General features: G+C 58.3%; 51 protein-coding genes (1 of these 51 only partly in view). 30 read left to right on the top strand and 21 right to left on the bottom strand.

All coding sequences use genetic code 11. The features are described 5' to 3' along the window. Positions 1 to 207 precede the first annotated feature (207 nt). Genes ACGHP1_RS01335 through ACGHP1_RS01295 form a run of 9 tightly spaced genes read left to right on the top strand, consistent with a single transcriptional unit; the run spans position 208 to position 9,323 of the window. Entirely contained in the window at positions 208 to 1,278 is a 1,071-nt protein-coding gene (locus ACGHP1_RS01335; RefSeq protein ID WP_120020030.1) for a bifunctional chorismate mutase/prephenate dehydratase, read from the top strand. Beyond that, positions 1,275 to 2,318, top strand: coding sequence for a 3-dehydroquinate synthase (gene aroB, locus ACGHP1_RS01330; RefSeq protein ID WP_097774639.1), 1,044 nt, complete (start codon positions 1,275 to 1,277; stop codon positions 2,316 to 2,318). Before ACGHP1_RS01335 ends, aroB begins: the two co-directional genes overlap by 4 nt. 3 nt (positions 2,319 to 2,321) lie before the next feature. Continuing rightward, positions 2,322 to 3,467 carry a chorismate synthase gene (gene aroC / locus ACGHP1_RS01325; protein ID WP_097774638.1) on the top strand — a complete coding sequence of 382 codons (1,146 nt, stop codon included), beginning with the start codon at positions 2,322 to 2,324 and terminating at the stop codon, positions 3,465 to 3,467. Between the two features lies 1 nt (position 3,468). Further along, entirely contained in the window at positions 3,469 to 4,731 is a 1,263-nt protein-coding gene (locus tag ACGHP1_RS01320) for a shikimate kinase (protein WP_097774637.1), read from the top strand. Continuing rightward, a complete protein-coding gene (locus ACGHP1_RS01315) occupies positions 4,712 to 5,176 on the top strand; it encodes a type II 3-dehydroquinate dehydratase (protein ID WP_097774636.1) in 465 nt (154 codons plus the stop codon). The genes ACGHP1_RS01320 and ACGHP1_RS01315 overlap by 20 nt, the downstream gene beginning before the upstream one ends. Before the next feature lie 21 nt (positions 5,177 to 5,197). Beyond that, entirely contained in the window at positions 5,198 to 6,214 is a 1,017-nt protein-coding gene (gene aroF / locus ACGHP1_RS01310; RefSeq protein WP_097774635.1) for a 3-deoxy-7-phosphoheptulonate synthase, read from the top strand. A 6-nt stretch (positions 6,215 to 6,220) separates the two neighbouring features. Beyond that, positions 6,221 to 7,492: a 3-phosphoshikimate 1-carboxyvinyltransferase gene (gene aroA, locus ACGHP1_RS01305; protein WP_390507326.1), complete on the top strand. Its 1,272-nt coding sequence runs from the start codon at positions 6,221 to 6,223 to the stop codon at positions 7,490 to 7,492. Further along, positions 7,485 to 8,348 carry a prephenate dehydrogenase gene (locus tag ACGHP1_RS01300; protein WP_005943522.1) on the top strand — a complete coding sequence of 288 codons (864 nt, stop codon included), beginning with the start codon at positions 7,485 to 7,487 and terminating at the stop codon, positions 8,346 to 8,348. Before aroA ends, ACGHP1_RS01300 begins: the two co-directional genes overlap by 8 nt. A 15-nt stretch (positions 8,349 to 8,363) precedes the next feature. Then, the gene (locus ACGHP1_RS01295; RefSeq protein WP_390507324.1) at positions 8,364 to 9,323 is read left to right on the top strand and encodes a helix-turn-helix transcriptional regulator; all 960 of its coding nucleotides are present in this window, start codon (positions 8,364 to 8,366) and stop codon (positions 9,321 to 9,323) included. Positions 9,324 to 9,641: 318 nt separating this feature from the next. Here ACGHP1_RS01295 and ACGHP1_RS01290 read toward each other — a convergent pair whose 3' ends face one another. Continuing rightward, positions 9,642 to 11,687, bottom strand: coding sequence for an AAA family ATPase (locus ACGHP1_RS01290; protein WP_390507322.1), 2,046 nt, complete (start codon positions 11,685 to 11,687; stop codon positions 9,642 to 9,644). Positions 11,688 to 11,834: 147 nt separating this feature from the next. Here ACGHP1_RS01290 and pulA point away from each other — a divergent pair, with 147 nt between their 5' ends. Then, positions 11,835 to 13,790, top strand: a complete 1,956-nt coding sequence (pulA, locus tag ACGHP1_RS01285) for a type I pullulanase (RefSeq protein ID WP_390507320.1) — start codon at positions 11,835 to 11,837, stop codon at positions 13,788 to 13,790. A gap of 49 nt (positions 13,791 to 13,839) precedes the next feature. Here the strand turns inward: pulA and ACGHP1_RS01280 are convergent, their stop codons facing one another. Further along, positions 13,840 to 15,231 carry a S1C family serine protease gene (locus tag ACGHP1_RS01280; RefSeq protein ID WP_154256085.1) on the bottom strand — a complete coding sequence of 464 codons (1,392 nt, stop codon included), beginning with the start codon at positions 15,229 to 15,231 and terminating at the stop codon, positions 13,840 to 13,842. Between the two features lie 193 nt (positions 15,232 to 15,424). Here ACGHP1_RS01280 and ACGHP1_RS01275 point away from each other — a divergent pair, with 193 nt between their 5' ends. The 3 genes from ACGHP1_RS01275 to ACGHP1_RS01265 all read left to right on the top strand — a co-directional run bounded on the left by ACGHP1_RS01275 (position 15,425) and on the right by ACGHP1_RS01265 (position 19,245). Continuing rightward, positions 15,425 to 16,291: a GNAT family N-acetyltransferase gene (locus ACGHP1_RS01275; protein WP_390507318.1), complete on the top strand. Its 867-nt coding sequence runs from the start codon at positions 15,425 to 15,427 to the stop codon at positions 16,289 to 16,291. A gap of 224 nt (positions 16,292 to 16,515) precedes the next feature. Further along, positions 16,516 to 18,120, top strand: a complete 1,605-nt coding sequence (locus tag ACGHP1_RS01270; RefSeq protein ID WP_005943533.1) for a peptide chain release factor 3 — start codon at positions 16,516 to 16,518, stop codon at positions 18,118 to 18,120. 141 nt (positions 18,121 to 18,261) lie between these two features. Beyond that, positions 18,262 to 19,245, top strand: coding sequence for an aldo/keto reductase (locus ACGHP1_RS01265; RefSeq protein ID WP_390507315.1), 984 nt, complete (start codon positions 18,262 to 18,264; stop codon positions 19,243 to 19,245). 268 nt (positions 19,246 to 19,513) lie between these two features. On the opposite strand, the gene ACGHP1_RS01260 is transcribed toward ACGHP1_RS01265, so the two are convergent. From ACGHP1_RS01260 to gpr, 6 genes are all read right to left on the bottom strand, one after another. Next, complete coding sequence (locus ACGHP1_RS01260) at positions 19,514 to 20,818, bottom strand: murein hydrolase activator EnvC family protein (RefSeq protein ID WP_390507313.1); 1,305 nt, start codon at positions 20,816 to 20,818, stop codon at positions 19,514 to 19,516. Between the two features lie 89 nt (positions 20,819 to 20,907). Continuing rightward, on the bottom strand, positions 20,908 to 21,111 hold the full coding sequence (locus ACGHP1_RS01255; protein ID WP_044953882.1) for a hypothetical protein: 204 nt from the start codon (positions 21,109 to 21,111) through the stop codon (positions 20,908 to 20,910). Positions 21,112 to 21,234: 123 nt separating this feature from the next. Beyond that, positions 21,235 to 22,278: an A/G-specific adenine glycosylase gene (locus ACGHP1_RS01250; protein WP_097781188.1), complete on the bottom strand. Its 1,044-nt coding sequence runs from the start codon at positions 22,276 to 22,278 to the stop codon at positions 21,235 to 21,237. A gap of 71 nt (positions 22,279 to 22,349) precedes the next feature. Continuing rightward, a complete protein-coding gene (gene asnS / locus ACGHP1_RS01245) occupies positions 22,350 to 23,738 on the bottom strand; it encodes an asparagine--tRNA ligase (RefSeq protein WP_005943546.1) in 1,389 nt (462 codons plus the stop codon). Between the two features lie 343 nt (positions 23,739 to 24,081). Continuing rightward, entirely contained in the window at positions 24,082 to 25,221 is a 1,140-nt protein-coding gene (gene spoIIP, locus ACGHP1_RS01240; protein WP_390507310.1) for a stage II sporulation protein P, read from the bottom strand. Between the two features lie 29 nt (positions 25,222 to 25,250). Then, on the bottom strand, positions 25,251 to 26,036 hold the full coding sequence (gene gpr, locus ACGHP1_RS01235; RefSeq protein ID WP_005943552.1) for a GPR endopeptidase: 786 nt from the start codon (positions 26,034 to 26,036) through the stop codon (positions 25,251 to 25,253). A gap of 166 nt (positions 26,037 to 26,202) precedes the next feature. On the opposite strand from gpr, the gene rpsT reads away from it, so the two are divergent. Beyond that, a complete protein-coding gene (gene rpsT, locus ACGHP1_RS01230; RefSeq protein ID WP_005943554.1) occupies positions 26,203 to 26,463 on the top strand; it encodes a 30S ribosomal protein S20 in 261 nt (86 codons plus the stop codon). A 71-nt stretch (positions 26,464 to 26,534) separates the two neighbouring features. Here rpsT and ACGHP1_RS01225 read toward each other — a convergent pair whose 3' ends face one another. The 4 genes from ACGHP1_RS01225 to ACGHP1_RS01210 all read right to left on the bottom strand — a co-directional run bounded on the left by ACGHP1_RS01225 (position 26,535) and on the right by ACGHP1_RS01210 (position 28,843). Continuing rightward, positions 26,535 to 26,810 (bottom strand): peptidoglycan synthetase, encoded by a 276-nt coding sequence (locus ACGHP1_RS01225; RefSeq protein ID WP_118527663.1) that lies wholly within the window; start codon positions 26,808 to 26,810, stop codon positions 26,535 to 26,537. A gap of 98 nt (positions 26,811 to 26,908) precedes the next feature. Further along, positions 26,909 to 27,265, bottom strand: coding sequence for a SpoVA/SpoVAEb family sporulation membrane protein (locus ACGHP1_RS01220; RefSeq protein ID WP_005943559.1), 357 nt, complete (start codon positions 27,263 to 27,265; stop codon positions 26,909 to 26,911). Between the two features lies 1 nt (position 27,266). Continuing rightward, entirely contained in the window at positions 27,267 to 28,283 is a 1,017-nt protein-coding gene (locus tag ACGHP1_RS01215) for a stage V sporulation protein AD (protein WP_390507307.1), read from the bottom strand. Positions 28,284 to 28,381: 98 nt separating this feature from the next. Beyond that, the gene (locus tag ACGHP1_RS01210) at positions 28,382 to 28,843 is read right to left on the bottom strand and encodes a SpoVA/SpoVAEb family sporulation membrane protein (RefSeq protein ID WP_097774624.1); all 462 of its coding nucleotides are present in this window, start codon (positions 28,841 to 28,843) and stop codon (positions 28,382 to 28,384) included. Positions 28,844 to 28,919: 76 nt separating this feature from the next. Here ACGHP1_RS01210 and ACGHP1_RS01205 point away from each other — a divergent pair, with 76 nt between their 5' ends. From ACGHP1_RS01205 to ACGHP1_RS01175, 7 genes are all read left to right on the top strand, one after another. After that, the gene (locus ACGHP1_RS01205) at positions 28,920 to 29,750 is read left to right on the top strand and encodes a M15 family metallopeptidase (RefSeq protein WP_044953885.1); all 831 of its coding nucleotides are present in this window, start codon (positions 28,920 to 28,922) and stop codon (positions 29,748 to 29,750) included. Between the two features lie 130 nt (positions 29,751 to 29,880). Next, entirely contained in the window at positions 29,881 to 30,465 is a 585-nt protein-coding gene (locus ACGHP1_RS01200) for a DUF4358 domain-containing protein (protein WP_044953887.1), read from the top strand. Between the two features lie 69 nt (positions 30,466 to 30,534). After that, positions 30,535 to 31,953, top strand: coding sequence for an MBOAT family O-acyltransferase (locus ACGHP1_RS01195; RefSeq protein WP_390507304.1), 1,419 nt, complete (start codon positions 30,535 to 30,537; stop codon positions 31,951 to 31,953). Positions 31,954 to 31,965: 12 nt separating this feature from the next. Then, the gene (locus ACGHP1_RS01190) at positions 31,966 to 33,138 is read left to right on the top strand and encodes a DHHW family protein (protein WP_005943570.1); all 1,173 of its coding nucleotides are present in this window, start codon (positions 31,966 to 31,968) and stop codon (positions 33,136 to 33,138) included. Positions 33,139 to 33,398: 260 nt separating this feature from the next. Continuing rightward, entirely contained in the window at positions 33,399 to 33,722 is a 324-nt protein-coding gene (locus ACGHP1_RS01185) for a hypothetical protein (RefSeq protein WP_005943572.1), read from the top strand. A gap of 314 nt (positions 33,723 to 34,036) precedes the next feature. Next, complete coding sequence (locus ACGHP1_RS01180; protein ID WP_097781182.1) at positions 34,037 to 34,369, top strand: hypothetical protein; 333 nt, start codon at positions 34,037 to 34,039, stop codon at positions 34,367 to 34,369. Positions 34,370 to 34,461: 92 nt separating this feature from the next. Beyond that, entirely contained in the window at positions 34,462 to 34,791 is a 330-nt protein-coding gene (locus tag ACGHP1_RS01175) for a hypothetical protein (protein ID WP_005943576.1), read from the top strand. Between the two features lie 88 nt (positions 34,792 to 34,879). Here the strand turns inward: ACGHP1_RS01175 and dnaJ are convergent, their stop codons facing one another. The 5 genes from dnaJ to ACGHP1_RS01150 form a co-directional block, all read right to left on the bottom strand. Continuing rightward, on the bottom strand, positions 34,880 to 36,058 hold the full coding sequence (gene dnaJ, locus ACGHP1_RS01170) for a molecular chaperone DnaJ (RefSeq protein WP_097781181.1): 1,179 nt from the start codon (positions 36,056 to 36,058) through the stop codon (positions 34,880 to 34,882). 158 nt (positions 36,059 to 36,216) lie between these two features. Continuing rightward, positions 36,217 to 38,046, bottom strand: a complete 1,830-nt coding sequence (gene dnaK / locus ACGHP1_RS01165; RefSeq protein ID WP_005943578.1) for a molecular chaperone DnaK — start codon at positions 38,044 to 38,046, stop codon at positions 36,217 to 36,219. 101 nt (positions 38,047 to 38,147) lie between these two features. After that, positions 38,148 to 38,777: a nucleotide exchange factor GrpE gene (locus ACGHP1_RS01160; RefSeq protein ID WP_390507300.1), complete on the bottom strand. Its 630-nt coding sequence runs from the start codon at positions 38,775 to 38,777 to the stop codon at positions 38,148 to 38,150. Further along, complete coding sequence (gene hrcA, locus ACGHP1_RS01155; protein ID WP_044953890.1) at positions 38,774 to 39,847, bottom strand: heat-inducible transcriptional repressor HrcA; 1,074 nt, start codon at positions 39,845 to 39,847, stop codon at positions 38,774 to 38,776. Before hrcA ends, ACGHP1_RS01160 begins: the two co-directional genes overlap by 4 nt. A 187-nt stretch (positions 39,848 to 40,034) precedes the next feature. Further along, positions 40,035 to 40,577, bottom strand: coding sequence for a stage V sporulation T C-terminal domain-containing protein (locus ACGHP1_RS01150; RefSeq protein WP_097776925.1), 543 nt, complete (start codon positions 40,575 to 40,577; stop codon positions 40,035 to 40,037). 227 nt (positions 40,578 to 40,804) lie between these two features. Here ACGHP1_RS01150 and ACGHP1_RS01145 point away from each other — a divergent pair, with 227 nt between their 5' ends. The 7 genes from ACGHP1_RS01145 (at position 40,805) to ACGHP1_RS01115 (ending at position 49,587) form a co-directional block, all read left to right on the top strand. Further along, entirely contained in the window at positions 40,805 to 42,106 is a 1,302-nt protein-coding gene (locus ACGHP1_RS01145; RefSeq protein WP_390507297.1) for an aminoacetone oxidase family FAD-binding enzyme, read from the top strand. Between the two features lie 178 nt (positions 42,107 to 42,284). Continuing rightward, positions 42,285 to 43,730, top strand: coding sequence for an NAD(P)/FAD-dependent oxidoreductase (locus ACGHP1_RS01140; RefSeq protein WP_291013481.1), 1,446 nt, complete (start codon positions 42,285 to 42,287; stop codon positions 43,728 to 43,730). Then, positions 43,723 to 44,982: an NAD(P)/FAD-dependent oxidoreductase gene (locus ACGHP1_RS01135; protein ID WP_390507294.1), complete on the top strand. Its 1,260-nt coding sequence runs from the start codon at positions 43,723 to 43,725 to the stop codon at positions 44,980 to 44,982. The genes ACGHP1_RS01140 and ACGHP1_RS01135 overlap by 8 nt, the downstream gene beginning before the upstream one ends. Beyond that, positions 44,979 to 45,332, top strand: a complete 354-nt coding sequence (locus ACGHP1_RS01130; protein ID WP_005943592.1) for a DUF1667 domain-containing protein — start codon at positions 44,979 to 44,981, stop codon at positions 45,330 to 45,332. The genes ACGHP1_RS01135 and ACGHP1_RS01130 overlap by 4 nt, the downstream gene beginning before the upstream one ends. 36 nt (positions 45,333 to 45,368) lie before the next feature. Beyond that, positions 45,369 to 46,862, top strand: coding sequence for a glycerol kinase GlpK (gene glpK / locus ACGHP1_RS01125; protein ID WP_390507292.1), 1,494 nt, complete (start codon positions 45,369 to 45,371; stop codon positions 46,860 to 46,862). A 193-nt stretch (positions 46,863 to 47,055) separates the two neighbouring features. Then, entirely contained in the window at positions 47,056 to 48,918 is a 1,863-nt protein-coding gene (locus ACGHP1_RS01120; RefSeq protein WP_390507290.1) for an alpha/beta fold hydrolase, read from the top strand. A 105-nt stretch (positions 48,919 to 49,023) separates the two neighbouring features. Further along, the gene (locus tag ACGHP1_RS01115; protein WP_390507288.1) at positions 49,024 to 49,587 is read left to right on the top strand and encodes a glycerol-3-phosphate responsive antiterminator; all 564 of its coding nucleotides are present in this window, start codon (positions 49,024 to 49,026) and stop codon (positions 49,585 to 49,587) included. Positions 49,588 to 49,898: 311 nt separating this feature from the next. Here ACGHP1_RS01115 and ACGHP1_RS01110 read toward each other — a convergent pair whose 3' ends face one another. Both ACGHP1_RS01110 and ACGHP1_RS01105 read right to left on the bottom strand, forming a co-directional pair. After that, entirely contained in the window at positions 49,899 to 50,087 is a 189-nt protein-coding gene (locus tag ACGHP1_RS01110) for a hypothetical protein (protein WP_390507286.1), read from the bottom strand. Positions 50,088 to 50,711: 624 nt separating this feature from the next. After that, positions 50,712 to 52,223: an ATP-binding protein gene (locus ACGHP1_RS01105; RefSeq protein WP_390507284.1), complete on the bottom strand. Its 1,512-nt coding sequence runs from the start codon at positions 52,221 to 52,223 to the stop codon at positions 50,712 to 50,714. Positions 52,224 to 52,412: 189 nt separating this feature from the next. Here ACGHP1_RS01105 and ACGHP1_RS01100 point away from each other — a divergent pair, with 189 nt between their 5' ends. After that, positions 52,413 to 53,246 carry a macro domain-containing protein gene (locus ACGHP1_RS01100; protein ID WP_390507282.1) on the top strand — a complete coding sequence of 278 codons (834 nt, stop codon included), beginning with the start codon at positions 52,413 to 52,415 and terminating at the stop codon, positions 53,244 to 53,246. 19 nt (positions 53,247 to 53,265) lie between these two features. Further along, entirely contained in the window at positions 53,266 to 53,877 is a 612-nt protein-coding gene (locus tag ACGHP1_RS01095) for a TIR domain-containing protein (RefSeq protein ID WP_176933471.1), read from the top strand. 670 nt (positions 53,878 to 54,547) lie between these two features. Here ACGHP1_RS01095 and ACGHP1_RS01090 read toward each other — a convergent pair. Together ACGHP1_RS01090 and ACGHP1_RS01085 are read right to left on the bottom strand one after the other, a co-directional pair. Beyond that, positions 54,548 to 54,970, bottom strand: a complete 423-nt coding sequence (locus tag ACGHP1_RS01090; protein ID WP_390507280.1) for a hypothetical protein — start codon at positions 54,968 to 54,970, stop codon at positions 54,548 to 54,550. A 67-nt stretch (positions 54,971 to 55,037) separates the two neighbouring features. Beyond that, on the bottom strand, positions 55,038 to 56,523 hold the final stretch of the coding sequence (locus tag ACGHP1_RS01085) for a DEAD/DEAH box helicase family protein (RefSeq protein WP_390507278.1). The gene runs 1,901 nt beyond the window's last position; 1,486 of the gene's 3,387 nt are visible here — the last part of the coding sequence; its start codon lies beyond the right edge, outside the window; the stop codon is at positions 55,038 to 55,040.

The raw sequence follows: 56,523 nt of genomic DNA, 5'->3' as shown, positions 1-56,523 counted from the left end.
CCCTCTTTGAGGGAGCTGGCAAACCCGCAAGGGTTTGACTGAGGGAGTTCGTTTTCTATTTTGTTCTTTTTACACATATCTGATTTGAAATATTCTCCCCTTTGAAACGCCGGAGGTTTTGTTGTTTCTCCGTCCCAGTTATGGTATACTTACTGGGTATCTATTATCTTGATGGTATTTATCATACATACAAAAGGATGTGAACCCATGGACGCACTGGAACAGGCGCGCGCCGAGATCGACACGGTGGATGCCCAGCTGGCTGCGCTGTTTGAGCGGCGGATGGCTGCTGTGCTGCAGGTGGCCGAATACAAAAGAGCCCATGGCCTGCCCGTTTACGATGCCGCCCGCGAGACGGCAGTGCTGGAAAAGGCTGCGGCCCGCATTCAGGACCCGGCCCTGCGGCCCTACTATAAAGACCACGTGCAGAACCTGATGGACGTGGCAAAGCAGTACGAAGCCGTGGTGCTGGGCCAAAACCGCGCCGCCTATCAGGGCGTGGAGGGCGCTTTTGCTCACATTGCCCTCCGGGCGCTGTTCCCCCACGCCGAGGCTGTGAGCTATCCCACCTGGGACGAGGTGTTTGACGCGGTGGAACGCGGCGATGCTGCCCGGGGCGTCGTTCCCTTTGAGAACAGCCATGCGGGCGATGTTTCCGCCGTGCTGGATCTGTGCTATAACCATCCGGCACTGTGGGTGGTGGATGTGTACGATCTGCCCATCTCCCAGAATCTTCTGGTGCTGCCGGGCACAAAACTCGACCAGATCAAAAGCGTCTACAGCCACCAGCAGGCCATCGCCCAGAGCGAAACCTTTTTAAGGCAGTTCGGCCTGCCCGCCACCGCCATGGCCAACACCGCCATGGCCGCAAAGTTCGTGGCCGAAAGCGGCGACTCCTCCAAAGCGGCCATTGCAAGCGTGGAGACGGCGGCACTGTACGGGCTGGAGGTGCTGGTGCCCAGCATCAACACCGACGGCGACAACACCACCCGCTTTATCGTGCTCAGCCGCGAAAAGCCTACCGGCGGCAACCGGTTCTCGCTGCTGTTCACGGTGGACAACAAACCCGGCAAGCTGGGCGAGGTGATCCAGATCATCGGTGCCAGCGGCTTCAATATGGAGTCCATCAAGAGCCGGCCCATGCCTCATGTGCCGTTTGAATATTATTTTTACGTGGAGCTGGTGGGCGACCCCACCGCCGACGAGACCGCCGCGCTGCTGCGTGAGCTTGACCGCACCTGCCGTACCGTGCGGCTGTTAGGAGTGTATACCAAATGAGTGAATTTATCGGAACCAAGCTGACCATGAATCTGGGCGAGCGCAGCTATGACATCATCGTCAAGAGCGGCTCGCTGGAAAACCTGTACCAGTTCGCCCGGCTGGACCGCCGTGTGGCCGTTGTGACCGACAGCGGTGTGCCCGCACAGTACGCCCAGATGGTGGCCGACCAGTGCAAGGATGCCCACATCATCACGGTGCCGCAGGGCGAAGCCAGCAAGAGCTTTAAAATTCTGGAATCCGTCCTCAAGCAGATGCTGGAATTCGGCATGGGCCGCGGCGATCTGGTGATTGCCGTGGGCGGCGGCGTGGTGGGCGATCTGGCCGGTTTTGCCGCTTCCATCTACATGCGGGGCATCGACTTCATCAACTGCCCCACCACCACCCTTTCCATGATCGATTCCTCCATCGGCGGCAAGACCGCCGTGGATCTGGGCGATACCAAAAACATCGTGGGCGCTTTCTGGCAGCCCAAGCTCGTCATCGTGGACCCGGACACCCTTGCCACTCTGCCCCGCCGCCACTTCATCAACGGTCTGGCAGAAGCCGTCAAGGCAAGCCTGCTGGCAGACCCCGAGCTGTTCGCGATCTTTGAAAATGGCGACGTGGATGCCCAGATCGGCGAGATTATCTGCCGCAGCCTGCGGTTCAAGAAGAACATCGTGGAGCAGGACGAGACTGAGCAGGGCATGCGCAAGGCGCTCAACTTCGGTCACACCATCGGCCACGGCATCGAGGCCGTCAAGGGCATCAAGGGCCGCCGCACCGTGGGCCTTTACCACGGCGAGTGCGTGGCGCTGGGCATGCTGCCCATGATCGAATCCAAGGCATTGCAGAAGCGGGTGCGCGCGGTATACCGCCGCCTCGGCCTGCCCACCCGCACTACTTACGATAAGGAAAAGGTGCTGGCTGAAATGCTGCACGACAAAAAGGCACAGAGCGGCCAGATCACCATTATCAAGGTGCCGGGTCTGGGCTGCTGGCGCGCCGAGACCATCCCGGTGGAGGGCCTGCGTCCCCTGCTGGGCATTGAGGAGTAAGCCATGAAAAATACATTCGGCAGCGACCTTTCGCTGACCATTTTCGGCGAAAGCCATGGCCGCGCCATCGGCGCGGTGTTGGACGGCATGGCCGCAGGCCTGCCGGTGGACGAGACTTTTCTTGCCGCCTGCATGGACAAGCGCCGTGCCCGGGGCGACGGCCTGTCCACCCCCCGGGTGGAGGCGGATACCGTGCAGCTGCTGTCCGGCGTGGTGAACAGCCGCACCACCGGCACCGCCATTGCCCTGATGATCGAAAATACCAACACCCGCAGCGGCGATTACGCCAAGACCGCAGACCTTCTGCGCCCCGGCCATGCAGACTACACCGCCTACGCCAAGTACCACGGCTTTCAGGATGCCCGCGGCGGCGGGCACTTCTCTGGCCGGGTGACGGCCGCCCTTGTGGCGGGCGGTGCCATCGTGCTGAGCGCACTGCACCGTGCGGGCATCGACATCACCACCCATATCGCAGAGTGCGCTGGTATTGCGGACACCCGCTTTGCACAGGATGATGCCGCACAGCTCTCTGCTCAGGTGGAAGCCCTTGCCAGCAAGCCCGAGGGCTTTGCGGTGCTGGATGAAACCGTAGAAGAACCCATGAAAGCCGCCATCCGTGCCGCCGGTGCGGAGGGCGACAGCGTGGGCGGGATGCTGGAAACCGCCATCCTCGGCCTGCCGGCAGGCATCGGTGAGCCCTATTTTGACAGCGTGGAAAGCGAGATTGCACATCTGGTGTTCTCCGTCCCCGCCGTCAAGGGCATCGAGTTCGGCACCGGCTTCGGCTTTGCCGGGATGCGCGGCTCCGAAGCAAACGACGCCTTCCGCATGACACCGGAGGGTGCGGTGGTGACCGCCACCAACCACAATGCGGGCATCAACGGCGGCATCGCCAACGGGATGCCGGTGGTGTTCCGCACCGTGGTCAAACCCACACCCAGCATCTACAAGCAGCAGGATACAGTAGACTATCTCGCCAAAAAGGACGCACAGCTGTCCATTCAGGGCCGTCACGACCCCTGCATCGTGCCCAGAGCCGCCATCGTGCAGACCTGCGCCGCCGCACTGGCTGTGGGCGACCTGCTCACGGCACGCTACGGCGCGGCATGGATGACCCACCCCACCAGCTTCCGGAAGGAGGACGAGTAAAATGGAATACGGACTCATCGGCGCAAAACTCGGCCACTCCTACTCCAAGATCATCCACGAGATGCTCTGCGGCTACCACTACGACCTGTGCCCTCTTCCCACCGAGGAAGAGGCCCGGGCCTTTCTGGCAAAGCGGCAGTTCAAGGCCATCAATGTGACCATCCCCTATAAAAAGCTGGTGATGGAATACTGCTCCTACATCGACCCGCGGGCCAAGGCCATCGGGGCGGTGAACACGGTGGTAAACAAAAACGGCCTGCTCTATGGCTATAACACCGATTATATGGGCTTTGCCCACCTGTGCGACGCCCACGGCGTGAGCTTTGCAGGCAAAACGGTGGTTATTCTGGGCACCGGCGGCACCCACAACACCACCAGCGCTGTGGCCCGGGACAAGGGTGCGGCAAAGGTGCTCACCGTCAGCCGCCATCCGGACCCGGAAAAGGGCGAGCTGAGCTATGCCGAGGCCGTTTCCAGCGGGGCGCAGATCGTGATCAACACCACCCCGGCGGGCATGTACCCGAATGTAGGTGTGTGCAATCTGGACGTTGCCGCCATGCCGGACCTCGAGGCTGTAGTGGATGTGGTGTACAACCCCGACAAGACCGAGCTCATCCTCCGCGCCGAGGAAGCGGGCGTGCCGGTGGCTGTGGGCGGCCTTGAAATGCTGGTGGCGCAGGCGGTGTATGCCGCAGAATATTTTCTGGACCGCAAGTTCGAGGATGCGCCGGTTGAAATTCGGCGCATCACTGCCGCACTGCGCCGGGATATGCTGAACATTGCCCTGATCGGGATGCCCTCTTCCGGCAAGACCACCCTCGGCAGGATGCTGGCAAAGAGCCTTGGCCGCACCTTTGTGGACCTCGACGAGGAGATCGTAAAGACCGACGGCCGCAGCATCCCGGATATCTTTGCAGCCGAGGGCGAGGACGGCTTCCGCGCAAAGGAAACTGCCGAAACACAGCGCTTTGGCAAAGAGGGCCGACAGCTCATTTCCTGCGGCGGCGGCATTGTAAAAAAGCCGGAGAATCTGCGTGCTCTGCACCAGAACGGTGTCATTCTGTTCATCGACCGGCCAGTGGATGCGCTGGCCGTGGGCGGCGGCAGGCCGCTTTCTTCCAGCATGGACGCACTGCGCCAGATGGAAGCACAGCGCCGTCCGCTGTATCTGGCAGCGGCAGATGCCGTCATTCCCAACAACGGCACGCTGGACGATGCCCTGCATGCCGCCATGGAGGCACTGGATGAAATTTTTGATTCTTAACGGCCCGAACCTCAACATCATGCGCTGGTCGGAGCCGGGCGTACCCGGTGAGCTGGATTATAACGCCATCATGGACTATGTGCAGGCAGGCTGCGAACAGCTGGGCATTGAGACCGACTGCTGCCAGTCCAACCACGAGGGCGACCTCGTGGACGAAATTCAGGCCGCAGCGGGCCGGGTGGACGGCATCGTGCTGAACCCTGGTGCCTACGCCCACTACAGCGTGGCCATTCTGGATGCGCTGCGCCTGTGCGGCGTACCCGCCGTGGAAGTGATGCTGCACGCCCCGGACGAGCGGGAGCCCTTCCGCAAAACGGACGTGGTGTCCTTTGGCTGTCAGGGCCACTTCATCGGCGAAGGCCCGCAGGGCTACCTGCACGCCTGCATTTATCTGGCCCAGCTGCTGCGCACCGACGGCTCCAGCAAGGCGCATATCGTGATGTAAAAACGAAAGGAAATTATCACCATGATCATCTCCACCAAAAAAGGGACTCCGAAGGACGAACTGGAAAAGATCGTTGACAAATTCGAGAAGCAGGGTCTGGACGTGACCCTGATCACCGGCAAGGACTACAACGTGTTCGGTCTGGTGGGCGACACCACCAAGATCGACGAGCGGGATGTGCTGGCAAACCCGTGGATCGACAACGTCACCCGCGTGTCCGCGCCCTATAAGCGTGCAAACCGCCTGTTCCACCCGGCAGATTCCGTGATCGACTGCGGCGGCGTGAAGATCGGCGGCAAGGAAAAAATCGCCGTCATGGCAGGCCCCTGCAGCATCGAGGGTGCAGAGCAGGCTCTGCGCATTGCACAGGGCGTGAAGGCCGGCGGTGCCGCCCTGTTCCGCGGCGGTGCCTACAAGCCCCGCACCTCTCCCTACTCCTTCCAGGGCCTTGAGACCGAGGGCATTCTGGATATGGTAAAGGCCCGCGAGGCCACCGGCATGCCCATCGTCTCCGAGCTGATGAGCGAGGACCGTATCCCGGAGTTTGAGGAGTACGTGGACGTGGTGCAGATCGGTGCCCGCAACATGCAGAACTTCCAGCTGCTCAAGGCCGTTGGCAAGATGCACAAGCCCGTGCTGCTCAAGCGCGGCCTGTGCAACACCATCGAGGAGTGGATCATGAGCGCCGAGTATATCATGGCCGGCGGCAACGAGCAGGTCATCCTGTGCGAACGCGGCATCCGTACCTTCGAGAAGTACACCCGCAACACCCTCGATCTCTCTGCAGTGCCCATCATCCACGAAAAGACCCACCTGCCCATTATCGTGGACCCCAGCCACGCCACCGGCAAGGCCAATCTGGTCGAGCCTATGATGATCGCTGCCGTGGCCGCCGGTGCCGACGGTCTGGAAGTGGAGGTTCACTACGACCCGCAGCACGCATGGAGCGACGGCGCACAGTGCCTGACCCCGGATTCCTTCGCACAGGCCATGGCAAAGTGCCGTCAGGTGGCATGGGCCATTGGCCGGGATATGTAACGGCCTATGCTGGTAACGATTCAGAACGCGCGTTCCGTGGGCGGCACCATCACTGCCCCACCCAGCAAGAGCATGGCCCACCGTGCTGTGCTCTGCGCGGCACTGGCCGAGGGCCGCAGCCACATCACCAATCTGGAATTCAGCAAGGACATCTCTGCCACGCTGGGCGCAGCGGCACAACTGTGCGCCCGTGTGCGCACCGGCGCAGACGATGCTGTGGTGGAAGGGCTGGGGCATTTTGTGCCTCTTGCTGCGCCGGTGGACTGCTGCGAGAGCGGCAGCACCCTGCGCTTTCTCATCCCCATCGCCAGCCTGACCGGACAGGCAGTTTCCTTCACCGGCCGCGGGCGGCTGATGGAGCGGCCTCAGTCGGTGTATGAAGCTCTGTACCGGGAGCAGGGCCTGCGGTTTGAACAGAGCGCTGCCGGGCTGACCGTAGAGGGTGCACTGACCCCCGGCAGCTACCGGCTGGCAGGCAACGTGTCCAGCCAGTTCATCAGCGGGCTGCTGTTTGCCCTGCCGCTGCTGGCCGGAGACAGCACGCTGCACCTCATCCCGCCGGTGGAGAGCCGCAGCTACATCGATATGACCCGCTCTGTGCAGGCAGCCTTCGGTGTGCAGAGCCATTGGCTGGACGAAAACACTCTTGCCATCCCGGGCGGGCAGCACTATCACCCCTGCGATTACACCGTGGAGGGCGATTACAGTCAGGCCGCGTTCCCGGCGGTGCTGGGTGCAGTGTGCGGCGGCGTGACCATCACCGGCCTTGCCCCGGACACGCTGCAGGGCGATGCCGCCATTCTGGATATCCTGCGCCGCTGCGGCGCGGTGTTTACCCGCACGGCAGAGGGCATCTCTTTTGAAAAGGCCCCCCTGCACGGGGTGGACATCGACCTTGCGGACTGCCCGGACCTTGGCCCTGTGCTCATGGTGCTGGGCCTGCTGTGCGAAGGCACTACAGTCATCCGCAACGCAGAGCGTTTACGCCTGAAGGAGAGTGACCGCATCGCTGCCATGGAGGCCGAGCTGCGTGCCTGCGGCGGCGTGCTGGAAAGCGAGGGCGGCACCATTACGGTGCACGGCTGCGCGGACAGGCTGCACGCTCCGGCGGGTGTTCTGCATGGGCACAATGACCACCGTGTGGTCATGAGCCTTGCGGTGCTGGCCCTGAGTACGGGCATCCCCCTGACCGTGGACGATGCCGAAGCCATCACAAAAAGCTGGCCGAATTTCTTTGAAGCCATCAAGCCCTTGGGCGCGGAGGTGGAATATGCTTGATAAAACAAAACGTTATCTCGTGGTGGGCCTTGGCCTGCTGGGCGGCAAATACGCGCTGGAACTGACGAAAGCCGGTTTCCATGTGGACGGCATCAACCGCAGCGAGGGGCATTTGCAGTACGCGCTAGAGCACGGCTATATCGCCAGCGGCAAGACCCACGATTTTGAGGACCTTGTGAGCAGCGCCGACCACATCATCTTTGGTCTGTACCCCACGGCCCTCATCGAGTGGTTCCGCACCTACGGCCATCTGCTCAAGCCCGGCTGCATCTTTACCGATGTTTCCGGCGTAAAGACCGGCCTTGTGGAGCCGGTGCAGGCCATGTGCCCGGCGGGCGTGGAGTTCATTGCCAGCCACCCGATGGCAGGCCGTGAGACTTCCAGCGTGGAGCACGCCGCCGAGGTGAACTTTGCCCCGGCCAACTTCATCATCACCCCCACGGAAAAGAACACGCCCGAAGCCATTCAGTGGGCAAAGGACCTGGCCGAAGTGCTGGGCTTCCACCACATCTGCACCCTGACGGTGCAGGAGCACGACAAGATGATCGGCTATGTGAGCCAGCTGTGCCATGCCATCGCCGTGAGCCTGATGTGCGCCAACGATAACTCTTCGCTGTGCGAGTACACCGGCGACTCCTTCCGTGACCTGACCCGCATTGCACGCATCAACGATAAAATGTGGGCAGAGCTGTTTTTGTGGAATAAGGAAAACCTCATCAGCGAGATCGACCAGTTCGATGCCGCTCTGCAGGAAATGCGCGCTGCTCTTGTGGCCGACGACCGGGATAAGCTGGAACAGATGTTCCGTCTTTCCACCCAGCGCCGCGCGGCGTTCGACAAAAAACTGCCCGAATAAACCGGAGGTGCTCCCATGCCCAAGCAGGAAGGCCAGAAATCCAAGCTTTTGACCCTTTTGCGCATTCTGGAACAAAAGACCGACGAAGAACACCTGCTCAATGTACCGCAGCTGGTAGAGCTGCTGGAACAGCAGGACATTCTTGCCGAGCGCAAAAGCATCTACAGCGATATCGACACCCTGCGCAGTCTGGGGTATGACATCCAGCTGCGGCGCGGGCGCGGCGGCGGCTACTGGCTGGCCAGCCGCACCTTTGAGCTTTCTGAGCTCAAGCTGCTGGTGGATGCCGTACAGGCCAGCAAGGTTGTGTCGGCACGCACCAGCAGTAAACTCATCCATAAACTGGAAGCCCTCTGCTCCGACTACGAGGGCACCCAGCTGCAGCGTCAGGTGTACGTGGATGGCCGCCCCAAAAGCGACAGCCACACCCTGCTTTACAGCATCGATGCGCTGCACAGCGCCATCAATGCGGGCAGAATGGTGCGGTTCCGCTACAAGGACGGCGGCACCCGCACCGTCAGCCCGTGGCAGCTGGCATGGGAAAACGGCTGCTACTACCTTATCGCTTATCAGGACGAGAAAGAGCCTGCGGGCATCCGCAACTACCGCGTGGACCGCATGTCTTCCGTGACGGTGCTGGGCGATGCCCGCCGGGGCAAGGCCGAGTTCCGCCAGTTTGACCTGCCCGCCTATCTGCGCAAGCACTTCAACATGTTCGGCGGGCCGGAGTACCGGGTCACCCTGCGCTGCACCGCCGACCTAGAAAGCGCCATGCGCGACCGCTTTGGCAAAGCACCGGTCTTTGTTCCGGAAGAAGACGGCACCCACTTCCACTTTGATGTGCCGGTATGCGTCAGCCCCCAGTTCTACGGCTGGGTGTGCGGCTTTGGCGGCAAGGTGGAAGTAATGGCTCCCGCCGAGGTGCGCAAGGGGATACACGATATGGTGCAGGCCCTTGCGAAGCAGCACGATTAAAATGGCCTCCGCTTCGCTCTGGCCATCATCAGATGAAATGATATTTATAATCAGGTTCCGGAAAAATCTGCGGATTTTTCCGGAACCTTTTTTCACAGGGAAGGCCCGGACCGGGAGATGCAGCGTTTCCGGCAGGAAATAATTTCACGGCACCGTCCTGCCCTGTGGAGCCAGAGCGCCAGATGCTGCTTTCCGGTACGACTCCATCCGTGAAAAATGCAAACCCCGGCAGGCCGCAGCCTGCCGGGGTTTGCTGTTCCTATAAATAATTCTTCCGCTGAGCATGGCCAGAGCGAAGCGGAGGCCATTCTGAATCTCTCACTCCTCAAATTCCAGATCGCTGGGCAAAATCAGGTCCAGCTCCGCGTCCGGCTCTGCCACAAGGCGGCGGCTCTGGTGGAAGATGGCCTTTTCCAGCGTGTTGCGGGCAAGACGGCCGTTGCCGGCGGTGCGGCTGTCCAGCGCCTGACGGCGCTTGTAGTAGCCCAAAAGCGGGAAGGTACAGCCCTCGGCAAGGCGGTAGCCCTTGCCCTTTGCCAGCACGTTGGTGATGTCCAGCAGCTCGTCTGCCGTGTAATCCGGGAACTCGATCTTGTTGGGGAAGCGGCTGGCAAGACCGCTGTTGGCGGTAAGGAACACTTCCATCTCCCGGGTGTAGCCCGCCAGAACGACCACCAGCTCGTCCCGGTGATCCTCCATGCCCTTCACAAGGGTGTCGATGGCTTCGAGACCAAAGCTGTCCTGCTCGCCGCGGTAGAGGCTGTAGGCTTCATCGATAAACAGCACACCGCCGAGGGCACTCTCGATGACGCTGTTGGTCAGCGGGGCGGTGTGGCCGGTGTAGCGGCCCACAAGGTCGGCGCGGGTCACTTCCACCAGCTGGCCGCCCTTCAGCGCGCCGATGGCCTTGAGGTACTTTGCCACCAGCCGGGCAATGGTGGTCTTGCCGGTGCCCGGGTTGCCGGTGAAGATCATGTGCATGGAAAGGCTGGCGGTCTTGAAGCCTGCCGCCGCGCGGCGCTGCTGCACCTGCAGGTTATCCGCCAGACCGAACACATACTCCTTGACCGCCTCAAGGCCCACAAGGCCGTTGAGTTCGGCGCGGATTTCATCTACAGCGCCCGTGTACTCGGCAGGCAGCAGGGCAGACAGCTCCTGCTCGGGCTGGTCGTTCAGGCTGAACCACACACCCTCCGGCTTTGCAGTCAGGGTGACGGTGCCGGTAAGCTTTGCATCGGTCTGCAGGCAGTATTCACTCAGGGCACGGAACATTTTATTGCAGCATTCCGCAAGGCCCGCCGCACCCTTTTCCTTAGAGCACTGGGCGGCTACATAGTCCCGCACATCGGCCCCGGCAGAGAGGGTCAGCCCAAGGCGTGCGCTCACCTTCTGGGCCAGCGCATTCAGCTGCTGCGCCGCCAGCGCTGCAAGGTCCTCGCGGGCAAAGGCGCTGGTCTCGCACACATCGCCCACCGCCGCCACAAAGGGCGCACCGAACTTATCTGCCAGCGCGTCCCGGCCCTTGCGGGAAAAGAAGATGAGGTACTTGCCGCAGGGCGTGATACTGCTCACCGCGCCCGGTGCCAGCGCCGTACCTGCATCCACAAGGATGCCCTCCTTGTTCACCAGATACCGGCTGGAAAGCGGTGCGCTGCCCTTCACAGCAAGGTCTGCAAGGGTCTTGAGGAAGGCCGCATGGCAACTCTCGTAATGCTCAAAGATCACGATCTCCCCGGGGGCGTGCAGGGCCGCATACAGATCCTGCAAAAACAGCTTTTCCGCACCGGAATTGGGGTAGAGGGCAAGGTCCACCACCGCAGTTTTGTCGCTCTGCAAAAGGCCCCGCGCCGCCATGATGCGGGCGGTCTCTGCCAGCGCAAAGTGCCGCCCCGTACCGGCTCCGCCGCACAGCAGGATCACATTGCGTGCCGCCGAGCGCTCGGTGCCCAGCACAAAGGGCCGGCGCATGGCGCGCACCACGCTGTCCACAAAGGCATCTTGCCCGAGGACGGTCTTTTTCACCTCGGCGGCAAGGCCCTCAAAGCTGCCAAGGTGCTCTGCGGTCACATCGGCAGTGCCCTTGGCAAGCAGGCCGTCCGCTTCCATATCCCGCAGCATCTGGCGGCTGTCCTCCAGAGCAGACTGCACCGCAGTGTCCTGCGTTTTCAGCTGGGCATTCTGTTTTTTGAGCAGGGCATCCAGCTGCTTCTGGTTTTCCAGCAGGGCAGCGTTCAGGTCCGGCACTGCGGGCGCTTTGGCCTTTGGCGTTTTGCTTTCCGGCTGGGCCGTGCCGCCAAAGCGCGGCCTGCCCCCTGCACCGAACACACCGTTCATAAGGTTTTCCCAATCGTCGGTATATGCCATGGTTTGCCCTCCGTTTTTGTCGTTTTCTTCCAGTTTTCTTCCAGTATAGTGTACCCGGACAGGTTTTGCAATTCCCTCTTGCAAAAAAGACCGCCGGTGTTTACACTTATATCTGATAGGAAATCTGCAAGAAGGAATGAAGAAACTATGACCGTCAAAACGCCCGCCGAACTGAAAACGCTGTACGAGAGCATCTCCTTTGACCTTCAAACCACCTACACCGGCCCGCTGGGGCAGGAATATGCTGTTTCCGGCACCCATCTGCGCCTGTGGGCACCCACGGCGCAGAGGGTGGAGGTCAGCCTTTACCGCAAAGGCAGCGGCGGTGAGCCCATAGGCACTCTGCCGCTGGAGCGGGGGCAGCAGGGGGTGTGGAGCATCTATCTGCCCGGCGACCAGCACGGACGATACTATACCTATACGGTCACAGTGGATGGCATTTCGCGCCAGACCGGCGACCCCTATGCCCGTGCGGCAGGTGTGAACGGCACCCGCAGCATGATCGTGGATCTTGCCCGCACCGCCCCCTCCGGGTGGGAGCGGGATGTGCGTCCGGTCATCCCGCCGGAGCAGCGCGCGGTGTGGGAGGTGAGCGTGCGCGACTTCTCGCAGGACGCTGCCAGCGGCGTGCGCCCGGCATGGCGGGGCAAGTTCATGGCCTTTACCCAGCAGGGCACCACCCTGCACGGGGACGGCATCCACCCCACCTGCCTGAACTACCTCCGGCGTCTGGGCGTGAAGTATGTGCAGCTGATGCCCATTTTTGATTTTGGCAGCGTGGACGAGGCAAAGCCGCTGCTGCGGCAGTACAACTGGGGCTATGACCCCACCAACTACAATGTGCCCGAAGGCAGCTATTCCACCGACCCCACCCGCGGCGAGGTGCGCATCCGGGAGTGCAGGGAAATGATCGCAGCCCTGCACGCGGCGGGCATCGGTGTGGTGATGGATGTGGTGTATAACCACATGTACCGCAATAAGAACCCGCTGAACGACACCGTGCCCTGCTACTTTTTCCGCCAGAACGAGGACGGCAGCTTTTCCAACGGCAGCGGCTGCGGCAACGAATTTGCCAGCGAGCGGCCCATGGCCCGGCGGTATATGATCGATTCCATCCTCTACTGGGCGCAGGAATACCACATCGACGGCTTCCGGTTCGACCTGATGGGTCTGTACGACGTGGAGACCATCAACGCGGTGCGCGCCGCGCTGGATACGCTGCCCGGCGGGCGGGATATCCTGATGTACGGCGAGCCGTGGCAGGGCGGCGGCAGCCAGCTGCACCGGTACGAGGCCAACAAGGCGAATCTGGCCATGCTGAACGAGCGCATCGGCATCTTCTGCGACGACACCCGCGACACCATCAAGGGCGGCTGCTTCAACGCCCGGGAGCCGGGCTATGTGGAGGGCAGGCCCGGCAGCTTCTGGGATATCGGCGGCGCGGTGGCGGCATGGTGCCGCAGCGACCGTCTGCCGCCCCACGCGCCCAGCCAGATCGTGAGCTATGTTTCCGCCCACGACAACTTCACCCTGTGGGACAAGCTGCTGCTGGTGCGGTACGAAAAGCCGGAGTTCACGGCGGCAGACAGCACAGCCCTTGCCCAGAACCGGCTGGCGGCGGGCATTTACCTGACCAGCTTCGGACTGCCTTTCCTGCAGGCGGGCGAGGAGTTTGCCCGCACCAAAAAAGGGAAGTGCAACAGCTACCGCTCTTCGCCTGCGCTGAACCGGCTGGACTGGGAGCGGGCCGAAAAATACCATGCACTGGTGGACTACTACCGCGGCCTGCTGGCGCTGCGGGCAAGGTTTCCGCGGCTTTCCAGCACCGACCCCCACGCGCCGGATGCCCTGTACTTTTTCTCACTGGAGCAGCCGCTGGTGGGCTGGCAGCTGCCCGCCCAGTGGGGCGACGGCGCAGCATGGCAGGCGCTGTGCGTGTTCTATAACCCCACCGAGATCAGCAAGGTCGTGCCGCTGCCGGTTGGGCGCTGGCAGATGCTGAGCGACGGCATCTCGTCCAGCCTGTGGCGCGGCCCGGCAAGGGTGTATGAGCACGAGGCCGTGCTGATGCCTTACAGTGCCACCATCTTTGGACAGATATAAAAACAGGAGCGGATGGAAAACTCTCATCCGCTCCTGTTTTCTATTTTGCTCAGCTGTTGGAAGCCGTCTTTTCGCCCAGTGTCACATTGACCGTCTGCATCTGGCCGTCGCGTGCAATGGTGATGGAAAGCGTATCGCCTGCTGCGTGCTTCTGCATCAGGGTGCCAAGGTCGTCCTTGGAGGCGATCTCGGTGCCGTCCACGCTCACGATGCGGTCACCGGCCTGCAGGCCTGCCTTTTCGGCAGGGCCGCCCTTGACCACCTCCACAACGTAAACGCCGTAGGCATTCACGCCCAGTTGAGAAGCAGTCTGTGCGTCGGTCACGGCCAGATAGGTGATGCCCAAATAAGGCCGTCCGGTCACATAGCCGTTCTCCAGCAGTTCCTGTGCCACCTTGATGGCATCGTTGATGGGGATGGCAAAGCCCAGACCCTCTGCATCGCTGGAAGAGGATTTTGCATTCACAATGCCGACCAGCTCACCGTTCATATTGAACAGGCCGCCGCCGGAGTTGCCGGGGCTGACCGAAGCATCCATCTGGATCAGGGACATGGTGTTCACAGAGCTGCTGCCCTGAATGGTGACGCTGCGGTTCAAAGCGCTGATCATGCCGCCGGTCACGGTGCCGCCCAGCTCACCCAGCGGGTTGCCCACAGCCATCACGCTCTGGCCCACCTTCAGGCTGTCGCTGTTGCCCACGGTGGCGGGGGTCAGGCCGTCAGCATCGATCTTGATGACCGCGATATCGCTGGTGGTATCTTCGCCCACAAGGGTGGCGGTGTAGTCCTTGTCACCAATGGTAACGGTGATGGTGGAAGCGCCGTCCACCACATGTGCACAGGTGAGGATGTAGCCGTCCGAGCTGATGATCACGCCGCTGCCGGCACCGCTCTCCACCTGATTCTGGCCGTACCACGACCACTGAGAGTAGACCACCTGCTCCGTAGTGATGACCACCACGCTGGGGCTGACCAGATCAGCCACCTGTTCAGTGGTCAGGCTGCTGCCGCTGCTGGATGCTGCGGTGATGGAACTATCCGAACCGGATGCACTGTCGGCCGTAGAGGAAGGTGCCACCTGCTGAATGACCACCTTGCCGCTGCCGCCAAACTTTGCCCCCACAAAGCCGCCCGCAAAGCCCATGGCTGCGGCCAGCACCAGCGCCACGGCGCTGCGTGCAACGCGCTTGCCGTTGAACTTTTTCTTCTTTTTAGGGGGCTGCGCGTCCTGCGGCTGTACCGGATGTACCGGCGGCGTTGCACCGCCTGCGCCGTTGTCTGTCTGCGGGGCGGTGTAAGCGGTCTCCGGTTCCGGCTGCGGGTCGTTGTACTGGTTGGCGGTGTTCATACCGCTGCTGCCCACATTGGGATAACCGGTATCTCCGCTTTCGTTTTTATCCTGAGAGGAATAATCATATTCCCATTTGTTCTCATTGTCCATGCTGATACTTCCTTTCCGTAAGGGATACGTCCACAGGAGCCCTGTTCCTTTGAACTGCTCCTATTGTAACCGTCAATTGTGAAAATCAATCGCGCGCGCCGTGAAGAAACTGTGAAAAAAAGACGCACTTTCCGCCCTTGACAGCGGCCTTTGCGCTTGCTATTGTAAAAGGTAAATTCAGGAGGAACACACCATGGAACTGCACCGCACAGACGAGGGCTTTGCCCTCTATAAGGAAAAGACACAGATCGGCTTCTGCGCGCTCACGCCCGCCGCAAAGGGGGTTGCCATCACCTCGTTTGGCATCGAACCGCAGTGGCGGCGCAAAGGCTACGGCTCCTATCTATTAAAAGAAACTTTGCGCGCCTACGCCGGATACGACCGCGAAACGGCTACCGTATTTACCGCCCCGCTGCCCGCCGATGCCGCAGAGCTTGCGTTCTGGGCAAAGTTTGGCTTTGCGGCAGAAGGCAGGCAGCTGGTGCGCCGCCGCACGCCGGACCTGACCGCCGTCAAGTTCGTGCAGGACTTTCTGGCCGCGCGGCTGGCACAGCCGCGCCTTTGCATCGATGCTACCTGCGGCAACGGCGGCGACACGGCCTTCCTGTGCGGCATCACCGCGCCGGAAGGAAAGGTAGTCGGCTTTGACGTGCAGGAAGCTGCCATTGCATCCACCCGGAAGCACCTGGAGCAGCTGGGCGTGCCTGCCGCCCGGTATGAGCTGCACTGCCAAAGCCACGCAGACCTTTTACAGGTTGTGCAGCCCGGCACGGCAGATGCGGTGATGTTCAACTTTGGCTGGCTGCCCGGGGCCGACCACGCAGTGTTCTCCACCGCGCAGAGCAGCATCCCCGCCCTGCAGGCGGCTTTGGAAGCCGTGCGCCCCGGCGGCGTGGTGAGCGCCATCCTCTACAGCGGGCAGGTCATCGGCACGGATGAAAAGCAGACGGTGCTGGAATATCTCCGGGCACTTCCGCTCAAAAGTTTTACCGTTCTGGTGTGTGATTTTGCCAACTGGGCCGAAACCGCCCCTCTGCCCTGCATCATCCTGAAAAAATAACGAAAACACTTGCATTATGGAGCGTTTTCGGATAAAATAGGGGACGTATGTGTAAAAATATACTCCTTCCGTCATCGCTGCGCGATGCCACCTCCCTCTGAGAGGGAGGCTTTGGCAGGGCGAGAAGCTTTTCCTTTTCGCCAGAGGCTCCCTCATTGAGGGAGCTGTCACGGCATCAGCCGTGACTGAAGGAGTTCCATCCATTTCAGGAGAAATACTAGTTTATGACAAATCGTGAAGAAATCGAGCGCCGCCGGACGTTTGCGATCATCAGCCATCCCGACGCCGGTAAGACCACTCTGACCGAAAAGCTGCTGCTGTACGGCGGAGCCATCAATCAGGCAGGCTCCGTCAAGGGCAAGCAGAGCGCAAAGCACGCCGTGTCCGACTGGATGGACATTGAGAAGCAGCGCGGTATTTCCGTCACCTCTTCTGTCCTGCAGTTCAACTACGCGGGCAAGTGCGTGAACATTCTGGACACCCCGGGCCATCAGGACTTCTCGGAGGACACCTACCGCACCCTGATGGCGGCAGACTCTGCCGTCATGGTCATCGACGCCGCAAAGGGCGTGGAGGCACAGACCATCAAGCTGTTCAAGGTGTGCACCCTGCGCCACATCCCCATCTTCACCTTCATCAACAAGATGGACCGCGAAGCCCGCGACCCCTTTGAGCTGATGGAGAACATTGAGGAGATTTTGGGCATCAAGACCTACCCCATGAACTGGCCCATCGGCTGCGGCAAGGAGTTCAAGGGCGTGTTCGACCGCAACACCCGCAAGGTGCTGGCATTTTCCAGCGACGGCCGCGCCAACGGCGTGAAGAAGGTGGATGAGACCGAGGCCGAGCTGGGCGATCCCGCACTGGACGAGCTGCTCACCCCGTATCTGCACCAGCAGCTGGTGGATGAGATCGAGCTGTTGGACGGTGCCGCCGAGGAATTTGACCTCGACAAAGTGCTGCGCGGCGAGCTGAGCCCCGTGTTCTTTGGTTCTGCCCTGACCAACTTTGGCGTAGAGCCTTTTCTGGAGAACTTCCTGCGGCTCACCCCCACCCCGCTGGCCCGCGTGGACAGCCTGACCGGCGAGACCGTGGACCCCTGCCGCGACGAGTTCTCTGCCTTCATCTTTAAAATTCAGGCCAACATGAACAAGGCCCACCGCGACCGCATCGCCTTTATGCGCATCTGCTCCGGCAAGTTCGAGCGCGGCATGGAGGCCTTCCATGTGCAGGAGGGCAAGAACATCAAGCTGGCCACCGGCACCCAGCTGATGGCGCAGGACCGCGCCATCGTGGACGAAGCCTACGCCGGCGATATCATCGGCCTGTTCGACCCGGGCATCTTCTCCATCGGCGACACCTTGTGCACCGGCAAAAAGAAGGTCCAGTTCGCAGGCATCCCCACCTTCTCGCCGGAGCACTTTGCCCGCATTGAGCAGAAGGACACCATGAAGCGCAAGCAGTTCGTGAAGGGCATGGAGCAGATCGCACAGGAGGGTGCCATCCAGATCTTCCGCGAAGTGGGCGGCGGCATGGAAGAAGTGGTGGTCGGCGTGGTCGGCGTGCTGCAGCTGGAAGTGCTGGAGTACCGCCTGAACACCGAGTACAACGTGGAGATCCGGATGCAGCAGCTGCCCTTTGAACAGCTGCGCTGGGTGCAGAACGACCCCGACACCTACAACCTGCGGGATCTGGACCTGACCAGCGACACCAAGGCTGTGGAGGATATGAAGGGCAACCGCCTGCTGCTGTTCACCTCCGACTGGGCGGTGCGCTGGGCTGAGACCCACAACGAAACGCTGAAACTGAGCGAGTTCGGTAATATCTGAGTTGAAAGAGAGCTGCGGTGCGGGAATATCCCGCAGCTGCGGTTCTTTTTTCATAAAACGCAAAAAATACAACGAAGAATGCCAGCTACGGAATGCGCTGCTCCCATTGCGGGGAACACTGCTGGCATGGAGGGAAAATATATGCAAAACATCAATATTGGCAAAAGCGGCATTCAGGTGCCGTTTCTCGGCATGGGCACCTGGGCCATCGGCGGCGGCTCCTGGTGGGGCGACAACGACGACGCCCTTTCAGTCAAGGCCATCCAGACTGCTGTGGAGCAGGGCATCCAGTGGATCGACACCGCCCCCATCTACGGCCTGTACCACAGCGAGACCGTGGTGGGCGAGGCCATGAAGCACATCGACCGCGACAAGGTGGTGCTTTCCACCAAGTGCGGTCTGGAGTGGCGGCATGAAACACCGGTGCTGCACAAGGTCGTGGACGGCACCACCGTTTACCGCGACCTGTCTGCCCAGAGCATCATCGAGGATGTGGAGGACAGCCTGCGCCGCCTGCACACCGATCATCTGGATGTGCTGTACACCCACTGGCAGACCCCCGATTTCGGCATCTACCCGCTGGAAGAGACGGTGGAAGCCATGATGAAGCTGAAGGAGCAGGGCAAGATCCGTGCCATCGGTGCTTCCAATGTCACTGCGGACATCATCCGCGGCTACTGCAAGTACGGCCAGCTGGATGTCATTCAGGAAAAGTACAGTCTGCTGACCCGCCGTGTGGAAAAGCAGCTGCTGCCCACCTGCAGGGAGCTGGGCGTTTCGGTGCAGGCATACTCTCCGCTGGAGCAGGGCCTGCTGACCGGCAAGGTGACCATGGAAACCACCTATCCCGAGGGCAGCACCCGCAACTCCAACCCCAGCTTTCAGCCCGCCCGCCGGGCACAGGCGCTGGACATGCTGGCAAAGTGGGGCGACCTGACCGAGAAATACGACTGCTCTCTGGCACAGCTGGTGATCGCCCTGACCGCCCGCATGATCCCCGGCCTGCATGTGCTGTGCGGTGCCCGCACTCCGCAGCAGGTGATGGACAACGCCGGTGCGCTGAACATCAAACTGGACGGTGCCGATGCCGTCCGCATGAAGTGGGACGTGGATGCCATTTCCTGATGGTTTGACCATCGGAACAGCCTCCGCTTCGCTCTGGCCGTATTTAGAGGAATTATTCTTTTATGTTTGGGTCCTGAAAAGCCTGCGGGCTTTTCAGGACCCTTTTTTCACGCAAAAGATTGAAACCGGCAAATGATGCCGGTTTTCTTTATGACTCTTTCTGTGAAAATGCAATGCCGGACAGCCCGCAGGCCGTCCGGCATTGCTCTTATAAAAATAAAAATTCCGCTGTTTATGGCCAGAGCAAAGCGGAGGCCATTTAAAATCGTCAGCTGTTCTCCTTCCAGAACAATCCGCCGCTGGTCTGGAACAGCATCCATGGGTTCACGCTCTTGCTGCCAAGCTTGAAGTCCATGGTCAGTTCCTCGCCCAGCACGCCTACAGCCTGCCCCTTTTCCACGCTCTGCCCGGCGGAGACGGAAAGAGTCTGCAGCCCGTACAGGTAGCTGCGCATCCCGCAGCCGTGGTCGATGACCACCGTGTTGCCGGTGAGAGCCAGCTCTGCGGCCAGCACCACCACGCCGTTTGCCGGGGCACGGCAGGGCTCGCCGGGAATGGTGTAGAGCTTTGTGGAGTTGGAACGGCTGCTCTGCTGGCCGTTCGCCACCCTGACCTGACCGTAATCCACAAGGGTGGTGTAGCTTTCCACCGGGTTCACAAAGCCGCCCTGCCACATTTTTTCCCGCGCGGGCGCTTCGTACAGGCCCCAGACCGCATTGCGGAACTGGGTGTTTGCCGCATCCGATGCATCCGGTTCCGGCTCCACGTCCACTGTGCCAAAATCCTTGGGCAGCACGATGATGCTGCGGGTGATGGTCTCGCCGTTCACGGTAATGTTCACCTCATGCCCGCCGGAGGAAGCGTTGTATGCCGCCGGGATGTAGGCCCGCCAGCCATCGGCTGCACGCACGCACTGCACATTGCCAAGGTCGGTCTCCACAGTGGGTGCTGTATCGCCGGTCATGCCGGAGATGCGCAGGCCCACAATGCCGCCCTGCTCCGCCCGCTCGGCGGAAAGCTCCACCTCCGCGCTGGCCTGCAGGGTGAACCGGAAGGCATAACGATACCAGCCGGTGGGCTTTGCGGGCTTTTCCAGCCCCAGATTTTTGCGCACTGAGCCGGTGCTGCCGCCCTCAAATTGGGTGGCCATGCCGCCCTCCGGCACCCGCCAGACCGATAACTCTGCCTTATATTCGCCGTTGGTCGGGAACAAAAAGCTTTGATAATCGCTTACACTGCCCACAAATACAATGCTGCCATAGGCGTTCTGGATGGTGAGGGTGGTGTAGCTGGCCCAGTCCGGCAGGGTGATGGCCGGGTGGGCCGTGTACAGCGCGCCCAGCTTCTGCACCGTGAGGGTGGCGGGGCTGGCAAACACCTTATCGAGCTTTCCGCCGATGAGCGGCACCTGCCAGCACCAGCCGTTGGGTTCCAGCGCTTCGGTGCCAAACTGCGCGGTGCTGTCCGGGCAGCCGCCCTCGGTGGTAAAGGCATAGCTCACGCCCATCACCGCGCCCAGAAAGATGCCTACGCCCAGCACCACACCCACGAGCCAGAGCAGAAAACGCTTCATGATACACTCCTTCTATGTAGCAAAAAGGGCGCACCGGCACAGCCTTTTGCAGACTGCCGGTGCGCCCGAAGGTTTACGGTTCGTGTTTTTTATTCTGCAGCATCCTCTGCAGGGGCAGCCTCTTCGGCAGCAGCCTCCGGCTCTACCGTTGCAGCATCGTCCTCGCCGAACAGCAGACGCTCGTACTCGTCCAGCTCCTTCTCACGGCGGTGCAGGTAAACAGCAACAGCAGCAAGGGCACCGGCAACAGCGGCCAGAACAGTGATCACAGCGACCAGACAAGATTTCTTCATAGGTTCAATACACTCCTTTTTTCGTTGAAACGATGTTTCAGCTTTCATTCCAGTGCTTGTTGGCTTTTATTATACCCGTTCCTGTCAAAAATTACAACCATTCAGGTCAAAAAGGCCAAAATTTCATCCTATAAGCTTCCTGTATGCCTTGAATGCGCCGGGCAGCGTATACTCGGCCTGCAGGGCTTCCCGGCTTGCCCACACGCAGCCTGCCGGAGCATCTTGGGCGGGCACATGCAGCAGGATGCCGTTCATATGCCACTCGATGTGGCTGAAGATGTGCTTTGCAGCGGGCAGCGCTTCCGGCGCGGCGGTGCCGGTATTCACCCCCATGGCCTGCAGGCGGGCAAGGACCTCTCCGGCTGCAAGGGCTTCACCCTCCCACAGTACCGGCTGCCACAGCCCGGCAAGCAGGCCCTTTTGGGGCCGCTGCTGCAAAAGGAAACCTGCCGGACTTTCCAGCAGGGCCAGCGTCACAGGCTGCAGTCTGCGGGGCTTGGGCGCTGCTTTGCGGGGCAGCTCCAATGCAGTGCCCGCAGCACGGGCGGCGCACAGGTGGGCAAGCGGGCATTTTTCGCACAGGGGCGCACCGTTCGGCACGCAGACCAGCGCTCCCAGCTCCATAAGGGCCTGATTGTAGTCGCCGGGCGCATCCGGCGGCTGGTGCTCCATCACGCGGGCGGTGAACGCTTTTTTCACTGCCGGTTCCGTGACGGCAGCAGGGTCATTGTACAAACGGGAGAACACCCGCAGCACATTGCCGTCCACGGCGGGCACCGGGATGCCGAAGCTGATGGACGCAACGGCTCCCGCCGTGTAATCCCCGATGCCGGGCAGGGCCCGCAGGGCATCGTAGTCGGCGGGCAGCTGTCCGCCGTACTGCTCGCAGACGATGCGTGCAGCCTTTTGCAGGTTGCGCACCCGGCTGTAGTAGCCAAGACCCTCCCAGAGCTTGTGCAGCTTTTCCTCTTCGCAGGCGGCAAGGGCCGGAATGTCCGGCAGGGCGGCGAGGAAGCGTTCGTAGTAGGGCAGTGCCGCCGAGACTCGGGTCTGCTGCAGCATGATCTCGCTGAGCCACACATGGTAGGGGCTGGGGTCGGTGCGGAAGGGCAGGATGCGGTGGTTTTTGTAAAACCAGTCCAGCAGGGCAGAGGAAATGTTTTCCACTTGTTTTGTGCTCCTTATCAAAAAACGGGCCGCCGCAAGGTGCAGCAGCCCGGTAAAAGTATGCGCGCTTATCAGAAGCCGTATGCAGTGCGGGGGAAGGGCAGCACGTCACGGATGTTCTGGATGCCCGTGAGGTACATGATCATGCGCTCGAAGCCCAAGCCGTAGCCGGCGTGCTCCACGCCGCCGAACTTGCGCAGATTCAGGTACCAGTCGTAGTTGGTCTTGTCCATGCCCAGCTCGTCCATGCGGGCCACCAGCTTGTCGTAGTTCTCTTCACGCTGGCTGCCGCCAATCAGCTCGCCGATGCCGGGCACCAGCATATCTGCGGCCGCCACGGTCTTGCCGTCCGGGTTCTGCTTCATGTAGAAGCTCTTGATCTCCTTCGGGTAGTCGGTGACGAACACAGGCTTTTTGAACACTACCTCGGTCAGGTAGCGCTCGTGCTCGGTCTGGATGTCCACGCCCCACTCCACAGGGAACTGGAACTTCTTGTTGTTCTTCTTCAGGATCTCGATGGCCTCGGTGTAGCTGATGCGGCCAAACTCGCAGTTTGCCACCAGCTCCAGACGCTCGATGAGGCCCTTGTCGATGAACTGGTTGAAGAAGGCCATTTCATCCGGGCAGTTGTCCAGCACGTAGCGGATGACGTACTTGGTCATGGCCTCGGCGGTGTCCATGTAGCCGGACAGGTCGCAGAATGCCATCTCCGGCTCGATCATCCAGAACTCGGCGGCGTGACGGGTGGTAAAGCTCTTCTCGGCACGGAAGGTGGGGCCGAAGGTGTACACCTTGCCGAATGCCATAGCCATGGCCTCGGCTTCCAGCTGGCCGGAAACGGTCAGGTTGACCGGCTTCTCGAAAAAGTCCTGCGTGTAATCCACAGTGCCGTCCTCGTTCTTGGGCACATTCTCAAGGTCGAGGGTGGTCACGCGGAACATCTCGCCTGCGCCCTCACAGTCGGAAGAGGTGAGCAGCGGAGAGTGAGAGTAAACGAAGCCGTTCTCCTGGAAGAACTTGTGGATGGCGTAGGCAGCGGCGCTGCGCACGCGGAAAGCGGCGTTGAAGGTGTTGGTGCGGGGGCGCAGGGTGGGCATGGTGCGCAGATATTCCATGCTCATCTTCTTTTTCTGCAGCGGATACTCGTCCGCCGGGCAGTCGCCCAGGATCTCCACACTGTCGGCATTCAGCTCAAAGGGCTGCTTTGCCTGCGGGGTGAGCACCAGCTTGCCCTTGACGCGCAGGCTGCTGTACAGACCGGTGTGGATCACCTCATCGTAGTTTGCCAGCTTGCCTGCTTCCAGCACGACCTGCAGGGTCTTGAAGCAGCCGCCGTCCGACAGGGCGATGAAGCCGATGTTCTTGGAGTCGCGGATGTTCTTTGCCCAGCCGCAGACGGTGATCTCGGTGCCGTCGGCGGGGGTGTTTTTGAACAGCGAAACGATCTCAGTGCGTTCCATAGTGTTTGTTCTCCCTTTCGATATAAAATGAAAAAGACAGCTTTGTTCTCCCTGAAAGTTCAGGGCGAACAAGCTGTCTTGTAATGTCCGCGGTGCCACCTGAATTACCGGAAGTGTCCGGTCGCTCACGCGCTCAATAAAAGCGCTGCCCCTGTAACGCAGGGCCTGCGGCGCACCTACTAATGGCAGCTGCCATGTTCAGTTTGCTGCTCCCGGGTGTTCGTTCACGCGGCGTGCGGGCGCGGCTCTCAGCTGTGCCGCACTCTCTGGGCCGGACGGCCCGCGCTACTTTTCCCGATCTTTGCATTTTACCTTTAAAAAATAGCACTTTGGCGGCGTTTTGTCAAGCACCGCCCAGCAATGCGGCAGCAAGGCCCTTTGCCGCCAGCTGCCCGGCATAAAGAGCCTCGTTCAGGTTATTGCCGTGCCCGCCGATCTCAATGAGCAGGCTGCCGGTGGTCAGATCCTGATTGTAGAACCGGTAGCTGAACAGCACCGGCCGGGTAAAACCGGGGTACATTCCTTCCATGCTGCGCTCCCACGCAGCGGCAAAGCGCAGATTCTGCCGCCAGCCCGGCAGCTGAACGGTGGTGCCGTTGTCGCACCCGCAGATGATCATGACCTGTGCGGCCTGCCGCCCGTCCACCGTGCACACCGGGGCATAGCGGCTGCCGCTTTCCGTCTCGATGGCATCCCGGTGGACATCCAGCACCACCTTGATGCTGGGATACCGGGCCAGATACTGCTGCACCACGGCCCGGCTGTTGGCATAGCTTCCGGTGTAGCTGGGGTAGTCGTTCAGGGTCTCGTCGTGAAGGGTGTTGATGCCTGCCGCATTGAGGGTATCGGCCACCACACGGCCCACCGCGCACATGTTCATGCTGCAGTCGGTGCTGCGGGCACCATCGCCGGGGGCAAACCACAGCCCGGCCGAAAGGCGGTAGTCCTCGGTGGCGTGAGTGTGCATCACCAGCACCTGCGGGTCGGGACTGTTCGGCTCAATGGCAAAGGGCAGCGGATTCTCGATCTCCGCCGCAATGTCTGCCGCCGTCTGCCGGGTATTGTTTTTGATGCTGCCTGCCCCGCAGGGAATGTACTTTTCGCCGCTGCCCTGCGGATAATTTTTTTCAATGACAGTACCCGCATCTGCCGGGCGGGCTTCCTCGCCCAGCAGCGGCACAAGGTAGTCCTCAATGTTCCCGGTCAGCGCCTGCACGGCCTGCGGCAGAAAGGATGCCGCCGCTTCCGGTGTGCTGTCCGGTGCGGCTTCCACCTGCACAGATGATGCGGGCTGCTCCTGTGCGGACTGCCGCCCCAGCCAGAAAAGAGTCTCGGCCATTGGCAGCGGTGCAGTAATGGCCGCAGCCAGCATCAGTGCCGCCGTGCGGGCAAAGATGCACAGTGCGGCAAACAGAGCAGCCGCTTCCAGAAACGGCACGATATGCCCCTGCGCCCGGGCGGGCGGCAGTGCTTTGCTGCGCATAAAATAACCTCCCTTCCGGCCCACCGGTGTTACCCCGCCAGCCAGAACAGCTGCGCCACGCTGAGCCTTGGCTGCAAGGCCCGGTTGATGGCACCGGCCAGAAGAGCCGAGCCGTGGGCGATCACGCTGTCCAGCGCCCGGGGCGTGACCACAAGATCTGCTCCTTCGTCCGAATCCATCAAGGTGGGGATGCCCGCCGCGATCACCGGCACGCCCAGCGCTGCCGCGTCCAGATGCTTTGCATGATCCGCCTGCGCCGGGTACAGCCCGGTGTCGGAGAACTGCACGCTGCGGCCCAGCCGCGCGCCCTCGGCACTGCAAAGGCTGTCCACGCAGATCAGGGCCGCCGGCCGCACCGCTTCCACCATGGCCCCGGCCAGCTGGCGCAGAGTCAGCCCGGTGGAGGCCGACACCCCCGGCGCAATGGCGGCCACCGGCCGGATGCCTTTTACCGGCAGCGTGTGCTGCGGCCCCATGGTGACTAAAATCTTCTGCGCCGTGCGCGGGCCGAGGGCATCCGCCGTGACCCGCCGGTTCCCGATGCCCAGCACCAGCACCGGCCCTTCCGGCGGCAGCAGGGCGCGCAGTTCTGCCGCACAGGTCTCGATCACCGCAGCGTCCCGCTCGTCCAGCACGCTGACACTGGGCATTTCCAGCGTGACATACCGTCCGCGGGGCTTCGCCAGCCCTTCGCGCGCGATCTCCACCCGCGTTATTGTGACCCCGCCGCGCTTTGCTGTGGCAAGCCTTACCCCGGCAGGCAGCGCCCCCTGTGCCGCGCCAAACATCTCGTCTGCCATATCGGTAAAACGCATTTTTCTGCTCCTCCTGCCTGTTTTGGGGCCAAATGCCCCCTCTGCACGCAGAAAGTATGGAAAAAATAAAACTTTTCTAAACAAAAATCAAAAAAACGCTTGCGCTGGTACGCGAAATATGGTATCATAGGGTGCGCTGTTATAGGTAGCCAAGGAGGTGGAACGAATGCCTAACATCAAATCTCAGAAGGACCGCGTCGTGCAGGCTGCTGCAGAGCAGGCTCACAACAAGGCCATTAAGACCAACCTGAAAACAGTCGTCAAGAAGGCAGACGCTGCCATCGATGCGAATGCCGCTGACAAGGACGCAACCGTCCTGGCTGCTGTTTCCGCGATCGACAAGGCTCGCGCTAAGGGTGTCATCAAAAAGAACACCGCCAGCCGCAAGATCAGCCGTATGGCAAAGCGTGCTAACAAGAACGCTTGATCGCTTTCTGATTGACGAACAAAACCTCTGTACCGGGTTCCCGGCACAGGGGTTTTTGTTTTGCCCGCTTTTCAGGGCACGGCAGCAGGCCGCTCAAAATCGCACAGGGTGGCAAAATCGAACCCCGGTGCCTGCTCCAGAAGCTGCTCCGGCGGCAGGCCGTCGGGCGGCTCGGCCAGCAGCGCCCACGCAGCCCATGCCGTGGGCACCGCCGCCGCAAGGGCCAGCCCCGGCAGCGCCAGTGCCGGGCATGTATGGAACGCACTGCCCGGCGGCAGGGCTGCCACCGCGCACAAGGCCTGTGCAGCCCAAAGCTCCCACAAAAGGGTCGTCCAGCGGTGCTTCATCCGCATCACCTCCTGTTTTGCACAGTTTACCGCAGTGCGGTGGAAAAACAGGGCGAAGAGTGGCGGACAAAGTGACGATGTTCTGGTGTATTTCTTCTTCAGTTCTGGTCGTGACTTTTGCCCACCCAGCTGCACACCACGCCGCACACAAGGCTGGTGGTAACACCGGCCGCAGCGGCGGTCAGCCCGCCGGTGAGGATGCCCACAGCACCTTCTTCCTGCAGCGCGGTGCGCACGCCCTTTGCCAGCAGATGGCCGAAGCCCAGCAGGGGAACCGTGGCCCCGCACCCGGCAAACTCGGCCAGCGGGGCATACCACCCAATGGCCGAAAGCACCACGCCCGCCACCACATATCCGGTCAGGATGCGGGCCGGGGTCAGGCCGGTCAGGTCGATGAGCAGCTGTCCCGCCACGCAGATGGCCCCGCCCACACAGAAAGCCCAGAAATAGTTCATCTTACTTCTCCTTTTCCGGCGCACGCAGCTCCACCAGATGCGCCACCGCCGGGATGCTCTCCTTCTGCAAAAAGGTGGTCTGGCTCATCAGGGCCCCGGTGGCTGTGAACAGTACCCGCTTCTGGCTGCCCCGGCGCAGGCGCGGCAGGATGTGCCCGCACAGTACCGCCGCGCAGCAGCCCGGGCCTGAGCCGCCGCTCTTTACGCTCTGCTCGTTTGCGTCGAACAGGATGCACCCGCAGTCCACATGGTTTTTGATCAGCAAGCCTTCTGCGGCCAGCAGCTCCCGCAGCAGCTGACTGCCCACCTGCCCAAGGTCGCCGGTATAGATGCAGTCGAACTCCTGCGGTTCGGTGCCGGTATCCTTAAAATAGTGCAGCAGGGTGGAAGCCGCTGCCGGGGCCATGGCAGCCCCCATATTGTTGATGTCCTTTACCTGATAATCCTGCACACGGCCAAAGGTGGCAGCGGCAATGCCAACGCCTTCGCCCTGCGGCTGCAAAAGGCAGCATCCAGCAGCGGTGGCAGTCCACTGGGCCGTGGGCGTGCGCACCGCGCCGTAGCTCAACGGCGTGCGGAACTGCCGCTCTGCTGCGCAGAAGTGGCTGGAAGCCATGGCCAGCAGATTGCGCGCAGCACCGCCCTCGCACAGAGCAGCGCCCAGCGCAAGGCCCTCGGCCATGGTGCTGCAGGCCCCGAACAATCCGGCAAAGGGCACGCCCAGCTCCCGCATGGCATAGCTGGATGCCGTGCACTGGGCCTGCAGATCCCCGGCAAGGGCCAGCTGCACCTTTTCCTGCGGAAGCGCCGCCTTTTGCAGGCACAGCCGCGCGGCACGCAGCTGCAGGTATTTTTCCGCAGCTTCCCAGCTGGACTGGCCAAAGCGGTTGTCTGCGCTCAGCTCGTCGAACTCTGCCGCCAGCGGGCCTTCGCTCTCTTTTTTGCCGCCCACCGCTGCACCCGCAGCGATCACCGGCAGTGTCTGGAACAGCAGGGTATCCCCGCACCGGACCGTCATAGGCAAAATTTCTCCTTCGTGGAAAATAGATGAAAAACGTTCCATAAAATGTTGTATAATAACATCATGCTGCAATCTTATGGCACACTTGCCCGTGTTTATGACAGCACAGGCACACCCGCCATGCCCAGCACCCACAGCACCGCGCCGTACACCACCGCCGCCAGCGTGCCGTACACGATCACCGGCCCGGCAATGGTGAACATCTTGGCCCCGGTACCCAGCACCCGGCCCTCGGCCTTGAACTCGATGGCCGCGCTGACCACCGCATTGGCAAAGCCTGTGATGGGCACCAGCGACCCGGCCCCGGCCTTTGCGGCCAGCTTCTGGTACCAGCCCAGCGTGGTAAGCACCGCCGAGAGCACGATCAGGCTGCAGCTGGTCAGGGTGCCGGCAAGGTCGGCTTCCACGCCCATGGCAAGATAGCTCTGGCGCAGCACTTCGCCCAGCAGGCAGATGCCGCCGCCCACGCCAAAAGCCCACAGGCAGTCCAGCCCCAAGGGCGAGTGCGGCCCGATGCGCCGCACCCGGCGCGCATATTCCTGTGCTGTCATTTTCATATTGTTTCCCCTCCGGGCATAGCTTGCCCATAGGAAGCAAACTCTATGCACATCCACCGGAAAGAAGGTATTCCAGATGAACCTGTCTGTCCATCCTCATCACCGCCGCCATCTGCGGCCCGCCGTGCGGCGCGTGCTCACCGTTACCGTCGTGGCCTGCATTGCCGTGGGCGGGGCCTCGTTCGTGCTGCACAGCCGTTCCGCTGTGCCTGCCGCCTCGGCAACTTCCACATCCAGCGCCTCGGCAGCATCAGAGGCAGAAAGCAGTCTGCTGACCGCCCGGCAGGCGCAGGCCATTCTGGATGATCCCCGCATGGTGCTGGTGAACCACACGAACAAAATGCCGGACGATCATACCTTTACCACCAAGGCGTGCGGCTCGGCCACCGCTGTGAATAAGACCCTGCAGACCGAAGCCGCCGATGCGTTCCTCGCCATGCAGGCCGCCGCCGCAAAGGACGGCGTGACCATCTGGATGCAGAGCGGCTACCGCAGCGTGGACTACCAGAAGAACCTCTACGACCAAAAGACCCAGTATTTCCGCAATAAGGGCCTGAGCGAAGCCGAAGCGAAAAAGCAGGCGGCAAATATCGTGAACCCGCCGGGCTACTCGGAGCACAACTGCGGCCTTGCTGCCGACCTGAACAGCCCGGAGCACACCGACCTGACCGAGGGCTTTGAAAACACCGAGGCCTTCCGCTGGCTGAGCGCCCATGCCGTGGAATACGGCTTCATCCTGCGGTACCCCAAAAACGCAGAAGCCGTTACCGAGATCACCTACGAGCCGTGGCACTGGCGCTATGTGGGGCCGGAAAATGCGGCCCTGATCCAGCAGAGCGGCCTGTGCTTTGAGGATGCCGTTGCCGTGCTGCAGAAGCTTGCTGCAGGGGAAAAGATCACCGGTTAAAAATCCGTAAAACCGAGGGGCTTTTCGTTGCATTTTGCACACAGTTATGGTAAGATAACAATAGTCTGCCCTGATGCAGGACCGCTTTGGGCAGCTGCAAAAATGTTTTGAACAAAAGAAGGAATATTTTATGATAAATCGCACAAAAATCTTTACAATTGCTCTCACCGGCGCGCTGGCTGCTGTCGCTCTTACCGGCTGCGGCGGTTCCGCCAGCTCTTCGGCCGCTCCCTCCTCCGTTTCCACCGCTGCTGCGGAATCTCCCGCTTCCAGCGCCGCCGCATCCGCTGTTGTGGACAATGCTGCCGAGAACGGCTCTGATGCACTGGACGGTGTTTTCAATGCTCTGCTGGAAGCCGACCCCATCTCCAACCAGTTCGAGATCGCAGCTATGAACATTGAGTACGATTTCGGCCTGAAGGCTGAGGACGTGGTGAGCTACAAGGGTGTGAAGAGCAACGACAACGGCGATGCCGGTCTGGTGCTGGTGCTCGAAGCTGCCGACGGCAAGGCCGAGGACGTAGCCAACCAGCTGGCTTCCTACCAGCAGGATCAGGTGGCCTTCTACGGCAACTACGCCGAGTTTGCTCAGGCGCAGGATAACGTGGAGAACGCTGTCATCGCCTTCAAGGGCAACACCATTGTCATGGTGATCGCATCCAACGAGTGCACTGCCGATCTGGACAGCGCCGTGGACAGCGCACTGGCAGACTGAATCTGGATCCACCCAAGGCCGGTGCCATTTGCGGCATCGGCTTTTTTCGGCTAAAAGGAGGCTGACGCTTTGGTTTTCAGCACCATCATCTTTCTGTTCCGGTTTCTGCCCATCACGCTGGCGCTGTATTACCTTGCGCCCGCAAAGCTCAAGAACACCGTGCTGTTCCTCTGCAGTCTGGTGTTCTACTGCTGGGGCGAGGTACGGTTTTTCCCGGTCATGGTGGCCCTCATCCTCATCAACTACATCAGCGGCCTGTGCATCGAGCACTTCGACCCAAAGCCGGCCCTGCGCAGGACATTTCTGCTGGTGGCCCTCATTGGCAGCCTTGGGATGCTGTTCTACTTCAAATACGCAAACTTTGTGCTGCGCAGCGCAAACGCCCTGCTGGGCACCGCCTTTGCCGAGATCCAGGGCATTGGCACTCTGCCGCTGGGCATCAGCTTTTACACCTTCCAGACCCTTTCCTACTCCATCGATGTTTACCGCCGGGATGTAAAGGCAGAGCGTAATATCATCGACTTTGGTGCCTATGTGGTCATGTTCCCTCAGCTGATCGCCGGCCCCATCGTGAAATACCGCGATGTCTCGAACCAGCTGCACGTATACCGGCACCGCTACAGCCTGCAGCAGCTCGAAGAGGGCATGACCCTGTTCACCTTTGGCCTTGCCAAAAAGGTGCTGCTGGCGGATGCCATCGGTGCTTTGTGGACAGACATCATCGGCGTTGCGGACAGCCCTTCCACCACCTTTGTGGGCCTTGCCAATGCATCCACCCCGCTGGTGTGGCTAGGCATCATCGCCTACAGCCTGCAGCTCTACTTTGACTTTTCCGGCTACTCCATGATGGGCATTGGCATGGGCAAGATGCTGGGCTTCGACTTCCCCGCAAACTTCAACTACCCTTATATCTCCGCATCCATCACCGAGTTCTGGCGGCGCTGGCACATGACCCTTTCCGGCTGGTTCCGGGAGTATGTGTATATCCCTCTCGGCGGCAACCGCAAGGGCCTGAAGCGCCAGATCTTCAACCTGTTCGTGGTGGAGCTGCTCACCGGCATCTGGCACGGCGCGAACTGGAACTTTATCTGCTGGGGCCTGTACTACTTTGTGCTGCTGGCTGTAGAAAAGCTGTTCCTGCTGCCCCACCTGCAAAAGGGCAGAGTGTGGCCCCACATCTACACCCTGTTCCTCGTGGTGGTGGGCTGGGCCATGTTCGTGGGCAACGATACGGGCGTAAGCTTCGGTCTGCTGTTCCACAAGCTGTTCGTTCCTTCCGGCGGTGTTTCGCCGCTGTACTTCCTGCGCAACTACGGTGTGCTGCTGGTGGTCAGCATCCTCTGCTGCACCCCGTTCATTGAGAAGATTTGGAACCTGCTCAAAAAGAATGCCGTCACCCGCTGTGCCGCCATTCTGGCGCTGCTGGTGGTCTCCACCGCCTATGTGGTGGGCAGTACCAACAGTCCGTTCCTCTATTTCAACTTTTAAGGAGGCGTGAAGATGGACAAGCATTCCAAAAAATCTTCCTCGCTCCTGCACTACCCGGTGCTGGTGGTGTTCAGCCTGTTCTTTCTTGGTCTGTTCGCACTGGACCTTATTACACCGGACCGCGCCTACAGCGAGATGGAAAACACCACCCTTTCCCAGCGCCCGGCGCTGACCCAGCTTTCCGCCAAGGGGCTGAACAGCTACTTTACCGCCTACACAAAGTACGTGAAGGATCAGGTGTTCGGCCGCGATGAGTGGATCAGCCTGCAGAGCGTAGTGGAGACCACCCTGCTGCAGAAGGAGCAGAACGGCGGCATCCTGCTGGGCAAAGAGCACATGATGTTCCCCCGCACCTTCAGCCTGCTGGACAGCGAGAACCGCACCCTGCCCAAGAACACCGCCGCCGTGGAAGCACTGTGCCAGCGCCACCCGGGCAAGGTGGATGTGCTGCTGGCCCCGGCAGCATCGGTCATTTACCCGGAAAACGTGCCTGCAAACGCGCCGTTGCTGGACGAGGATGCCTATCTCGACCAGCTTTCCGCCGCCGTACAGGCCGCCGGAGGGCGCTTTGTGGATGTGCGGCAGACCCTTGCCGAACACAAGGACGAATATATCTACTACCGCACCGACCATCACTGGACGAGCCTTGGCGCTTATTACGCCTACCAGCAGCTGTGCGGTACGCTGAGCCTGACCCCCTTCGACCCCGCCGCGCACACGGCTCTGACCGCCGAAAATTTCTACGGCACCCACTACTCCAAGGCCCGCACATGGAATGCCGTGCCGGATACTATCACCTACTACGACCTGCCGAACAGCCTGACCATCTATAATGTCACCGCTGCAGGCCAGCCCGCAGACGGCCAGACCACCGGCCTGTACGACACGGACAAGCTGAACGTGTACGATAAGTACGCCATGTTCCTGCATGGCAACAACGGCCTGAGCCGCATCGAGGGCGACGGTACCGGGCGCATTCTGGTGATCAAGGACAGCTACGCCAACTGCTTTGCACCCTACCTGACCGCAAACTACGCCCAGATCGATGTGGTGGACTTCCGCAACTACAACTACGGTCTGGATCAGCTGATCGCGGATAACGATTATGACCAGATCCTGGTGCTGTACAGCTTTGACAGCTTCAAGAGCGACCCGTACCTCTACCGTGCCGGTGTGGCCGGGTAAACATGGCAGCGCCTTTTCCGCAAAGGAAAGGGCGCTGTTGTTTTTATGTCAAATTATTGCAGTCTTTTTTCACAAATTTTTCTAGTTCTTTTCGGAAGTCTCTCCAGTTTTTGCGCACTCTGCCCATTCACCCCTTGCAAAAAATCAACGGGTGTTGTACAATGGCGATATAGAGCAGTTGCTCTTCATCGATGGTTCGATCTGGTGTGAACAGTGCATAGAATGTGCTGATACGATCTTTGATTCAAAGGAGTGTTATTATGGAAAACAAGATCATGATGCCTGCTTCCTACAACGTTCTTTCCTGCGAAGAGATGACCTACACCGAGGGCGGTGCTACCTTTACGGAAGCTCTGCTGAACTGGATTCCGCCCATTGGCTGGTACATGGGTGTTACCGCCATGCGCAACTACCGCAAGAGCCACCCCAACGACTGGCTGGATACCGGTCTGGATGCTCTGAGCCGCGATATGGATTCCAGTGCGCAGAACATGCTGCGTGATCTGGGACGCATCGTCTGGGTCACCGCGACCAGCGCTACCGGCGTTGGTTTTCTGGTCAATGCTGCCATCGTCCTGCTCTGACCCTGCTCATAAGATCCGTCCGGAGAGACCAAAGACCCCTTTACCCGCGGCCTTTTCCGCCAGAGAGGGCCGCGGGCTTTTCATCAAGCAGAAATAAGAAATCGGCTGCCTGAGCACTGTATACCGTCTGAACGGTCTTTTGCCTGCAGAGAACAGCACTGCTTTCCTTTTCCTGCAAGCAACTACTCGCGTCATGCGGCGGCGCGCCCTGCTTTATGAGAACGATCTCCAAGCGCATATCCCGGTTTATTTTTGGGTTTTAAACAGTGCGATCTTGCACTGTCTGGATAGCTTTGATTCAAAGGAGTGTTATTATGGAAAACAAAATCATGATGCCTGCTTCCTACAACGTTCTGTCCTGCGAAGAAATGACCTACACCGAAGGCGGTGCTACCGTCGGTCAGGCTGTCGCTGCATGGCTGTGGCCCGGCTACGCTACGGTTATCGGCATCAACACCTGCCGTGAAGCACGCAAGAAGGATCACGACAACTGGGCATCCAACGTCTGGAGCGATATCAAAGCCGACTGCAAGGGCAATGTGACCAACACCTTCTACCATGCCGGCATGATCTTCTGGAATGCTGCATCGACCATCAGCAGCTTTGGCCTTTCTGCCGTTATGTCTCTGGGCATCATCTACTTCTAATTTTCAGGAGTACACCAAAGGGCTTTTTGCGGCGGCTCTTCAACGGAAGAGCCGCCGCTTTTTTATCAAACCTAAAAAAGGAGTTTTGCTTTATGACGAACGCCATTACTTATCCTGCTGCATACAATGTTTTGTCCTGCGAAGAAATGACCTACACCGAGGGCGGCGTAGGTGTTGTGGAAGCCGCCATGGCATGGTTCCCGCTGTACGGCTGGTACAAGGCTGTTTCTGCCATCCACGATTACCGCAAGGCAAATATCAACTCCAACTGGGTGGAAAACGGCATGAACGCTCTGGTTGCCCATGCTGAAAAAAGCCCCACGAACACCATCCATGACATCGGCTGCAGCTTCTGGTTCATTGGTTCCTGCGCAACCATCATCGGCCTTGTGCCCAACGCCCTGTTGATCTTCGGCAACTAAGTCCCGGTCTCTGTTCTGAAAAAGCAAAAGCGGCGGCACCTCCCGTTTGGGAAGTGCCGCCGCTTTTTATGTTATGCGGTTTTCAGTCTCAGTTGTTGAACATGTCCTTCAGCTTTTTGAAGAAGCCCTTGCGCTTTTCGTAGTTTTCTTCTTTCAGGGTGCCCTCGAACTTCTTCAGGGCCTCCCGCTGGGTCTTGTTCAGCTTCTTGGGAATCTCCACCTCGCACTTGACGTACATATCACCGCGGCCGCGGCCATTCAGGTACTGGATGCCCTTGCCGCGCAGGCGGAAGGTGGTGCCGCTCTGGGTGCCCTCGGGCACGGTGTACTCCACCTTGCCGTCAATGGAGGGCACCTGCACGGTGTCGCCCAGCACGGCCTGACTGTAAGTGATGGGCACAGTGACCCACACATCGTAGCCGTCGCGCTGGAACACCTCGCTGGGGCGCACCGTGACCATGACGATCACATCACCGGAGGGACCGCCGTTTGCACCGGCATCGCCCATGCCGCGCAGTGCAAAGCTCTGGTCGTCGTCGATGCCCATGGGGATGGACACCTCCAGCGTCTTTTTAGCAGCCACCTTGCCGCTGCCATGGCAGACCTTGCAGGGATTCTTGACCAGCTTGCCCTTGCCGCCACAGCGGGAGCAGGGCTGCTGGGTCTGCATCACACCAAAGGGGGTGCGCTGCTGACGGATCACGAAGCCGCGGCCGCCACAGTCCGGGCAGGTCTCGGGGCTGGAACCGGCGGCACAGCCGCTGCCGTGGCACTCGGTGCACTCCTGCTGGCGGGTGATGGTGATGTTCTTCTTGCAGCCGTGCACGGCCTCGTCAAAGCTCAGGGTGATGCGCACGCGGATATCCTGACCCTTGCGCGGTGCGTTGGGGTTCGCCTGACGGGACGAACCGCCAAAGCCGCCGAAGCCGCCGCCAAAGATATCGCCGAAAATGTCACCCAGATCCACGCCGTCGCCGCCAAAACCGCCAAAGCCGCCCGCACCGGGGCCGCCGCCGTTCTGTGCTGCATAGGCAGGGTCAACACCTGCAAAGCCGTACTGGTCGTACAGCTGGCGCTTCTTCGGGTCCGAAAGCACCTCGTTTGCTTCGTTTACTTCCTTGAACTTTTCCTCGGCATCCTTATCGCCGGGGTTATAGTCCGGGTGGTATTTCATTGCAAGCTTGCGGTATGCCTTTTTGATCTCGGCATCGGTCGCAGTCTTGGATACCCCCAGCACTTCGTAGTAATCACGCTTTTCCTGTGCCATATCCACTCACCTCTCCGGGAACGTTTGATCCGGGAAACGCCCCGGTTGGTTCCTCGCTCTATAACCAGCAAGAGCCGCTCCGGCAAAACCGGAGCGGCTTTTGCTATTCCACGCGTGCGTCCGCCGGTTTGGCCGGGCACACACTGCTGTGTTTTTTATCAGACTTCCTTGAAGTCGGCATCCACGACGCCGTCATCACCCGGCTTCTGCTGGTTGTTTGCACCTGCGTCGGGGCCGGGCTGTGCACCGGCGGCCTGCTGTGCGGCAGCGGCTGCCTGATACATCTTCTCGAACACCTGGCTCAGAGCTTCCTGCTTTGCCTTGATGTCGTCCACGTTGCCGGACTGAACAGCGGTCTTCAGATCGGCCAGCTTGCTCTCGGCCTCGCTCTTCACGTCGGCGGGCAGCTTGTCGCCGTTTTCCTTCAGCATCTTCTCGGTCTGGAACACCATCTGGTCGGCACCGTTGCGGATATCGACCTCTTCACGCTTCTTCTTATCGTCGGCAGCAAACTGCTCAGCTTCCTTCACAGCCTTGTCGATGTCCTCCTTGGACATGTTGGTGGAAGCGGTAATGGTGATGTTCTGCTCCTTGCCGGTACCCAGATCTTTTGCGCTGACCTTCACGATGCCGTTTGCATCGATATCGAAGGTAACTTCGATTTGAGGCACACCACGGGGAGCCGGAGCGATGCCGTCCAGATGGAAGACACCCAGGCTCTTGTTGTCGCGTGCGAACTCACGCTCGCCCTGCAGAACGTTGACCTCAACAGAGGGCTGGTTGTCTGCAGCGGTGGAGAACACCTGACTCTTGTGGGTGGGGATGGTGGTATTGCGGTCGATGATCTTGGTGCACACGCCGCCCAGAGTTTCAATGCCCAGGCTCAGCGGGGTGACATCCAGCAGCAGCAGACCCTTCACATCGCCCTGCAGCACGCCGCCCTGAATGGCAGCGCCCACAGCCACGCACTCATCGGGGTTGATGCCCTTGAAGGGCTCGCAGTTCAGTTCCTTCTTGACTGCATCGTAGACAGCGGGGATACGGGTGGAACCACCGACCATCAGGACCTTCTTCAGGTCAGAGGGACGCAGGCCTGCATCCTGCAGAGCCTTGCGGACGGGGCCCATGGTGCGATCGACCAGATCCGCGGTCAGCTCGTTGAACTTTGCGCGGGTCAGGGTCATATCCAAGTGCTTGGGGCCGGTAGCATCGGCAGTGATGAAGGGCAGGTTGATCTGGCTGCTCATTGCGCTGGACAGCTCGATCTTTGCCTTCTCAGCAGCTTCCTTCAAACGCTGCGCGGCCATCTTGTCCTTACGTAGGTCGATGCCGTTCTCGGTCTGGAAGGCATCTGCCATCCAGTTGATGATGCGCTCATCGAAGTCATCGCCGCCCAGATGGGTATCACCGTTGGTGGCCAGAACTTCGGTAACGCCGTCGCCCATCTCGATGATGGACACATCGAAGGTGCCGCCGCCCAGATCGTAGACCATGATCTTCTGGTCTTCTTCCTTATCGATGCCATATGCCAGAGAAGCGGCAGTAGGCTCGTTGATGATACGCTTGACGTTCAGGCCTGCAATGGTGCCTGCGTCCTTGGTAGCCTGACGCTGGCTGTCGTTGAAGTATGCAGGAACGGTAATGACAGCCTCGGTAACAGGCTCGCCCAGATAAGCCTCGGCATCAGCCTTCAGCTTCTGCAGGATCATAGCGCTGACCTGCTGGGGAGTGTACTCCTTGCCATTCAGGGTCACCTTGTGGTCGGTGCCCATGAAGCGCTTGATGGAAGCAACGGTGTTCTCAGGGTTAGTGATGGCCTGACGCTTTGCCACCTGACCCACCAGACGGTCGCCGGTCTTGGTGAAGCCCACCACAGACGGGGTGGTGCGTGCACCCTCAGAGTTTGCGATAACAACGGGCTCGCCGCCCTCCATGACAGCCACGCAGCTGTTGGTAGTACCAAGGTCGATACCAATGATCTTACTCATAATGAAAACTCCTCTCGAAAGAACAAATCGTATTGTTTATGTGATGCTCAAATGTTTGTAAGCGGATGTTATATTCAAAACCCTTTCGGGTTTCTGCTTTGTTATTCGGCCACTACAACGGTCGCATGGCGGACGATCTTATCGCCCAGCTTGTAGCCCTTCTGGTAGACCGTGATGACGGTGCCGCTCTCCTGTCCGTCCGGGGCGGGGATCTGCTGCACTGCATTCATGAAGTTGGGGTCAAAGGGCTTGCCCAGCGCCTCGATCTCCTCCACATGGAGAGCATCCAGCGCCTTGGCGGCCTTGTCCAGCGTCATGGTCACGCCCTTTTTGTAGTTCTCGTCGGTGGTGGGGGCGTTGGCTGCCATCTCCAGCGTATCCAGAATGGGAATGATCTGGTTCACCGCAAAGGAAATGCCATCGTTGAACTTCTGGTCGGCTTCGCGGGTGGAGCGCTTGCGGTAGTTCTCGTACTCCGCTGCCATGCGCAGCAGCTGGTCTTTGGCCTGTGCAGCGTTGGCTTCGGCAGCATCCAGCTTTGCCTTTACGGCTTCCAGCTCACGGGCCTTCTTGTTGAACCAGCCGCCATCCTTCTTCTTGTCATCCTTCGGGTCGGCAGCTTCAGCAGCAGGTTCCTGTTCGGGTGCTGCCTGCTGGGCCTTTTCCTCGGGAGCCGTTTCGGGCTGCTCCGCTTCTTGAGCCGGAGCCGTCTTTTTGGTTTCTTCGCTCATTCCAGATCCTCCTTATAGATCACAGTCCGCCGGGGTGCGGCAGCCTGCGGGGTGTCTTTTCGTTTGCCGCTCATGCCCTCGCCCAGCTGGTCTGCAAAGTAATGCAGCAGCGGCATCAGCTTCTGGAAGGGCATCCGGGTGGGGCCGATCAATGCAATGGAGCCCCACAGGCCTCCGCCCACCAGATACCGGTCGCTCACGATGCACAGGCCCGGGATCTGCGGTTCCAGATCTTCGCCCAGCAGCACGCTCTCACTGCGTTCTGCCGGAGGTGCGATCAGGCCAGCGGCCTGCTCCTCGTCGTTCAGCAGTGTGAGGATGTCGCCCACCTTGCCGTCCAGCTGGGGCCAGTCCAGCAGATACTGCTCGCCGCCCAGAAATACGTGGGGCTTGACGGAATCCTGCAGGATGGCAGCCGCTGCACTGATAACGGGCACCAGCTCCGGGTCGATCTGGCTGCACAGCTCTGCCAGCAGCCGGGTGGAAAGATCCACCGGCGCTACAAAGGTAAGGTTGCGGTTGAGCAGTGCGGCAAGTGCTGCCGCATTCTCGCGGGAAAGACCGGTGCGCACCCGTGCCACACGGGTACGAACGTAACCGGCCGTGGTAACGGCCAGCACAGCCGCTGCGCTGCGGCCCACCTGAACCACTTCATAGTGGGCGATGCACAGGTCTTCGGCACAAGGGGTGCTGATGGCGGCGGTGCAGCCGCTGATGGCGGCCAGCGCCTTGGCGGCACCTGCGGCCAGCTTTTCCGGCTCATGGTCGAGGCTTGCGAACACCGCATCCACACGGGCGCGGCTCACACGATCCAGCGGCTGATCGTCGGTCAGCAGATTATCAAGGTAGTAACGGTAGCCCTTGGCGCTGGGCACACGGCCCGCGCTGGTGTGGGGCTGCTCCAGCAGACCCAGCTTTGTCAGCGCCGCCATCTCATTGCGAAGCGTTGCGCTGGAAACTGCCATGTCAAAGTAGTTTGCCAGCACGCTGCTGCCAACGGGCTCGCCTTCGAGACCATACAGCGCCACGATCGCCTGCAAGACTCGCTGCTTGCGTGCATCCATCGTCATAGCGCCTGCCTCCTTTTTGCGTTCGCTTTGTTTGTTTAGCACTCCTTGTTCCTGAGTGCTAAGACCATTATAGCCAATTTTCCGGTGCTGTCAAGCCCCTTGGAAAAATGTTTTAAAAGATTCATAATTCTGTCATAAACGAAGAAAGCGCCCTCCTTATTGTAAGGAAAGCGCTCCGGCATGTTCTTTACTCTTCCATCTGCCTTGCCAGAAATGCCGCCGCCACATTCACGGCCTTGAGCTGGGCGGCATCCGGCGTGGCCGTGCGGTCTTCGGTCAGCAGGGCCACCACGCCGGTCACATCGCCCGCCGCAATGATGGGTGCGGCGCACAGCACTGCTCGGGGCGAGCCTTCGCAGGGCAGGATGCACTTTTCGGCAATGCCCTCGCTCTGGTACAGCCTGCGGCCATCCATCAGCTTTTCCAGCGGCTGGCTGATGCTGCGGTCGGCCAGCTCCCGCCGGCCGGAGCCGCTCACCGTAAGGATGCGGTCGCGGTCGGCCACCAGTGCGGTCAGCGCAAAGCTTTTGCTGAGCACCTCGGTATACTGGGCCGCTACTGCGTTCATCTCGCCAATGGGCGAATACTTTTTAAAGATCACCTCGCCGTCGCCCGTGGTGAAGATCTCCAGCGGGTCGCCGCGGCGGATGCGCTGGGTGCGGCGGATTTCCTTGGGGATCACCACCCGGCCCAGTTCGTCGATGCGGCGCACGATTCCTGTTGCTTTCATGTTTTTGCTCCTCCGTTTCCTTAAAAATGCCTGCAGCACTAGTATCTGTCAGGCCGGGCCATTTATACCTGCTGCCCCCGCGCAAAAAGACCTGCACGGAAAGCTGCCTCTTCGTTGCGTTTCCGGCAGGGTTCTGCTACAATGATACAAAAAGCCGTTTTCATAAGCACAGCACCCCGCTTATGAAGACAGATCCTAAAATTCTACTGAGAAAGGCAGGTGTCCGGATGCCGAACATCCTCATTCTGGGCGGCGGTGCCGCCGGTCTTGCAGCCGCGCTTGCGGCGGCACAAAGTGCCCCCGCTGCACAGGTCATTGTGCTGGAGCGCAACCCGAAGCCGGGCAAAAAGCTGCTTGCCACCGGCAATGGCCGTTGCAATCTGGATAACACCGGCATTGCGCCGGAGCTGTATTTCACTGCCGACCCGGCAGCACTTCGTCCGCTGCTGGATGCCGTAAATACCGCCGACCCGCTGCGCTGGTTCCGTGCGCTGGGGCTTTATACCCGCACCGACGAAGCGGGCCGGGTGTATCCGTACTCCAATCAGGCGGCGGACGTGCTGGCCCTGCTGGAGCATCACCTTGCACAGCACCATGTGCAGCTGCGCACCGGCTGCACCGTGCGCACCCTGAGCCAGAGCCGCAGCGGCTACGCCGTGCAGTTCGAGACGGCAGAGGGCAGCACCGAGACCCTGCGCGCCGATGCCGTCATCTGCGCCATGGGCGGCGAGGCAGGGCCGCAGTTCGGCACCGACGGCTTTGGCACCCGGTTCGCCGCCCAGTGCGGCGGCAGGGTGGAGCCGCTGTACCCCTGCCTGACCGCCCTGCAGTGCGCAAAGCCCCGCAAAGCGCTGGCTGGCATCCGTGCCAAGGCAGCAGCATCCCTGCTGGACGGTGCCCGTGTGCTTGCCTGCGAGAACGGCGAGGTACAGTTCACCGATTACGGCCTTTCCGGCATCTGCATCATGCAGCTGTCCGGCCTGCTGGCCCCGGGCCGCGGCCCCAAGGCTCCTGCTGTGGAGCTGGACCTCTTCCCGGCAGTGGACGAAACCGCACTTGCCAGCCTGTTTGCGGCCCACGCCGCCCAGACGGCAGGGGGCAGCGCCGCTGACTTCTGGCTGGGCCTGCTGAACCAGAAGCTGGGCCGTACTGTGTGGTCTGCCGCCGGGCTGCAGGACAGCGACGCGCCTGCCGTACTCACCGCCGCACAGTGGCAGAAGCTGGCCCACACCGCCAAGCACTGGCGCTTTGAGGGGCTGACCCCCTGCAGCTGGAAGCAGGCCCAGACCACCGGCGGCGGGCTGGCCCTGCGGGAGGTGGATCAGCACTTCCAGTTCAAGGGCTGTCCGGGCCTTTACTTTGTGGGCGAAACGCTGGACTGCGCAGGCAGCTGCGGCGGTTTTAACCTGCACTGGGCGTTCGGCTCCGGCCTTGTGGCCGGGCGCAGCGCTGCAGGCCATGCTGCAGCAGGCCGTGCTCTGCCAAAAGCCCCCGCGCCCGCAAAGAGCAGGAAAAAGCCGCACAGGTAAAAATGAGCTTTAAATTTTCAACAAACGCTTGACATCTTGTGCAGATCGCATTATCATAAAGACAATAAAAGTTTGTTCAGAGGATCGAGCAGAACAAGCAAGGGGAGAGTCGAAAGGCCCTTTTGTTTGTCCTGCTCTTTTTCTTTTATTCGGCAAACGGAGCGATCAGGAGGTTTTTATGCTGGATGTAGCAATTATCGGCTGCGGTGTCATTGGTGCGGCAGCCGCCTATGAGCTGTCCCATTACCCGCTGCAGACCGCCATTTTCGAGGCTGAAAATGACGTGGCAGACTGCACCACCAAGGCCAACAGTGCCATTCTGCACGCTGGCTACGACCCCGAACCGGGCACCCGGATGGCGCGGCTCAACGTGGAGGGGTCCGCACTGGCCAAGGAGATCTGCGCCCGGCTGGATGTGCCGTACCTGCAGTGCGGCAGTCTGGTGCTGGCCCTCAGCCCGGAAGAGCTGCCCCACCTGCAGAAACTGTATGAGAACGGCATCGCCAACGGCGTGCCGGGCATCCGGCTGCTTTCCGCAGAGGAAACGCTTGCCATGGAACCGAATCTGGCCCCCACTGTCGTTGGCGCGCTGTATGCGCCCAGCGCCGCCATCGTCAGCCCGTGGGAGTTTGCGCTGGCAATGGCAGAAGTGGCTGTGCGCAACGGCGTGGAGCTGCACCGCAGCTGCCCTGTGACCCGCATCGAAAAGACCGCCGGCGGCTGGGCGCTGACCACCCCCTCCGGAATTGTGGAAACGCGCTATATCATCAATGCGGCAGGCATCTCGGCGCAGGCCGTGCACGATATGGCCGCACCCCACAAATTTACCATCCAGCCCACCCGGGGCGAATACTACCTGCTGGATAAATCCGAGGGCAGCCGTGTGCACCACGTCATCTTCCAGTGCCCCAACGAAAACGGCAAGGGCGTTCTGGTGGCCCCCACCGTCCACGGCAACCTGATCGTCGGCCCGAACGCCGACCCCGTGGAAGGGGACGATACCGCCTGCACCGCCGCCGGGCTGGCCTTCGTCAGCGCCGCAGCGCGCCGCAGCGTGCCGAACATCCGCTTCAGCGAGTCCATCCGCAATTTTGCGGGTGTCCGTGCCAATGTGGACACGGGCGACTTCGTTATCGGCGAAGCGGAAGGCGCACCCGGCTTCATCGATCTGGCGGGCATGAAATCGCCCGGCCTTTCCAGTGCACCGGCCGTTGCCAGAGAAGCCGTCAAAATTCTGGAAGCTCACGGCGATCTGCCCGCCCCCAAGGCGGATTACAGGGATGGCCGCACCCGGGTGCGCTTCAAGGAGCTTCCGCCCGAAGAAAAAGCCCGGCTCATTGCAAAGGAACCCGCCTATGGCCGCGTGATCTGCCGCTGCGAGACGATCACCGAGGGCGAAATTCTGGACGCTCTGCACGAAGAGATCCCCGCCACCACCATTGACGGTGTCAAGCGCCGCTGCGGTGCCGGTATGGGCCGCTGTCAGGGCGGCTTTTGCGGGCCGCGGGTGCTGGAACTGATCAGCAAAACGCTGGGCATCAGTCCGCTGGACGTGCTGCAGGATAAGGCCGGCACCAACGTCTTACTGTGCGAAACCAAGCAGGAGGGAGAGCACCATGATTGATCTGGTCATCGTCGGCGGCGGCCCTGCAGGCCTTGCCGCAGCTTACAGCGCATGGCAGCATGGTCTGCGCGATATCCTTATCTTAGAGCGCGACAACGAGCTGGGCGGCATCCTGAACCAGTGCATCCACAACGGCTTCGGCCTGCACCGCTTTGGCGAGCAGCTCACCGGCCCGGAATACGCAGGCCGCTGCATTGAACTGCTGCGCTCCACCGGTGTCCGGGTGGAGCTGGGCACGATGGTGCTGGACGTCACCCCGGACAAAAAGATCCACTGCGTCAGCCGGGAAAAGGGCTATCAGATTTTGGAAGCCAGAAGCATCATCCTCTGCATGGGCTGCCGGGAGCGCACCCGCGGTGCCATTGGCATCCCGGGTACCCGCCCCGCCGGCATCTACACCGCCGGTGCGGCCCAGCGCTATGTCAACATGGAGGGCTATCTGGTAGGCAAGCGGGTGCTCATCCTCGGCAGCGGCGACATCGGCCTGATCATGGCCCGCCGCATGACGCTGGAAGGTGCCAAAGTACTGGCCTGCGTGGAGGTCATGCCGTATTCCGGCGGCCTGACCCGCAACATCGTGCAGTGCCTGCAGGACTTCGACATCCCCCTGTATCTGTCCCATACCATCGTGGATATTCAGGGCAAGGCCCGCGTGGAAAAGGCCACCGTTGCCAAGGTGGACGAAAACCGCCGCCCCATCCCGGGCACCGAGATAGAATTTGATGTGGACACCATCCTGCTCAGCGTCGGCCTGATCCCGGAAAATGAGCTGACCCGGCAGGCGGGCATCCCCATGGACCCCCACACCAAGGGCGCAGTGGTCTACGAGAATATGGAGACCGGCATCCCCGGCGTGTTCGCCTGCGGCAACGTGGTGCACGTGCATGATCTGGTGGACTTCGTTTCGGGCGAAAGCGACCTTGCCGGTGCTTCTGCGGCGGCCTATGTTTTGAAGGGCGAAGCCTCCGATGCCGCCGCACTCGATCTTATCCCGGGCAATGGTGTGGGCTACACCGTGCCGCAGCGGGTGCGCCCCGCTGATGTGGACAGGAGCGTGAACATTTCCTTCCGTGTGCGGCAGAACTACGGCCCCAGCCAGATCACCGTGACCTGCGGCGGCAGGCAGCTGGCCCGGTTCAAGCGCCAGCGCATGGCTCCCGGCGAGATGGAACACATCGCACTGCCCAAAGTCCTGCTGGAAAAAGCAGACGGCCCGCTGACCGTTGCGGTAGAGGAGGTTATTGCAGAATGAGCAGCATCAAAGAAGTTATTTGCATCTGCTGTCCCTGCGGCTGCCACTTGCAGGTAGACCCGGAAAATGATTATAATGTAACTGGAAACGCCTGCCCCAACGGTGCCGCCTACGGCAGGGAAGAGCTGACCCACCCCACCCGCATCCTCACCAGCACGGTGCGGGTGGAGGGCGGGCTGTACCCGCGCTGCCCGGTAAAGACTGCGCAGGCTGTGCCCAAAGAGAAGATGACCGAGGTCATGGCTGCGCTGGACCGCGTCACTCTGCACGCACCCGTCCGCACCGGACAGGTGGTGCTGGCCGACGTGTGCGGCACCGGCGTGGATGTCGTGGCAACGCGAAATCTGTGATACACACTCCTGAAACGATACGGAGGTAGCAAAAGCATGAGTACAAAATATGTTCTGGCGTTGGATCAGGGAACCACCAGCAGCCGTGCCATCCTGTTCGACAATGAGCAGAATATCATTGCGGTGCAGCAGCGCGAGTTTGAGCAGATCTATCCGCAGCAGGGCTGGGTGGAGCACAACCCCATGGAGATCTGGTCCACCCAGTATGGAGTCATGAACGAGGTGGTGGCCCAGAGCGGTGTCGATGCCCACGATATCGCCGCCATTGGCATCACCAACCAGAGGGAGACCACCATCCTGTGGGAAAAGGCCACCGGCCGCCCCATCTATAATGCCATCGTCTGGCAGTGCCGCCGCACGGCACCGCTGGTGGATGAACTGCTGCAGCAGCCCGGCATGGCAGACTACATCCGGGAGAACACCGGCCTGATGCCCGATGCCTATTTCTCCGCAACGAAGATCAAGTGGATCCTGGACAATGTGCCCGGTGCGCGGGAGCGCGCCGAGGCAGGGGAGATCCTGTTCGGCACTGTGGACACATGGCTGGTCTGGAAGCTGACCGGCGGCAGAGTGCATGTCACCGACCGCACCAACGCCAGCCGCACCATGCTGTATAACATCCGCACGCTGGACTGGGACGACACCCTGCTCAAAGCGCTGGATATCCCGCGCTGCATCCTGCCCCGCGTGACGGATTCCAGCGAGGTCTACGGCACCACCGATCTGTGCGGTGTGCAGATCCCGGTGGCCGGCATTGCCGGTGACCAGCAGGCTGCGCTGTTCGGACAGAGCTGCTTTCGCAAGGGCGAGGCCAAGAACACCTACGGCACCGGCTGCTTTTTGCTGATGAACACCGGCGACACCATCTGCCGCAGCCGGAACGGCCTGATCTCTACCATTGCCATCAGCCTGAACGGTAAGGTGGAGTACGCGCTGGAGGGCAGCGTCTTTGTGGGCGGTGCCGTCATCCAGTGGGTGCGCGACGGCCTGCGCATGATCCAGGAAAGCCGCGATGCGGAATACTACGCCCAGAAGGTGCCGGATAACGGCGGCATTTACATCGTGCCGGCCTTTACTGGTCTGGGTGCACCGTACTGGGATATGTACGCCCGCGGTGCCATTGTGGGCATTACCCGCGGCACCACCCAGAACCATATCATCCGCGCGGCAGAGGAGTCCATTGCCTACCAGAGCGCCGATCTTGTGGCTGCTATGGAAAAGGACACCGGCGTACCCATCACCTCGCTGAAGGTGGACGGCGGTGCATCCCGCGACCAGTTCCTGATGCAGTTCCAGGCCGATATCCTGAACAAGACCGTGCTGCGCCCGGCCATCCGGGAAACGACTGCTCTGGGCGCTGCCTATCTGGCGGGCCTTGCCACCGGCGTATGGAAGGACCGGGACGAGATCCGCAGCCTGTGGCACTGCAATATGACCTTTGCCCCGCAGATGGACGAGGCCGAGCGCACCCGTCTGCTGGCCGGCTGGCACAAGGCTGTGGGCCGCAGCAGCGACTGGGCAGAGCATTGATTGTTTTCGCCCAACTTTATGATTCACGCACAAAATATTTTTTAATTGTTTATTTTCTATTGACATTTTGTTACAAAGCGCTATACTAGAATCATCCCAAGAGAAGTGAGATGGGGATGCACTGTATCGTCCAGATGCAGTGTGTCCCCATTTTTATTACGGAAAAATCAGATTCAAAAAGGAGGTCCCAAGCATGTCGCATCAAAAAGGTAGGTTGAAAAACAGCAAATTCTGGTTGTGCCTGTCACTGATTCTTTGCCTTGTAAGTGCCATCGTAGCGTCCGCTGTACAAACTTCTGGTGGGATCAGGATCAAGGAAATGAGCTGGGAAAGTCCCTCTGGACACCAGCTGGCCGCATACCTTTACATTCCACAGAATGCAACTAAAGACACACCGGCGCCGGGTGTTGTTACAATCGAAGGATGGTATAACAACAAAGAAATGCAGGACTTGTATAGTATTGAGCTGGCTCGCCGGGGATATGTGGTGCTGGCACTTGATCTGCACAGTCATGGCGACTCGGAAAGCCTGTCGATTGCAGAACTTTACGATGGTGCTGTGGGCGTCGATGGTGCAGTTCAGCTTATTGCAAGCCTTCCGTACGTTGACACAGCTCGTATTGGCGTTACAGGCCATTCCAGCGGCGGTACAGCTGCTAATATGGCGGTAGAGATCGATAATTCCCGGGAAACTCCTTTGATTGCTTCCGTTCTGCAGCAGGCTGGTGACTGGCAGGATGACACCGGTGGTGATCATAGCGGAGATTACGGCTCACGCAGTGTAGGCATTATTGCCAGTACCCATGATGACTTTTACTTTGGAACCTATGATGACGCTGGAAATATGCTGACCAATCCGGCAGCCTTCATGGAAACAGATGGTGCTAAAAAATTCCTGAATTTTAATGAGGACGGCTTTGCCGGTATCGCAGAAGGCGGCAAATATTATACGCGCGATTTTGATGGAAAGACCGCTTATCGCGTGATTTATCGGCCGAACATGATCCATCCTCTCGTTGCTTTTTCTACTACTTGTGTCGGCTATGCCGTTGATTTTTTTGATACAACGCTCGGCGCTCCAAAGCCCCTGCCTGCCAGCGATCAGATCTGGCCCATTAAAGCGGTGTTCAACAGCCTCGGCGTGATCGGTCTTTTGATCTTCATGGTCAGTTTCACGCTGGTTCTGCTTGATACTCCCGTATTTTCTGCTCTCCGCAGTGGTGAAATTGTACAGCCAGCCCCTGTGCAGGACAGCGGAGCCAAGGCATGGTACTGGGTTCTGCTGATTATCGGTGCAGTTTTTTCCGGTGCAAGCTTTTTGTTCTGCATGAATACCGTTTACTCAAAGACAACAAACTTCTTTGTGCAGACCGGCCCCCTGACGATCGGTACATGGGCTGCTCTTTGCGGCGTCTTTGCAATATTCTGCTCTGCTGTTTTTTACGGTGCTTATGGAAAAAGACACGGTTGGAGTGCTCGAAGAGCGGGTCTGTATTTGAATCTGGAGCAGCTGTGGAAGACCATTGCCCTCGCTGTTATCGTGATCGTCGTTTCGTTCGGCCTTGTTTTTGCAGCACACTATTTCTTCCAAGTTGATTATCGGATGTATGTCGTTGCGTTCAAAACCTTCGGCGCTGATAAAGTGCTGATCGCACTTCGCTATCTGCCATTCTTCCTGCTGTTCTACGTTATGAACTCGATCTCGGCAAATTGCTTCAACTACAACACCATTGGCGGAAAAAATGGCAACATCTTGATTTTTGCATTCTTTAATGCGCTTGGTGCTATTTTTGTGGTTGCAAGTCAATATATCTACTTCTATGCAACGGGTTATCAGCTTTATGGTTTGACCGAAGGCCAGCGCATTGGTCCCATTTGGCTGTTCCCCTGTATGGTTCTTCTGTTTGTCACGCCCATCATGTCCCGCATCATCTACAAACGCACCCGCAATCCGTACATTGCAGGTCTGATAAATGCAATGTTTATTGTAATGATCAGCTGTTCCAATACTACTACCATTCTGGGCGGCGGTGAGCTGATTGCAACCACATTCTGATAAAACCTAGATTTTACATTACAGCCGCCGTGTAACTTATTTACATGGCGGCTTTTTTGTAGAATAATATAAATCAAGTAATTGATAAAAAAGGAGTCTTACCCAATGCATCCTCTTGCCGAAACTTTGTTGAACGAACCGGTGATCGCCGCCGTGAAAACGGACGAAGCCCTGACTGCTGCGCTGGCTTCGCCCTGCAGCGCCGTTTTTCTGCTGGCGAGCACCCTGCTCACCGTAGACGGTCTGGTGCACCGCATACATGATGCCGGAAAACTGGCCGTAGTTCACATCGACCTGGTGGACGGCCTTTCGTCGCGGGAGATCGCGGTGGACTCCCTCAACGCCCTGTGCCACCCGGACGGCATCATCTCCACCCGCCCGACTCTGATCCGCCGGGCGCGCCACCGCGGCCTGTTGACCGTCCAGCGGGCATTCATCCTGGATTCCCTCTCGCTGACCAGCCTGCCCGGTCAGCTGGAGCAGGGCAAGCCGGATTTTGTCGAGATCCTTCCCGGCATCATGCCCCGGGTCATCGCCGAGATCAGCGCCCGTACACAGGTGCCTGTCATTGCAGGCGGCCTGCTGCGGGACAAAGCCGATGTCATGGCCGCCATGCGCGCAGGTGCCGCCGCAGTTTCCACCTCTGCGCCCTCCCTGTGGGATATCTGAGCCAGAACAAGATCCCAGCTGAAGTACGAAAAGCATAATAGTATCCTGGTGTTTTATTGGATATGCCCGCCCACCGATGGAGCCGGATCTCCACGGTGAGCGGGCATTTTTTCGTTTTCATTCGATTTGAGTGAATCTATTCAGCCTGCGGATTAACTCGATAATTTAAAGCAATACTACAAGTCGCACTCCCCTTAAAGTCTTTCTGCTTCCTGCATCTCAGCATCATACTGGATGGCAGAGATCGGCACGAAGCCCTCGATCATATCCAGTTTGCTGTCGACAAGGTCATCATACACATCTTTGATTTCTTATTGATAAGTATAGCACAAACATCGATTCACGGCTAACTGCTCATCTGAAAGGAACTTCAAAAACCGTGTAATGTCATACCGATAGCCGTTCAACGTAGCTTCTGCTGTGCCAGAATACTTCTTATCGTCCAAAAAATCTTGCTTTAGATTATCAAACCGGCCTGCATTCTTCTGAATCTTCTTCATTTTTGTACCTCTGACCTCTGAATTTTTTGAAAAAATCATAGGTACAAGCTCAAAAAGCCCGTATAAAACAAAAAAGACGATAAACCGTTTCTTTCAACGATTTATCGTCCTTTTGGTGCGCTCGAGGGAACTCGAATCCCTGGCCCTCTGATTAAAAGAGCCCACCGGGCAGAACACTCTGATTTTAGAAGTTTCGAGCTTTCGTTGTTTTTGTGCAAAGCATCGTGATTTTTCGCTGTGTAATTTCTGCACCCTTTGCCGTATTTTGCAAGTCAGAGTGCCCATTGCATCCCTTGAAACCGTGCAAAAACATTGCAGAAACCGTGCAAAAACATTGCAGAAACCGTGCAAAAACATTGCAGAAACCGTGCACTTACTCTGGGACAAATAAAAGATGATAATTTTTGATCCATGACTTGGTGGCGATTTGAGTGACCACAAAGGTAAATTTGATACACGGAAAGAAGAATGCCCACTCGTCTGAGGAGTTCTCAGGGGAGTGGACATTTCTACGCGAGTGGTTAATATAATTTCGATTATGATAATTCAAATTATATTAAGACGTTCCATGGGCTGTAACAGCTTTACCGCTTGGTTTTCAAAAACCACCTGTTGATAGCGGTATTACTTCTTCACAAATTGGTATACGCCATATTCTGGTGACATCACCAATCCATGCTTGATAAGATTCTTGATAATAGAGGATGCACGAGATTTCTGAACGCCATATAGCTGTGCAACGTTTATGCTGCGGAACTGATATTGATACCGATATCTCTTGAAAAGTTCAAGCGTCCGTTCTTTTGTACTTGCAGTCAGCCTGGTATTATCCAGCCTTTTGCAAAGTTCACTCACTTCGGCATCCGTACTCATTCCGTGGAGCACTGTAGAAGTTTCCGCACTTTCCGCACCACTTGCCACACTTTCCATACTGATTTGTGCCGGAGTCGCTACACTTCTATTCGGTAGTGTGACGATAAAGAAATCCGAATCCGAGTAGAAGGTCGGCTTCTGGGCTACTTCCACATAAGAGTTCAGGATGCGGTCAATGCCGCTGCCACGGCGCTCCATAAAGCCGAGTCGTGAGAACACATCCGAAATCACCTGATTGCGCCGCATAGACGGAATATGCCGGATATCCATATCCTGCACCCTGCGGCCATTCATCATACCGCCCGGTGAAGTGATCTCCAGTCGGTCATCGAACACTTCCACATGAATCTCCGAACCAAGAATCTGATAATTCCGATGGATCAGCGCATTGACCAGCACCTCACGAACGGCTTTATACGGGTAGTCACTGCGTTCTTCACGGGTCATACCACGGATACTCCACGGGTTTTTGCTGTTGTTGCGAACAAAATCTTCCGCATTTTGCAGCAGCGTGATCAGACTTGCACCCTGAAATTCCTTGTCATCCAGAGCATCTTCTTCAATGCTGCCTTTGTAGTTGCCTTTCCAGCGGGTGCAGAAAATACGGGATTGTTTCAGAACGCCCTGATCGCAGAGTAACAGGCCGCCATTCGTAATCTGTCCATCATCTGTTACTAATCCTGCGGATGGCAAGTCTTTTTCGAGGTCGAAATCCTCTTTTTTCAGATTCTTAAACGTCGCGGCCAGCAGTGTAAAACTGACATCACCCACTCGATAAGAACTGGGCAGGGCATCAAAGGTCTGGTTCATACCTTGTAGGATCAGCTCGTTCAGTTCCCGTGAAGTGGCTTCTTCGGACTGGTCACCATGCCGCACATAGGCTGTATGGGAACCGTCAAAGGCATAATAATATGGATACGCCGGGCCGTCCTGTACTTCCAGATCAACGCAGGACTTGCCCTCTATTTCGACCTCCCGCACTCGATAGCGTGGTGTAGGGTCAATGCGGACTTTGATAAGTTCCGTCAATCTGCTCACCACAGCCTGCGGATTTTCCAATCCTACGACCTCGCGTGGCTCATTCTTTACGCCAAAAATCAAGTGTCCGCCCTCGGTATTGGCAAATGCCGAAACGGATTTCAGCCAGCTGCGCGGCTTTTTCTCTTCAAGGCGTTCCTTGTAATCCACATGGGAGGCTTCAATGTAATGGTCGAGGGGGAAAGGCATGGTATCACCTACTCGCTTTTTAATGTTTAGATTCATTATACCGTATTTTCAGTTCAAATTCAAAACTTTTATCGCGTTAACGAACGATTGAATTTTTAACGGGCAGATTGATTTTGTGAACATCTTAGAGTATCATTAGATCAAGCGGACGAATAAAATCCTATTTAGTCTGAAATTCTTCTTTGGTAGCTGCTTAGTCCTTTATAGACGTGGGGTGAATCTAAAATGTCAATGAAAGTTTCTTTCTTTAGAAAAGAACTTCGTGCCGATTACGAAAAAATACTATCGATCACTAGTTCAATCGTTTCATTTCTTCTGCTCTTCTACGATATACCCTCCGAACTGAAAATCAAATACTTTTTGTCTTTCGTTGGTGTGATGCTAATTGTTTATGTTCTAATGTGGTTTCATGCAAATCATATCCGACATGTCGAATTGTCCGTTAATAACTCCACTATCGAAATTTCAGCAGGCGATGTTTTTCAAAGCGAAGGCTTAAAAATCATTGCATTTAACGAATACTTTGATACCCAAGTAGATGAAAACATTATTTCTTCTCAAACGTTAAACGGACAGTTTATTAAAAAGTATGCCCATGATGTAGAGTCCTTAGATCATCTAATACAAGAGAATCAGCATGCTCAAGAGTGTAAGATTAAAGTCAATCAGAATAGGCTGGTAGGAAAGCAAATTCAATATAAACTCGGAACGATTGTTCCGATGGATGACTTTTTTATACTTGCATTCTCAAAATTCGACAATCAAAATAGAGCATATTTGGAAATGAATGACTATACTGCATGCCTTATGAATATGTGGAACGAGTGCGATATTCATTATGGTGGAAGGTCTATTGTTCTTCCACTTTTGGGTTCTGGGATAACAAGATTTCACGGTTATGAAAATATAACCGATCAAGAACTTCTTGAAATTATTCTTTGGACTTTTAAAGTTAGCCGTATTCGTTTTCAATATCCTTCAAAAGCAAAAATTGTTTTAGCACAAAACAGTCTAGATAAAATCGATCTTTATAAAATAAAAAAGCTTTTCAAGAAATAATGAAGTCAGGAGATTAAAAATGGGACACAAGTGCTTTATAAGTTATAAAAAAGAGGATAAAACGTATAAAAATTATCTCGTCGAGTTATTTGCAGGTCAGGATGTTATCGATAAATCCTTGGATCGTATTATTGATAGTGAAGATGGCGACTACATAATGGAAACTATTCGAAACGACTATCTATCCGATTCAACTGTGACAATTTTCTTGATTGGCCAGCATTCTTCTGAAAATGAAGGAAATGATTATTGGGGACGGTCACGTAATTATTTCATTCAGCGAGAACTTCAGGCCTCTCTTTATAATGGAATCGGAAATACTCGTAATGGTGTACTAGGTATTGTATTACCTGAAATGTATGATTCTATTTATAAAGGAAGTTCGCTCTGCAGTACTTGTGGTCAGTACCACGATTGCATTTTGTTAAATGATACAACTGTAATCCGCGAATTTTCTGCCAATTTTTATACCGAACCTCACGCTAGCTGTGCATGGACTTCCGATGAGGAATACTGCGTGATCGTGAAATGGTCCGATTTTATATCCAATCCAACTGCGTATATCGATAAAGCTTATGACAAGCGTTATAGCCCAATTGCATCTAAAATCCGAATTCGTAATCTTCGATAATTAAAAACTTCAGACTTATTGCAACGCCGCTCGTTCAAAAATCCACCATTCATCTTCCAATACATAGCACTGATTGGAACATGAATGGTGTTTTTTACAGTGCAGTTTCTTTCGATTCACATTGACCCTATCCAGCTTGTGGTGTCCGTGCACCCCATCATCTGGGCTCTACAGCAGGCTGATGCTTCAATGTCAACGATAGCTAATCTTGTCACTATCATCTAAAGAGCCCACCGGGCAAGTTACTCTGATTTTGAAACTTTTGAGTTTGCGTTATTTTTATACAAAGCATCGTGGTTTTTCACTGTGTAATTTCTGCATCCTTTGTCGTATTTTGCAAGTCAGAGTGCCCATTGCATCCCTTGAAACCGTGCAAAAACAGTGCAGAAACCGTGCACTTACTCTGGGACAAATGAAAAAAGATGATTTTTGATCTATGACTTGGTGGCGATTTGAGTGACCACAAAGGTAAATTTGATACACGGAAAGAAGAATGCCCACTCGTCTGAGGAGTTCTCAGACGAGTGGGCATTTCTGCGCAGGCGGTTAATATAATTTCGATTATGATAATTCAAATTATATTAAGACATTCCATGGGCTGTAACAGCTTCACCGCTTGGTTTTCAAAAACCACCTGTTGATAGCGGTATTACTTCTTCACAAAGCGGTATTACTTCTTCACAAATTGGTATACGCCATATTCTGGTGACGTCACCAATCCATGCTTGATAAGATTCTTGATAATAGAGGATGCACGAGATTTCTGAACGCCATATAGCTGTGCAACGTTTATGCTGCGGAACTGATATTGATACCGATATCTCTTGAAAAGTTCAAGCGTCCGCTCTTTTGTACTTGCAGTCAGCCTGGTATTATCCAGCCTTTTGCAAAGTTCACTCACTTCGGCATCCGTACTCATTCCGTGGAGCACTGTAGAAGTTTCCGCACTTTCCGCAGAGGTTTCCGCACTTTCCGCACCACTTGCCACACTTTCCATACTGACCTGTGCCGGAGTCGCTACACTTCTATTCGGCAGTGTGACGATAAAGAAATCTGAATCCGAGTAGAAAGTCGGCTTCTGGGCTACTCCCACATGAAGCTCTAAGCCCTAATATAGTTCAAGCGTATTATACCGTTTTTTATCAGTACATTCCACTACTTTATGCAGTCACATGGGTGGCATTCTCTTTCACCGAATTGATCGTATTCATCAGTTCACTCCCTGTTTTGCCATCAAACAGGCGGGTAAACAGAATGGGCTGGTCAAAGGGTGGTTTCATCAGAACCGCTTTGCTTTCCACATAACCGTTCTGCTCGATGTAATGAATGACCTTCTGCACGAACGCGATCTGCTTTGCATTCAGCGATTCGTCATTGATAAATTTTGAAAATGCCTGCATGGCAGCATCGTGGTCCAGCTTTGCCACTTTACGCACCAGCAGACCAAAGGGTGTATCCCGAAACTCCCGTGCATAGTCTTCTTTGCTGCCCAGCTCACAGGTGAAGATATGTTCCAGCTCGGTATAGTCGCCCCGGGAAAGCGGAATGTTCTGGGTCAGCTTGTGGATGGCCAGCGTATCGCTGCGGTGCTCCATGATGTAGCGGTTCACACGTTCCCGGTACTCGCCGAAATCGTAGCCGGAATCCAGCGCTTTGCCCTCGGTCTGTTCCAGTACCGGGTCGGCAAGGGCCGTGTAGACAGGCTTTTGCCCCTCGCCGCCCTCCACCAGAAACTTGATAAGTTCCCGCAGTTCCTGCCGCATTTCCTCAAAGCGGAGAAGGTCATGCGAGGTCAAAAATTCGTCTGTCTGCACCTCCCGGATGAGGGGCAGCTTTGCCTGCACCTGCGGGATGGTAGCTTTCCCTTCCAGCATTGCCGCCGTGCTGCGCAGCTGTTTCTGGGCGCGGCCCAACCCCGGCAGACCTTCCAGTTCACAGAGCAGCAAGCCATACACAAAGTTATCGAACCGCTTGGCGGCCTCGTCCTTATCGTCCAGCGAGATGAGCGGTGCCACCTCTTTCATCAGAGTACCCTTGTCCGTTTCGGTCAGGCTGACAAAGGCTTCCGGCTTTTGATAGTGTTCCACGGCCTGTCGGTGCAGCCGCACGGATACCAGCTCCGGATTCAGCGCTCCCACTTCGGCACGGCAGGTCTCCGTTAAGATTTTACGCCAGTTCTGGTAGTTTTCGTCCCCATAGGCTCCATCCTGCAGCGCGGCGGCAATGCGCACCTGCTTGCAGAAAATGCTCTCGGACAGACTCTTGGTGTCCGCGCTCTCGTAGCCGTTGGGTTTCTGACGGAAAAATTCAAAGTTGCCGCAGTAGTCGAAGATCAGAAACCGCCGTTTGCCCGTATATTCGCCGTCGATGGCATCCACGCAGGCAAGGGATGGGCAGAGCCGCGTACCACGGCCGATCATCTGCCAGAACTTCGTTTTGCTGCGCACTTTTTTGAAGAACACCAGATTCACGCACTCCGGCACATCGATGCCCGTGTCCATCATATCCACCGAGACCGCAATAAACGGCGGCTTGTCCGGCTGTTTGAAGTCGTCAATGATGGACTGTGCATAGGCGTCGTCGCAGACCACCCGCTGGATGAATCCCGGGTACTGGGTCTCCAGCTGCGGGTAGAGCTTGCCAAAG

The organism is Faecalibacterium sp. i21-0019-B1, from assembly GCF_042852915.1.
Taxonomy (GTDB): Bacteria; Bacillota; Clostridia; order Oscillospirales; family Ruminococcaceae; genus Faecalibacterium; species Faecalibacterium taiwanense.
This window is presented reverse-complemented; position numbering and strand designations above follow the sequence as displayed.

What these genes read in the sequence shown, in the direction of transcription:
- ACGHP1_RS01275 (WP_390507318.1), top strand. Translation starts at nt 15,425, where the DNA reads ATGGAACTGCACCGCACAGACGAGGGCTTTGCCCTCTATAAGGAAAAG.
- glpK (WP_390507292.1), top strand. Translation starts at nt 45,369, where the DNA reads ATGAGTACAAAATATGTTCTGGCGTTGGATCAGGGAACCACCAGCAGC.
- aroF (WP_097774635.1), top strand. Translation starts at nt 5,198, where the DNA reads ATGATCATCTCCACCAAAAAAGGGACTCCGAAGGACGAACTGGAAAAG.
- ACGHP1_RS01280 (WP_154256085.1), bottom strand. Translation starts at nt 15,231, where the DNA reads ATGGACAATGAGAACAAATGGGAATATGATTATTCCTCTCAGGATAAA.
- aroC (WP_097774638.1), top strand. Translation starts at nt 2,322, where the DNA reads ATGAAAAATACATTCGGCAGCGACCTTTCGCTGACCATTTTCGGCGAA.
- ACGHP1_RS01265 (WP_390507315.1), top strand. Translation starts at nt 18,262, where the DNA reads ATGCAAAACATCAATATTGGCAAAAGCGGCATTCAGGTGCCGTTTCTC.
- ACGHP1_RS01315 (WP_097774636.1), top strand. Translation starts at nt 4,712, where the DNA reads ATGAAATTTTTGATTCTTAACGGCCCGAACCTCAACATCATGCGCTGG.
- ACGHP1_RS01335 (WP_120020030.1), top strand. Translation starts at nt 208, where the DNA reads ATGGACGCACTGGAACAGGCGCGCGCCGAGATCGACACGGTGGATGCC.
- ACGHP1_RS01150 (WP_097776925.1), bottom strand. Translation starts at nt 40,577, where the DNA reads ATGAAAGCAACAGGAATCGTGCGCCGCATCGACGAACTGGGCCGGGTG.
- dnaJ (WP_097781181.1), bottom strand. Translation starts at nt 36,058, where the DNA reads ATGGCACAGGAAAAGCGTGATTACTACGAAGTGCTGGGGGTATCCAAG.
- ACGHP1_RS01105 (WP_390507284.1), bottom strand. Translation starts at nt 52,223, where the DNA reads ATGAATCTAAACATTAAAAAGCGAGTAGGTGATACCATGCCTTTCCCC.
- gpr (WP_005943552.1), bottom strand. Translation starts at nt 26,036, where the DNA reads ATGCGTTTTACCGATATGGCAGACGAGATGTTTGGCGCGGCACAGGGG.
- ACGHP1_RS01290 (WP_390507322.1), bottom strand. Translation starts at nt 11,687, where the DNA reads ATGGCATATACCGACGATTGGGAAAACCTTATGAACGGTGTGTTCGGT.
- ACGHP1_RS01135 (WP_390507294.1), top strand. Translation starts at nt 43,723, where the DNA reads ATGATTGATCTGGTCATCGTCGGCGGCGGCCCTGCAGGCCTTGCCGCA.
- ACGHP1_RS01115 (WP_390507288.1), top strand. Translation starts at nt 49,024, where the DNA reads ATGCATCCTCTTGCCGAAACTTTGTTGAACGAACCGGTGATCGCCGCC.
- ACGHP1_RS01180 (WP_097781182.1), top strand. Translation starts at nt 34,037, where the DNA reads ATGGAAAACAAAATCATGATGCCTGCTTCCTACAACGTTCTGTCCTGC.
- aroB (WP_097774639.1), top strand. Translation starts at nt 1,275, where the DNA reads ATGAGTGAATTTATCGGAACCAAGCTGACCATGAATCTGGGCGAGCGC.
- spoIIP (WP_390507310.1), bottom strand. Translation starts at nt 25,221, where the DNA reads ATGCGCAGCAAAGCACTGCCGCCCGCCCGGGCGCAGGGGCATATCGTG.
- ACGHP1_RS01255 (WP_044953882.1), bottom strand. Translation starts at nt 21,111, where the DNA reads ATGAAGAAATCTTGTCTGGTCGCTGTGATCACTGTTCTGGCCGCTGTT.
- ACGHP1_RS01270 (WP_005943533.1), top strand. Translation starts at nt 16,516, where the DNA reads ATGACAAATCGTGAAGAAATCGAGCGCCGCCGGACGTTTGCGATCATC.
- hrcA (WP_044953890.1), bottom strand. Translation starts at nt 39,847, where the DNA reads ATGACGATGGATGCACGCAAGCAGCGAGTCTTGCAGGCGATCGTGGCG.
- ACGHP1_RS01130 (WP_005943592.1), top strand. Translation starts at nt 44,979, where the DNA reads ATGAGCAGCATCAAAGAAGTTATTTGCATCTGCTGTCCCTGCGGCTGC.
- rpsT (WP_005943554.1), top strand. Translation starts at nt 26,203, where the DNA reads ATGCCTAACATCAAATCTCAGAAGGACCGCGTCGTGCAGGCTGCTGCA.
- ACGHP1_RS01320 (WP_097774637.1), top strand. Translation starts at nt 3,469, where the DNA reads ATGGAATACGGACTCATCGGCGCAAAACTCGGCCACTCCTACTCCAAG.
- pulA (WP_390507320.1), top strand. Translation starts at nt 11,835, where the DNA reads ATGACCGTCAAAACGCCCGCCGAACTGAAAACGCTGTACGAGAGCATC.
- ACGHP1_RS01215 (WP_390507307.1), bottom strand. Translation starts at nt 28,283, where the DNA reads ATGACGGTCCGGTGCGGGGATACCCTGCTGTTCCAGACACTGCCGGTG.
- ACGHP1_RS01220 (WP_005943559.1), bottom strand. Translation starts at nt 27,265, where the DNA reads ATGAACTATTTCTGGGCTTTCTGTGTGGGCGGGGCCATCTGCGTGGCG.
- ACGHP1_RS01185 (WP_005943572.1), top strand. Translation starts at nt 33,399, where the DNA reads ATGGAAAACAAGATCATGATGCCTGCTTCCTACAACGTTCTTTCCTGC.
- ACGHP1_RS01190 (WP_005943570.1), top strand. Translation starts at nt 31,966, where the DNA reads ATGGACAAGCATTCCAAAAAATCTTCCTCGCTCCTGCACTACCCGGTG.
- dnaK (WP_005943578.1), bottom strand. Translation starts at nt 38,046, where the DNA reads ATGAGTAAGATCATTGGTATCGACCTTGGTACTACCAACAGCTGCGTG.
- ACGHP1_RS01200 (WP_044953887.1), top strand. Translation starts at nt 29,881, where the DNA reads ATGATAAATCGCACAAAAATCTTTACAATTGCTCTCACCGGCGCGCTG.
- ACGHP1_RS01140 (WP_291013481.1), top strand. Translation starts at nt 42,285, where the DNA reads ATGCTGGATGTAGCAATTATCGGCTGCGGTGTCATTGGTGCGGCAGCC.
- aroA (WP_390507326.1), top strand. Translation starts at nt 6,221, where the DNA reads ATGCTGGTAACGATTCAGAACGCGCGTTCCGTGGGCGGCACCATCACT.
- ACGHP1_RS01260 (WP_390507313.1), bottom strand. Translation starts at nt 20,818, where the DNA reads ATGAAGCGTTTTCTGCTCTGGCTCGTGGGTGTGGTGCTGGGCGTAGGC.
- ACGHP1_RS01160 (WP_390507300.1), bottom strand. Translation starts at nt 38,777, where the DNA reads ATGAGCGAAGAAACCAAAAAGACGGCTCCGGCTCAAGAAGCGGAGCAG.
- ACGHP1_RS01095 (WP_176933471.1), top strand. Translation starts at nt 53,266, where the DNA reads ATGGGACACAAGTGCTTTATAAGTTATAAAAAAGAGGATAAAACGTAT.
- ACGHP1_RS01295 (WP_390507324.1), top strand. Translation starts at nt 8,364, where the DNA reads ATGCCCAAGCAGGAAGGCCAGAAATCCAAGCTTTTGACCCTTTTGCGC.
- ACGHP1_RS01120 (WP_390507290.1), top strand. Translation starts at nt 47,056, where the DNA reads ATGTCGCATCAAAAAGGTAGGTTGAAAAACAGCAAATTCTGGTTGTGC.
- ACGHP1_RS01100 (WP_390507282.1), top strand. Translation starts at nt 52,413, where the DNA reads ATGTCAATGAAAGTTTCTTTCTTTAGAAAAGAACTTCGTGCCGATTAC.
- ACGHP1_RS01210 (WP_097774624.1), bottom strand. Translation starts at nt 28,843, where the DNA reads ATGAAAATGACAGCACAGGAATATGCGCGCCGGGTGCGGCGCATCGGG.
- ACGHP1_RS01300 (WP_005943522.1), top strand. Translation starts at nt 7,485, where the DNA reads ATGCTTGATAAAACAAAACGTTATCTCGTGGTGGGCCTTGGCCTGCTG.
- ACGHP1_RS01205 (WP_044953885.1), top strand. Translation starts at nt 28,920, where the DNA reads ATGAACCTGTCTGTCCATCCTCATCACCGCCGCCATCTGCGGCCCGCC.
- ACGHP1_RS01175 (WP_005943576.1), top strand. Translation starts at nt 34,462, where the DNA reads ATGACGAACGCCATTACTTATCCTGCTGCATACAATGTTTTGTCCTGC.
- ACGHP1_RS01145 (WP_390507297.1), top strand. Translation starts at nt 40,805, where the DNA reads ATGCCGAACATCCTCATTCTGGGCGGCGGTGCCGCCGGTCTTGCAGCC.
- ACGHP1_RS01225 (WP_118527663.1), bottom strand. Translation starts at nt 26,810, where the DNA reads ATGAAGCACCGCTGGACGACCCTTTTGTGGGAGCTTTGGGCTGCACAG.
- asnS (WP_005943546.1), bottom strand. Translation starts at nt 23,738, where the DNA reads ATGGAACGCACTGAGATCGTTTCGCTGTTCAAAAACACCCCCGCCGAC.
- ACGHP1_RS01110 (WP_390507286.1), bottom strand. Translation starts at nt 50,087, where the DNA reads ATGAAGAAGATTCAGAAGAATGCAGGCCGGTTTGATAATCTAAAGCAA.